Source organism: Rahnella sp. ChDrAdgB13 (genome assembly GCF_017655185.1).
GTDB classification, from domain to species: Bacteria; Pseudomonadota; Gammaproteobacteria; order Enterobacterales; family Enterobacteriaceae; genus Rahnella; species Rahnella contaminans.
On sequence record NZ_JAEMGT010000001.1, the window covers coordinates 57672 to 115342 of the forward strand.

A 57671-nucleotide genomic window follows, 5' to 3' on the forward strand; every position below is an offset into this window, starting at 1 on the left:
CATAAATCTGTCACAAAACTGACGCATAATGGCGCCCGCAATCAAATAAAAGATCGCTAACCTATTGGCAGGACCTACGATGGCTAGACGTATATTGGTGGTTGAAGACGAAGCTCCAATCCGTGAAATGGTGTGTTTTGTACTGGAACAGAATGGATATCAGGCAGTAGAAGCTGAAGATTTTGATTCAGCGATTGGTCAGTTAGTGGAACCTTACCCAGAACTGATCCTGCTCGACTGGATGCTACCCGGCGGTTCCGGTATTCAGTTTATTAAGCACCTTAAACGTGAAGCGCTGACCCGCGAAATTCCGGTGATGATGCTGACCGCTCGCGGTGAAGAAGAAGATCGGGTGCGCGGCCTGGAAGTCGGTGCCGATGATTACATCACTAAACCGTTTTCACCAAAAGAACTGGTTGCCCGTATTAAAGCGGTGATGCGCCGGATTTCGCCAATGGCGGTCGAAGAAGTGATCGACATGCAGGGGCTCAGTCTGGATCCGTCGTCTCACCGGGTGATGGCCAACGAGCAGGCGCTCGATATGGGGCCGACCGAATTTAAGTTGTTACACTTCTTTATGACCCATTCCGAACGCGTTTACAGCAGAGAACAGTTGCTCAATAACGTGTGGGGCACTAACGTTTATGTGGAAGATCGCACGGTAGACGTGCATATTCGTCGTTTGCGTAAAGCGCTGGAAACCAGTGGACATGACAGAATGATCCAGACTGTTCGTGGTACCGGATATCGTTTCTCAACGCGTTATTGAGTCCCCCACAGCGGAGAACCTGTGTGTTAGAACGTTTGTCATGGAAACGTCTGGCCGGCGAATTTTTTCTATTTTGTCTGCCAGCCCTGATCCTCGGAATTTTCGTCGGCCATTTCGGCTGGCTCCTCTTTGCGTCGCTGGTCGCGGCGCTGGGCTGGAATTATTACAATCAGCTTAAACTCTCTCACTGGCTGTGGCTTGACCGCAGCATCACCCCGCCGAACGGGCGCTGGAGCTGGGAACCGCTGTTTTACGGGCTGAACCAGATGCAGATGCGCAACCGGCGACGTCGTCGTGAATTAGGTCAGTTGATCAAACGTTTCCGCAGCGGTGCCGAATCGCTGCCGGATGCGGTGGTTCTGGCGACGGAAGAAGGCAATATCTTCTGGTGTAACGGACTGGCGCAGGATCTGCTTGGTTTCCGCTGGCCGGAAGATAACGGCCAGCATATTTTTAACCTGCTGCGTTATCCGGAATTCCGCACCTGGATCCAGACCCGTGACTTCAGCCGTGCCCTGAATCTGCAACTCAATAATGAACATTACGTCGAGTTTCGCGTGATGCCGTATTCCGAGGGGCAGCTTCTGATGGTGGCGCGTGACGTCACGCAAATGCGTCAGCTCGAAGGCGCGCGACGTAACTTCTTTGCCAACGTCAGCCATGAACTTCGCACGCCGCTCACTGTGTTGCAGGGGTATCTGGAAATGATGGAAGACGCCAAGCTGGAAGAGCCGTTCCGCACCAAAGCGCTGGATACGATGCAGGAGCAGACGAGGCGCATGGACGGGCTGGTGAAGCAACTTCTGACCCTGTCGAAAATCGAAGCATCCGCCAATATCGATATGCACGAGAAGGTCGATATTCCGGTGATGCTCAGCATGCTTGAGCGGGAAGTGCAGACGTTAAGCGGCGGGAAACATGAAGTGGTGTTTCGGGTAAACGAAAAGCTGAAAGTCTTTGGCAATGAAGATCAGCTGCGCAGTGCAGTGTCGAATCTGGTGTATAACGCCGTGAATCACACCCCGCCGGGCACGCGGATTGAAGTCAGCTGGCAGCAAATTCAACATGGCGCGCAGTTTCAGATAAGTGACAACGGGCCGGGCATTGCGCCGCAGCACTTACCGCGTCTGACCGAACGTTTTTACCGTGTGGATAAGGCGCGCTCACGCCAGACCGGCGGCAGCGGACTGGGGCTCGCCATCGTAAAACATGCGCTCAGCCACCATAATTCGAAACTCGAAGTCCTCAGCGAAGTCGGCGTCGGCACGCGGTTTATGTTCACGCTGGCACCAAAATTGATTGTTCCTCAGGGGTCAGACTCCCCGGTCACCGTAAAACCTTAATTTCAGCAATTTACGTGAAGTCTGTTATCAGCCGATAGCAGGCTTTTTCATTTCTATTTATGGCGCGATTCTGCCTGATGATCATGAATTTATTTCACGTCCCATGAAAATTCCTCTGTTGTGAGTGAACAGGCTGCATGACAGTATGGCCTTAAAGCCGTTTAGACATCCAGATGTCTATAAGTAACGCAACGTAATTATTTACTTTGTAAATCATTCGCATTCCGCCAGGGGCGTGATGCCATAAGGAGTTTTCATGCAACGTACTACCCCTCCGTTCCGCGCTGACGTCGTTGGCAGTTTCCTGCGTCCGGCCGCGATCAAAGAAGCCCGCAAACAGTTTCAGGCCGGTGAAATTAATGCAGTACAGCTGCGCTCGGTGGAAGACACTGAAATCCGCCGTGTGGTGGATTTGCAGCGTGAAGCCGGTCTGCAGGTGGTGACGGATGGCGAGTTCCGCCGTGCGTGGTGGCACTTTGACTTCTTCGAAGGCCTGGAAGGGGTGGAAGGTTATGATGCGGTTCAGGGGATCCAGTTCAACGGCGTACAGACGAAAGCGCGCAGTATCAAAGTGGTGAGCAAACTCGGTTTTGGTTCGCACCCGATGCTGGAAGATTTCCGTTTCCTGAAAAGTATCAGCGGAACGGCTGTGCCGAAAATGACTATTCCCAGCCCGAGCGTGATGCATTTTCGCGGTGGCCGAAATGCTATCAGCAAAGACGTTTATCCTGATCTGAAAGACTATTTTGACGATCTGGCACAGGTTTACCGGGACGCGATCAAAGCCTTTTACGATGCCGGCTGTCGTTATCTGCAACTCGACGATACCGTCTGGGCGTATCTGTGTTCTGAAGATCAGAAGAAACAAATCCGCGAACGGGGTGACTCTCCGGAAGAGTTAGCACGTACTTACGCTGACGTGCTCAACAAAGCCATCGCCGGTAAACCTGACGATCTGGTGATTGGCCTGCATGTCTGCCGCGGTAACTTCCGTTCAACCTGGATTTCTGAAGGTGGCTATGAGCCGGTGGCAGAGATTCTGTTTGGCGGTGTGAATATCGACGCCTTCTTCCTGGAATATGACAATGAACGTTCAGGCGGTTTTGAGCCACTGCGTTTCATCAAAAAAGGTCATCAGCAGGCGGTTCTGGGGCTGATCACCACCAAATCCGGTGAACTTGAGCTGGCGAAAACCGTGGAAGCACGGATCGCAGAGGCGGCTGAATATCTGGACATTAACCAGATTTGCCTGAGCCCGCAGTGTGGCTTCGCGTCTACGGAAGAAGGCAATAGCCTGACCGAAGCGCAGCAGTGGGAAAAACTTAAACTGGTGGTGGATATCGCCGCCCGCGTCTGGTAAATCCGGAAAGCGGCTAAATTTTGCCCTCGTAAAAATGCTGGATATTGTGCGTGAAATGACCTGTGGATGGTGATTTCACGCATTTTTAATCTTATCGGAGCATATCTTGTGCTTTGTTCGTTCAAAAATCATACATATCATATTGCGTGTTTTGGAAGGTATTTAGTGATTGTTACTGCTTTGTCGTATTAATCTGGTTGAACACTCTGCTTTTTCGATCACGGCTTGCCTTTCTACGCTATAAACGTTTACCTTAAGCCCCGCTGTCGCTCGATACTCCCTGCATAACAACGTAATCATCTGCATATCATCAGGCGTTTTTAGCTCACTCCGATCCTCACATTGGTGTTCTCTGGCTATGACAACGCCATTCATCCTTCTGACGGAGTAGCACGACGACAGCATCGGACACTTTATTCATTTGAACAGGCAACACGACACCAATCATGAGTACTCGTTTAACAAATAAAGATATTCTGGCGCTGGGTTTCATGACCTTCGCCTTATTCGTCGGGGCAGGAAACATCATTTTCCCGCCGATGGTAGGCTTGCAGGCCGGTCATGAAGTCTGGTGGGCAGCTGCCGGGTTTATGATCACGGCGGTAGGGCTTCCTGTGATGACCGTGATTGCGCTTGCGCGCGTCGGTGGCGGTGTTGACGCCCTGAGTACGCCTATTGGTCGTGGTGCCGGTATTCTTCTGGCGACTGTCTGTTATCTGGCTGTGGGCCCGCTGTTTGCCACACCGCGTACGGCGACGGTTTCCTTTGAAGTCGGTATCGCACCGATGACCGGTGACGGCCCGCTGCCTCTGCTGATTTACAGCGTGATTTATTTCGCTCTGGTGATTGGTATCTCCCTGTATCCGGGCCGTCTGCTCGATACCGTCGGGCATTTCCTTGCACCGCTGAAAATGGTGGCGCTGGGCGCGCTGGGTATCGCTGCACTGCTATGGCCTGCCGGTCAGTCCATGCCTGCGGTTGACGCTTACCAGACGGTGCCGTTCTCCAGCGGTTTTGTTAACGGCTATCTGACGATGGATACGCTGGGCGCGCTGGTCTTCGGGATTGTTATCGTTAACGCCGCACGTTCGCGTGGCGTGACCGATGCCAAACTGCTGACCCGTTATACGGTTCTGGCAGGGCTGATTGCCGGTCTGGGCCTGATGCTGGTCTATCTGAGTCTGTTCAAACTGGGCGAAAACAGTGCCTCGCTGGTGCCAAATGCAACAAACGGCGCGGTGATCCTGCATGCTTACGTGGCACATACTTTTGGCAGCGTGGGTAGTTTCTTCCTCGGTGCGCTGATTTTCATCGCCTGTATGGTCACCGCGGTTGGTCTGACCTGCGCCTGTGCTGAGTTCTTCGCTCAGTATCTGCCGTTGTCATATAAAACGCTGGTCTTCATTCTGGGTCTGTTCTCAATGCTGGTGTCCAACCTGGGCCTGAGCCATCTGATTCAGATTTCCGTACCGGTTCTGACTGCGATTTATCCGCCGTGTATTGCGCTGGTTGTACTGAGCTTTACCCTGCGCTGGTGGAACAGCACTACGCGTATCGTCGCACCTGTGATGGTTGTCAGCCTGGTCTTCGGTATTGTTGACGGCATCAAAGCTTCTGCTTTTGCAGATCTTATGCCAGCCTGGACTGCGAACCTGCCGCTGGCGGCGCAAGGTCTGGCCTGGTTACCACCGTCATTATTAATGCTGGTGCTGGCCGGTATTTATGACAAAATCAGCGGTCCGCGTAGCGTCACTGCGCACCAATGATCATTTGGTGAATGTTCAACGGCATAAAATATAATTAGTCTGCTGAATGTTTCGCCAATCGGGCCACGGAGAATCTTCCGTGGCTTTTTCATTGGCAGGTAAAAAAGTTAATTTCTTAAAATACGCACTTTTGATATTTAAAAAACATACGGGTTAATGCACATGCAGCAAGAAGCTGAACAACCAACAGAGCAAAAAGAAGCGCCAGGCACGAAGCTAAAACGTGGCCTGACAACGCGCCATATTCGCTTTATGGCACTGGGATCAGCCATCGGTACCGGGTTATTTTACGGATCTGCCGATGCCATCAAAATGGCCGGACCAAGCGTGCTGCTTGCCTATCTGGTCGGCGGGATCATCGCATTTATCATCATGCGTGCATTGGGTGAGATGTCCGTTAATAATCCGCAGAGCGGGTCGTTCTCCCGTTACGCGCAGGATTATCTCGGGCCGATGGCCGGCTACATCACCGGCTGGACGTATTGTTTTGAGATTCTGATTGTCGCGATTGCCGATGTTACGGCGTTCGGTATTTACATGGGCGTGTGGTTCCCGGATGTACCACAATGGACCTGGGTGCTGAGTGTGGTGCTGATTATCGGCGCTATCAATCTGGTGAGCGTGAAGGTGTTCGGTGAACTGGAGTTCTGGTTCTCCTTCTTCAAAGTTTTCACCATCATCATCATGATCATTGCCGGTTTCGGTATTATCTTCTGGGGCATTGGCAACGGTGGGCAGGCGACCGGTATCCACAATCTGTGGACGAACGGCGGCTTCTTCAGCCAGGGCATCATGGGCACGATCCTGTCGTTGCAACTGGTGATGTTTGCCTATGGCGGTATCGAGATCATCGGTATTACCGCCGGTGAAGCGGAAGACCCGAAGAAATCTATTCCGAAAGCCATCAACTCCGTTCCACTGCGTATTCTGGTGTTCTACGTGGGTACGCTGTTTGTGATTATGTCGATTTTCCCATGGAATCAGGTGGGGACGCAGGGCAGCCCGTTCGTGCTGACGTTCCAGCACATGGGGATTGCGGCGGCGGCAACCATTCTGAACTTCGTGGTGATCACCGCGTCTCTTTCTGCGATTAACAGTGACGTGTTCGGCGTGGGCCGTATGCTGCACGGTATGGCAGAGCAGGGGCAGGCGCCTAAAATGTTCAGCAAAGTTTCGCGTCTTGGCACGCCGTGGGTCACAGTTCTGGTGATGATGGCGGCGCTGCTGGTGGCGGTTTATCTGAACTACATCATGCCGTCCAGCGTATTCCTGGTGATTGCGTCTCTGGCGACATTCGCGACCGTTTGGGTGTGGATTATGATCCTGTTCTCCCAGATCGGTTTCCGTCGCAAGCTCAGCAAACAGCAGATTAAAGAGCTGGAATTCCCGCTACGCGGCGGCGTTTATACCTCGGTCTTCGGGATCATTTTCCTGGTGTTTATTATCGGGCTGATTGGTTACTTCCCGGATACCCGCGTGTCGCTGTATGTCGGTCTGGTTTGGGTTGTGGCGCTGCTGGTCGGTTACCGCTTCAAATTGCGTAACGACCGTAAGAAAGCAGCACTGGCGCTCAGCAACAAAGCGTAAGCAAGCACTTACCTTCCGGTAAAGAAACGCCCCCGATATCATCGAGATAGCGGGGGCGTTTTTTTTCTACGCAGGAAGATTAATAACCTATTGCTGCACCTGCCGGCCGGCGCACATCATTCGCGCCGTACAGATAGCCTTCGCGCACTTTACCCGATACTGCAGAGTCGTTACCTGAAGTGGCCGGTGTCACGCCAGCAGCACCCGGCAATCCCACCATAATCAGTTCTGCTGCGCCCCACGGTGTTTGTTCAACCATTTTATAGCCCATCTTTTGCAGGATGTTCAGGCTGTCCTGAGAAACGCCACGCTGCTCGTAATAGACTTCATCCGGCAACCACTGATGGTGAATACGCGGCGCATTCACGGCTTCCTGCGGTGGCATTCCGTGATCGATTACATTCAGCGCCGTCTGCAGGGTAATGGTGATGATGCGTGAACCGCCCGGTGAACCCAGAACCATGAAGGTTTTACCGTCCTTAGTCACCAGGCTCGGGCTCATTGACGATAGTGGGCGCTTACCGGGGGCGATTGAATTTTTCGGCCCCTGCACCAGACCGAACAGATTTTTCTCACCAATTTTGGTGGTGAAATCATCCATTTCGTCGTTAAGGAAGAAACCGGTGCCCGGTGCAATGACCACAGAACCAAACAGACCATTGATAGTGTAAGTGGTGGAGACCGCATTACCCATTTTATCGACGATAGAATAATGGGTGGTTTCCGGTTTCTCGTGGGGTTCCATACCGGGCTGAACCTGTGTAGAAGGCGTGGCTTTATCCGCTTCTATTTTCTTACGGATTTCCTCCGCGTAACTTTTGCTGACCAGACGATCGATCGGGTTTTTTACAAATTCCGGATCGCCGAGATAGGTATTGCGGTCCATGTAGGCATGGCGCATGGCTTCGGTGAGGACGTGAATTGAAGCCGCCGAGTTGAAGCCCATACTTTTCAGGTCATAACCTTCGACGATGTTGAGAATTTCACACATCGTCACACCGCCGGAACTCGGAGGAGGGGCGGACACAAATTTATAGCCGCGATAGCTGCAAGTGATCGGTGCGTCTTCAGTGACTTTATAGTTTGCGAAATCCGCCGCTGTCAGGATGCCGCCCCCTTTTTTTGATGCCGCTTCGACAGCTGCCGGGATTTTGCCTTTATAGAAAGCATCCGGCCCGTTTTTTGATATAGATTCCAGCGTATTGGCTAAATCGGTTTGCACCAGTGTATCGCCGGGCTGGAATGCGCTGCCGTCTTTATGCAGGAAGATACGCGCCGCTTCAGGATCTTCTTTGAAGCGGTCGACCTTGGTATCGAGAATATCGGTATCGCCACGGGTGAGCACAAAACCTTCGCGCGCCAGTTTAATCGCCGGCGCCATGACTTGCTGGCGGGTCAGTTTGCCGTATTCCTTCTGCACCGTATCTAATCCTAAAACCGTACCCGGTACACCGGCGGCAAGATAGCCGTAGAGGCTGGCGCCTTTTTTTACGTTACCGTCGGCGTCGAGATACATATTGGCGCTGGCGGCAGCTGGTGCCGTTTCGCGAAAGTTAATAAAGGTGTCTTTACCATTGGCAAGATGCACCGTCATGAAGCCACCGCCGCCGATATTGCCACAACACGGGTTGACGACGGCCTGCGCATAACCGACTGCTACGGCGGCATCAATGGCATTACCGCCCATTTTGAGAATATCGACGCCAACCTGCGACGCCAGATGTTGCGAGGTGACAACCATGCCATTTTTGGCTTCAACCGCAGGACCGGATGCGGCGTACAACGGGAAGCTGGTCAGTAAAGCCAGCGCGATTAGTGATTTCCGTAACATAGGGGCTCCTGTTTATTACCCTGTCTTATGAGTCATAACCTTCAGGTTATTGTGTGATAACGCTTTTTTGTTTTTTAATCCGGCAGTATTTCGACAAATAACTATGCAAACTGCACGCCATAATGACGCGACCGGGACGTTTTCAGCGTAGACGCAAAACAGGAATAACGGGGAGCAAGAAGAGGAAATTGTGATCGTGCCGGACGGCAGCCAAAAAAAAACGGCCAGCTAAGCTGACCGTTGATAACCGTTAAATCCGTGAAGGGATTACAGGTTTGAAGCGTTTTCAGACAGGTATTTAGCCACGCCATCCGGAGATGCGCCCATGCCTTTTTTGCCTTTTTCCCACTGAGCCGGGCACACTTCGCCGTGCTCTTCGTGGAATTGCAGTGCGTCAACCATACGCAGCATTTCGTCGATGTTACGGCCCAGTGGCAGATCGTTCACTACCTGGTGACGAACAACGCCTTCTTTGTCAATCAGGAAAGAGCCGCGCAGTGCAACGCCAGCGTCCGGATGTTCGATACCGTAGGCTTTCTGAATTTCGCGTTTGATATCAGCAACCATTGCGTATTTAACAGGACCGATACCGCCTTTCTCAACCGGCGTGTTACGCCATGCGTTGTGAACGAACTCGGAGTCGAAGGAAACACCAACAACTTCTACGCCACGATTCTGGAATTCTTCGTAACGGTGATCGAAAGCGATCAGCTCAGAAGGACACACAAAAGTGAAGTCCATTGGCCAGAAGAAGATAACAGTTGGTTTGCCTGCTGTGTGTTTTTTGAAGTTGAAGTTTTCAACTACTTCGCCGCTACCAAGTACTGCTGCTGCGGTAAAGTCAGGGGCTGGGCGAGTTACCAGAACCATAAATTACTCCTTTAAGACCCTTGAGGGTGTCGTAGGTGAGTGGAAAGGGTGAACAAAACGACTGCCAGTATAGGGGCAACCCTCAGGTGAATAAACCCCTTCAGACCAATCAATCAGATAGCACTCGGCTATCAGTCTTTGACGTAAGTCTCAATCTTCTTTAACAACAACCCGCTGTTTTGCAGGGGATCGTGCCGTCACTCACAACTTTATGGAGTTATTCAGAGTTCGCGGTCTTTCGCCTGCTGCATCATGACCGGATAAAATTGCCAGAAGAGTTGCTCAAGTGCGTCGTAATTGAGCTCTATATCGTGGAAAGAGCCGCTCAGTGCGCTGAGTTTTGGGCGGCGGTTCGCCATGCCCTGCAAGACTTCGCCGATGAACGGCAGAACGGCATAACGCTCCAGCCAGCGCTGTGGCCAGATAAAGTTATTCAGGTTCTGAAAACGTTCCGGCATGCCCGGAAGCTGCGGCTCGATTTCCTGCTGACAGGCGGCGATAAAATCTTCCAGCGGCTGTTGCGGATGCAGGGAATTCCAGTGGCGCGACAGGAAGTGATCCCACACCACGTCGAGCGTAATCGGCGAGACGCGGCGGAAATCATCCCGAAAATAGCTGCGGGCAATTTTCACTTCGGGCAGGGAATCCGTCATGACATCGACGCGACGATGCATGCGGATCCCACTGACAATTTCCGGGCTGTATTGCCCGTCAGGATTACCCCGAACAAAATCCGCCAGCAGATTGCCCAGCAGGGAACTGTCGGCCAGAGAGGCCAGATGGAGGTGCGCTAAAAAATTCATCGGGCGAGTATAACGCAGGAAAGTTGATCCCTGACAGGGCAGCGGGTGCCTTTCTTCGTTCATAAGCTTGCAGGGGATGCCCCGTCCCACTAGACTAAGCCGCCTGTTTTTGTCGTTAAAGTGAAGTGAAAAGCCATGCGTGTTGCCGATTTTTCTTTTGAACTCCCGGAATCCCTGATTGCCCGCTATCCGCAGACCCAGCGCAGCGGCTGTCGTTTGTTGTCTCTTGACGGGCCGAGCGGTGAGTTAACGCACGGCGTGTTCACCGATATTCTCGATAAAATCCTGCCCGGCGATCTGCTGGTCTTCAATAATACCCGCGTGATCCCGGCCCGCGTTTTTGGCCGTAAAGTCAGCGGTGGTAAAATTGAAGTGCTGGTTGAGCGCGTGCTCGATTCGCACCGCGTTCTGGCGCACGTTCGCGCGTCGAAATCGCCAAAGCCGGGCGCTGAATTGCTGCTGGGTGATAACGAAGATATTAAAGCCACGATGGTGGCGCGTCACGACACCCTGTTTGAGCTGCAATTTAATGAAGACCGCGATGTCTTTACGCTGCTCAATGAAATCGGCCATATGCCGTTGCCGCCTTATATTGATCGTCCGGATGAAGATGCTGACCGCGAGCTGTATCAGACGGTTTACAGCGAACGCCCGGGCGCCGTTGCCGCACCGACCGCCGGTCTGCACTTTGACCAGCCGCTGCTGGATGCGCTGAAAGAAAAAGGCGTTGAGCTGGCGTTTGTCACGCTGCACGTCGGCGCGGGGACTTTCCAGCCGGTGCGCGTTGACACCATTGAAGACCACATCATGCACGCTGAGTACGCCGAAGTGCCTCAGGAAGTAGTCGATGCGGTTCTGGCGTGTAAAGCGCGCGGCAATAAAGTGGTGGCCGTGGGCACTACGTCAGTTCGTTCTCTGGAAAGCGCGGCGAAAGCCAGTGAAAGCGCGCTGATCGCGCCATTCTTCGGCGATACTAAAATCTTCATTTATCCGGGATACCATTATCAGGTGATTGATTGCCTGATTACCAATTTCCATCTGCCTGAATCCACGCTGATCATGCTGGTGTCGGCGTTTGCCGGATACAAAAATACCATGAATGCCTACCACCAGGCGGTGGCAGAGCAGTACCGTTTCTTCAGTTATGGCGATGCGATGTTCATCAACCGTAACCCACTGGCGCCGCAGGAAGTGGTGGGTCAGTAAACCTGAATCAGCAGTTAACGGCCTGGACGCACTCGGTGTATTCAGGCTTTCTTTTCCGGGCGTCATGCCACGGACTTAACCTCATCAGACTGTTTCTCTGATGCTGGAGGCAATGTGAAATACGAATTAAGCACTACCGATGGCCGTGCGCGTCGCGGACGTCTGGTCTTTGAACGTGGCGTGGTTGAAACTCCGGCATTTATGCCTGTGGGCACTTACGGCACCGTAAAAGGCATGACTCCGGAAGAAGTCAAAGAAACCGGCGCACAGATTTTACTGGGCAACACGTTCCACCTGTGGCTGCGTCCGGGGCAGGAGATCATGAAACTGCACGGCGATCTGCATGATTTCATGAACTGGCATGGCCCGATCCTCACCGACTCCGGCGGCTTCCAGGTTTTCAGCCTGGGCGCGATGCGTAAGATTAAAGAAGAAGGTGTGCATTTCCGCAATCCGATCAACGGTGATCCGGTGTTCCTGAGCCCGGAAAAATCCATGGAGATCCAAAACGATCTGGGTTCTGACATTGTGATGATCTTCGATGAATGTACGCCATATCCTGCTGACTGGGATTACGCAAAACGTTCGATGGAAATGTCTTTACGCTGGGCAAAACGTAGCCGCGATCGCTTCAACGAGTTGAATAATAAGAATGCTTTGTTCGGGATTATTCAGGGAAGCGTTTACGAAGATTTACGAGATGTATCATTAAAAGGGCTGGTAGATATCGGCTTTGATGGTTACGCTGTGGGCGGTTTGGCAGTAGGCGAGCCGAAAGAAGACATGCACCGTATCCTTGAGCACGTTTGCCCGCAAATCCCGGAAGACAAACCACGTTATCTGATGGGCGTGGGTAAACCGGAAGATTTGGTTGAAGGCGTACGTCGCGGTATCGATATGTTTGACTGCGTCATGCCAACGCGTAATGCGCGTAACGGCCACCTGTTTGTCACCGACGGTATCGTAAAAATCCGTAACGCCAAGCATAAAGATGACACCTCGACGCTCGACGAACACTGTGATTGTTACACATGTCGCAATTATAGCCGCGCCTACTTGCATCATCTCGACCGTTGCAACGAAATTCTCGGTGCGCGGTTGAATACCATCCATAACCTGCGCTATTACCAGCGTCTGATGGCCGGTTTACGCCAGGCTATCGAAGAAGGTAAATTAGAGCAGTTTGTGACAGACTTCTACGAGCGCAAAGGCAAGCCAGTTCCGCCTTTAAACTTCTGATTTCTTTGCCGTGTCGGCATCTCCACAAGGTGGTGCCGATTTTATCATTTGTTGAACCGGCATTATGGGGTATTGTGCGAGACGTTTCATCGCCAGACTCCGGCTTGGATCACTGTTATTTTCTAAAACAATTTTGCTTCACAACAACAATGAGGGAATTTAAATGAGTCTTTTCATTTCCGATGCTGTCGCAGCGACTGGCGCACCATCACAGGGAAGTCCTTACTCTCTGGTTATTATGCTGGTGGTATTTGGTCTGATTTTCTATTTCATGATCCTGCGCCCGCAGCAAAAGCGTTCTAAAGAACACAAAAAACTGATGGATTCCATCGGTAAAGGTGACGAAGTCATGACCACGGGTGGTTTGATCGGTCGCGTAACGAAAGTAGCCGAAACTGGCTATGTGGTTATCGCACTGAACGACACTAACGAAGTGATGATCAAGCGTGACTTCGTGGCAGCAGTTCTGCCAAAAGGCACGATGAAGTCTATCTAATTTTCGATTTTCCCGAAGGGAACTGCCGTGTTAAACCGTTATCCTGCGTGGAAGTATCTGATGCTGGTCGTTGTGATCATCGTCGGGCTGCTTTATGCACTTCCCAACCTTTATGGTGAGGATCCGGCTGTTCAAATCACTGGTGCTCGGGGTTCCGACGCCAGTGCAGTAACGCTGGACCAAGTCCGTAACGCTTTAGATCAAAATAACATTCAGAGCAAATCTATTGCTCTGGAGAATGGCGCTATTCTTGCCCGTTTTAAAGATACGGATGTTCAGCTTCGCGCTCGTGAAGTGCTGAACGGCGTTCTGGGCGACAAATTTGTGATTGCACTTAACCTGGCTCCGGCAACGCCGCGCTGGTTGAGCATGCTGGGTGCTGAGCCGATGAAGCTGGGCCTCGACTTGCGTGGTGGTGTTCACTTCCTGATGGAAGTGGATATGGATACCGCGTTAAGCAAGCTGCAAGAACAAACGATGGACAACATGCGCAGCGATTTGCGCGACAAGAATATCCCTTATGCCACGGTGCGTAAGCTCGACAACTATGGCGTTGAGGTGCGTTTCCGTGATGCTGCGACCCGCGATGCGGCCGTCAGCTATCTGACCCCACGTCACCGCGATTTAGTCATCACCAACAGCGGCGATACTGCTGTTAATGTGGTGATGACGGATGCCCGTCTGAATGAGGCGCGCGAGTATGCGGTTCAGCAAAACATCACTATCCTGCGTAACCGTGTAAACCAATTGGGTGTGGCCGAGCCGCTGGTACAGCGTCAGGGCGCAGACCGTATTGTGGTTGAGTTGCCAGGTATTCAGGATACTGCCCGCGCTAAAGAAATCTTAGGCGCAACGGCAACGCTGGAATTCCGTCTGGTTAACACCAATGTGGACGCCTCTGCAGCGGCAACAGGCCGTGTTCCGGGTGACAGCGAAGTGAAAAATACCCGTGATGGTCGCCCGGTTGTCCTGTACAAACGTGTGATTCTGACCGGTGACCATATCACTGACTCCACATCCAGCATGGATGAATACAATCAGCCACAGGTTAACATTTCTCTCGACAGCGCTGGCGGTAACGCCATGTCTAACTTCACCAAGGATAACATTGGCAAACCGATGGCAACCTTGTTCGTGGAGTACAAAGACAGCGGTAAGAAAGATGCCAATGGCCGTTCGATTCTGGCGAAACAGGAAGAAGTGATTAACGTCGCGACGATTCAGTCACGTCTGGGTAACAGCTTCCGTATTACCGGTGTGAACGATCCGAATGAAGCCCGCCAGCTTTCTCTGCTGCTGCGCGCCGGTGCGTTGATTGCGCCAATTCAGATCGTTGAAGAACGTACCATCGGCCCGACCCTGGGTATGGAAAATATCAAGCAAGGTCTGGAAGCCTGTCTGGCAGGACTTGTGGTTTCAATTATCTTCATGCTGTTCTTCTATAAGAAGTTTGGCCTGATTGCGACCACTGCGCTGATTGCTAACCTGGTGCTTATTGTGGGGATCATGTCCCTGATACCGGGTGCAACACTGACCATGCCGGGGATTGCGGGTATCGTATTAACCCTTGCCGTAGCGGTTGATGCCAACGTACTGATTAACGAACGTATTAAGGAAGAGCTTAGTAACGGACGTTCAGTACAGCAGGCTATCGAAGAAGGTTACAAAGGCGCGTTCAGCTCCATCTTTGATGCCAACGTCACGACGCTCATCAAGGTTATCATCCTGTATGCCGTCGGCACCGGGGCAATTAAAGGCTTTGCGATTACAACCGGTATTGGTGTAGCGACGTCAATGTTTACCGCAATCATCGGTACCCGTGCCATCGTAAACCTGTTGTACGGCGGCAAGCGCATCAAAAAGCTGTCTATCTGAGGAGTGCGTTGTGGCACAGGAATATACTGTTGAACAATTAAACCATGGTCGTAAAGTCTATGACTTTATGCGATGGGATTACTGGGCTTTCGGTATCTCTGGTTTCCTGTTGATCCTTTCTATCGCCATTATCGGTGTGAAAGGTTTCAACTGGGGTCTGGATTTCACCGGCGGTACGGTCATTGAAATCTCGCTGGAAAAACCTGCGGATTTGGACGTGATGCGCGCAGCGCTTGAGAAATCAGGCTTTGCCGATCCGCTGGTACAGAACTTTGGTAGCAGCCGTGACATCATGGTACGCATGCCACCGACTCAGAGTGAAACCGGCGGCCAGGTTCTGGGTACCAAAGTTCTTAGCGTGATTAACGAAACGACCAGCCAGAATGCTCAGGTGAAACGTATCGAGTTCGTCGGGCCGAGCGTAGGGGCCGATCTGGCGCAGAATGGTGCTATGGCGCTGTTAGTGGCGCTGATCGCTATCCTGATTTACGTCGGTTTCCGCTTCGAGTGGCGTCTTGCCGCAGGTGTTGTTATCGCGCTTGCTCACGACGTTGTGATCACCATGGGTGTACTCTCGTTGTTCCATATCGAAGTTGACTTGACCATCGTCGCTTCACTGATGTCGGTTATTGGTTACTCACTTAACGACAGCATCGTGGTATCGGACCGTATTCGTGAGAACTTCCGCAAGATCCGTCGCGGGACACCTTACGAAATCTTTAACGTGTCGCTGACCCAGACGCTGCACCGTACATTAATCACATCCGGTACCACGTTAGTCGTGATCCTGATGTTGTATCTGTTTGGCGGTGCATTGCTCAGTGGTTTCTCACTGACCATGTTGATTGGTGTTTCAATCGGTACGGCTTCATCAATCTACGTTGCGTCCGCGCTGGCTCTGAAACTGGGCATGAAGCGTGAACATATGTTGCAGCAGAAAGTGGAAAAAGAAGGTGCAGATCAGCCTTCGATTCTGCCGTAATCTGCCGGTAGCGTAGAAAGTAAAAACCCCGCAATGCGGGGTTTTTTTATGTCTGATTTCTAAAACTGAAAGCCCAATTTTTACTTCGCCGGAACCGGTTCTGCGGCCTGAGCGGGTTTCTGCGTGGCGACAATATTATGCAGATGAACAAAGCCCAGCGTTTCAACGGTCATCTGATCGAATTTCACCTCTATCGTTTTCACCGGACCCGGCAATAAATCCGGTTCAACCGTGATGGTCTGCGTTTGCATATCTACAGTCAGCGGCTTGCCTGTCACTGGATCCAACTGGCCCCAGTTCAGTGTGGCGGTAAATGCAGGCAGCGGCTTGCCGGCATTATTTTTAATCTCTAATACGGCCTGAACACCGCTGGCATCCGGGGCAACGCGGGTCAGTGCAAGGCTCAGTTCGCCAATTTCACTCTTCACCAGTGCAGCGCTTTTCGCCGCAGGAAGCAAATAGACCCCGTTAGTGGACTGGCGGTTCAGCGTAGTTTGCTGTTCCAGCGCTGTCGCCAGATCGGTCAGGCGGGAGAGTTTTTGGTTCAGTTGGCCTACTTCGGCTTTCAGTTCCGGTAACTTGGGATCTTGCTGTGCGCAGCCCGCAAGGCTGAACAATGCGGCAAAGGCCAGTAAGAGGCGGGGAGGTTTTGTCATATCAGAGACTTCCTTTCATCTGCCCATTGAAACATTCGTTCCGGGCACCAATATAAGATGAGTAAGTTTAACCTGATGTCTATGAAAGTAGCGACAGCCTTTGTTGTCGGCACACTTCGGGGTAAACTGGTGTCCAATTATGCTCGCTGTCAGGAAGTGCTATGCATTGCCCATTTTGTGCCGCTGTTGATACTAAAGTCATCGATTCCCGCCTGGTAGGTGATGGATCTCAGGTCCGCCGACGCCGCCAGTGTCTGGACTGCCATGAACGCTTCACGACTTTTGAAGTGGCGGAACTGGTGATGCCGCGCGTCATTAAAAGCAATGAAGTTCGCGAACCTTTCAACGAAGACAAGCTTCGCAGCGGCTTTCTGAAGGCGCTGGAAAAAAGACCGGTCAGCTCCGACGACGTCGAAACGGCCATCAGCCACATTAAATCGCAGTTACGGGCTACCGGTGAACGTGAAATTCCTGCCAAAATGATTGGTAATCTGGTGATGGATGCCCTGAAAGGGCTGGATAAAGTCGCCTACATCCGCTTCGCATCGGTTTATCGCAGCTTTGAAGATATCCGTGAATTTGGCGAAGAGATTGCACGTCTTCAGGACTAAGGAACGTTAATGCTCCCCGAACAGCCTGCCGGAACATCGTCTGACGAATTACACCGTGATGAACGCTTTATGGCGCGTGCTTTTGAGCTGGCGCGTCGCGGACGTTTCACCACCACACCCAATCCGAACGTCGGCTGCGTGATCGTCCTTAATGGCGAAATCGTCGGTGAAGGCTATCATTTGCGTGCCGGTGAACCGCATGCGGAAGTTCATGCATTACGCATGGCCGGTGAGAAAGCCCGGGGCGCGACCGCGTATGTCACGCTCGAGCCGTGCAGCCATCACGGGCGTACGCCGCCTTGTGCCGATGCCCTGCTGGCTGCCGGTGTGACCCGCGTAGTCGCCGCGATGCAGGATCCCAATCCGGAAGTTGCCGGGCGCGGTTTGTATCGCCTCAAACAGAACGGCATTGACGTCAGCCACGGGCTGATGCATTCCCAGGCGGAAGCCGTGAATCTCGGTTTCCTCAAACGTATGCGTACCGGTTTTCCTTACGTGCAGCTCAAAATGGGTGCGTCGGTGGATGGCAGAACCGCGATGGCCTCCGGCGAAAGTCAGTGGATAACTTCTCCGGCAGCCCGTGCGGATGTTCAGCGTTTTCGCGCAGAAAGCTCGGCGATTCTGAGCACCAGTGCCACCGTCCTGGCCGATAATCCTTCGCTGAATGTTCGCTGGAGCGAACTGGGCAGCGATGTGCAGGCGGTTTATCCGCAGGAAAATCTGCGTCAGCCGCTGCGCATTATTCTCGACAGTCAGAACCGCGTCACGCCAGAGCATCAGCTGGTGAATTTACCCGGCGACGTGTTGCTGGCGCGTCTGGACACTGATACGCAAATCTGGCCTGAATCCGTCGAACAATGGCGTGTGGCCGGACGCGATAATCGTATAGATCTGGTTCTGCTGATGATGCAACTGGCAAAACGCCAGATAAATTCCATCTGGGTAGAAGCGGGGCCGCAACTGGCGGGCGCCTTATTACAGGCAGGTCTGGTGGATGAATTAATCGTTTATATGGCACCGAAACTATTAGGTAATAATGGCCTGGCGCTGTGTGAACTGCCCGGCTTAACGTACCTGGCCGATGCCCCTGAATTTGCTTTCAGCGATGTCAGGCAAATTGGCCCGGATTTACGTTTGCGCCTGAAGCCAGTGTACTAAACAACACGTACTGAGAATTTTACGCCTCTCTGTCTGAATGGGTTTGAAAAGCGCATGTCCAGACAGGGTAATTTTATGATAGAATCCGCCCCCCTGCGGCGGGGGTTAGAAACTCCTGAACCCACTTTAAGGAAAACTATGAACGTTATCGAAGGTGCTGTAGCCACGCCGAACGCGCGCGTAGCGATCGCGATTGCTCGTTTTAATAATTTCATCAACGACAGCCTGCTGTCAGGTGCTGTTGATGCGTTGAAACGTATCGGTCAGGTCAGCGATGACAACATCACCGTAGTCTGGGTCCCTGGCGCATACGAATTGCCTCTGGCAACCCGTGCACTGGCTGAAAGCGGTAAGTACGACGCCGTTGTTGCGCTCGGAACTGTGATCCGCGGGGGCACTGCCCATTTTGAATTCGTAGCGGGCGAATGCAGCTCTGGCCTGTCCAGCGTTGCAATGAACAGCGAAATCCCGGTTGCCTTTGGTGTGTTGACGACAGAAAGCATCGAACAAGCCATCGAACGCGCAGGGACAAAAGCCGGTAACAAAGGTGCAGAAGCTGCACTGACCGCGCTTGAAATGATTAATGTTATCAAGGCTATTAAGGCCTGAATCTAGTTAAGGGGAAATCCGTGAAACCTGCTGCTCGTCGCCGCGCCCGTGAATGTGCCGTCCAGGCGCTTTACTCCTGGCAGTTGTCGAAAAATGACATCGCCGATGTTGAATTAGAATTCCTGACCGAGCAGGATGTCAAAGACGTAGACATTGCCTATTTCCGCGAACTGCTGTCTGGTGTGGCAAACAGTGCAGAGAAACTCGATGCATTGATGGCGCCATACCTGTCCCGCCAGTTGGACGAATTGGGCCAGGTGGAAAGAGCGATTTTGCGTCTGGCTCTGTTTGAGCTGAGCAAACGCCAGGACGTCCCTTACAAAGTGGCGATCAACGAAGCTATCGAACTGGCTAAAACCTTCGGTGCTGAAGACAGTCATAAGTTTGTCAATGGTGTGCTGGATAAAGCGGGCCCGCACATTCGTAAAAAATGATCGTCAGCCAGGGTCAGTGGCATTCATAAATGGCGACAGTCATTTTCGGTGCAATACTGAGTCTGTTGATAATCTGGTGATGTCACCTCGCTTATCCTCTGTGTGACACCCCTTTTTAAGGCCGGGCTTCCGGCCTTAAGTCATTCTAACGATTTGGAATTGTACTATGGCATGCGGCGAATTTGATGTAATCACTCGCTACTTCAACAGGTTCAGAACCGCCCGACAGGATGTTCAGTTAGGCATTGGTGATGATTGTGCCTTGCTGACAGTGGGCGAGAAGCAACTTTTAGCAGTCAGTACCGATACTCTGGTCGAAGGCATCCATTTTCTCAAAACGATTTCACCGGCTGATCTTGGCTACAAAGCGCTGGCCGTTAACCTCAGCGATCTGGCTGCTATGGGCGCCGATCCTGCCTGGGTTTCTCTGGCGCTGACGCTTCCTGAAGTGAACCCTGACTGGTTGCAGGCATTCAGTGACAGCCTCTTCGACCAGCTCAATTATTACGGTATGCAGCTGATTGGCGGCGATACCACCCGCGGTCCGCTGAGCATGACCCTGACTATTCAGGGGTTAGTGCCCGCTGGTCGCGCATTAACACGCGGTGGCGCTGGTGTCGGAGACTGGATTTTCGTCACCGGCACGCTGGGCGACAGCGCGGCGGGTCTGGCAATCCTTCTCCAGGAGCTGAATGTCAGTGATATTCCAACCCGCGATTTCCTGCTGAAACGCCATCTGCGTCCGTCACCCCGCGTTTTGCAGGGGCAGGGATTGCGCGATTTAGCGACCTCAGCGATCGACCTGTCCGACGGGCTGATTTCTGATCTTAAACATATACTGAATGCCAGCGAATGCGGCGCGCGTCTGGATCTCGATGCGATCCCGTTCTCCGATGCTATGAAGTCGGTTGCTGACCATGAACAGGCGCTGAAATGGGCGCTGACGGGCGGCGAAGATTACGAGCTGTGCTTTACCGTACCGGAAATCAACCGTGGCGCGCTGGATGTTGCGCTCAGCCATCTGGGCGTTGATTTTACCTGTGTCGGGCAAATTGCTCCGCATTCCGAGGGCCTCAAATTTATGCGTTCCGGGGCTGCCGTTGAGCTTGAATGGCAGGGGTTCGATCATTTTGCCGGTAGGGAGTTGTTGTGAATATAAGCCGTAAAAAACGCCCGGCAGGGTACAAAGGAAAAACCGGTGATCCGGTGCAGGACATGGCGGCCGCGAAAAAGCGTCTGAACCTGCGTAATCCGTGGCACTTACTGGCAACCGGTTTTGGCAGCGGATTATTCCCTGTCGGACCGGGCACCGCAGGCTCCATCGCCGCGATCCCATTCTGGATTGTCATGACATATCTGCCGTGGCAGGTGTACTCCATGATCGTCATGTTCAGTATCTGTATCGGCGTATATTTGTGTCGCCAGACTGCGCGTGACATGCGGGTTCATGACCACGGCAGTATCGTGTGGGATGAGTTTGTTGGCATGTGGATCACGCTGATGGCGATCCCGGTAAACGACTGGCGCTGGGTGCTGATCGGATTTATCGTTTTCCGCGTGCTGGATATCTGGAAACCGTGGCCGATCCGCTGGTTTGATCGCAACGTTCAGGGCGGGATGGGGATCATGATCGATGATGTGGTCGCCGGTGTTCTGGCTGCCGCAATTATCTATCTGGTGGGACATCACTGGCCGTTGTTCTGAACTGATTTGCTGTGACGTGATGTCAAAGGCGCTGCCGGTTTCGCGCAGCGCCTTTTTACCTTTCAACCGCGTATCAGCCGCTGTGATTATTTAAAACCAGTGGCCTCGTGCGGTACATACGCCATTTCCAGCTCTGCAATTTCTTCTGCTGACAACGTAATGTCTAGCGCGCCAATAGCATCCGTCAGATGCGCAAGGCGGGATGCACCGATAATCGGTGCGGTCACCACGTGCTTACTCAGGATCCACGCCAGCGCGATCTGCGCACGCGCCACCCCGTGATCTTCAGCGATTTTACCCACGCGTTCAGCAATTTTACCGTCGGCCTCATCGGTGGCGTCATATAGCGTTTTGGCAAAATTATCGGAAACAGAACGCGCCGTGGTTTCTCCCCACGGACGGGTCAGTTTGCCGCGTGCCAGCGGACTCCATGGCAGCACCGCAATATTCCTTTCCAGGCACAGCGGATACATTTCATTTTCTTCTTCACGCTGGATAAGATTGTATTGATCCTGCATCGACACAAAGCTCGCCCAGCCGTTTTGTGCCGAGACATCCAGCGCCTGTTTAAACTGATGGGCGTGCATGGATGATGCGCCGATAAAACGTGCCTTACCGGCTTTGACGACGTCATTCAGCGCTTCCAGCGTTTCTTCAATGGGCGTTTCGTAATCCCAGCGGTGGATTTGCAGCAGATCGACATACTCCATGCCAAGGCGGCGCAGGCTGTCATCAATGGATTGCATAATCGAAGCGCGTGACAGCCCCGGCTTCAGGCCGGTGACGGCGTTGTAAACCTTGGTCGCCACGACAATCTCATCACGCTTTGCAAAGTCCTTCAGCGCGCGGCCGACGATTTCTTCGCTGCTGCCGTCGGAATAGCTGTTGGCGGTATCAAAGAAATTTATTCCCGCCTCAAGCGCCTGTTTAATGATCGGGCGGCTGCTTTCTTCGGGCAGTGTCCATGCGTGGGTTCCGCGATCCGGTTCACCGAACGTCATACAGCCAAGGCACAGGCGTGAGACGTTCAGGCCGGTTTTTCCGAGAATAGTGTATTGCATGACATCTCCTGGTCAGGATGAATTGAAATCAGAAAGTCGTGAAAATGATTAGCACGCTATAACTGTAGCTTACTGAACGCCAGGATTGGGTGACGGGGGAAAAAGTTAGAAAGGAAAATCCCCTCTTTCAGGCTGAAAGAGGGGAAAAGGCTAGGCCAGCCAGTCGGTGATCTGACGGTCGATGCCTTCAGCGTCCAGCCCCAGATCGTGACGGATTTCGTCCTGTGTGCCTTGCGGAACAAAGTTGTCCGCCAGGCCGATATTGAGCACCGGCACCAGAATGCGTTTGGACATCAGCAACTCATTCACGCCGCTGCCCGCACCACCCATAATGGCGTTTTCTTCCAGCGTCACCAGCACTTCATGGCTGGCCGCCAGTTCCTGAATCAGAGCCTCATCCAGCGGTTTCACAAAACGCATATCCACGACGGTGGCATTACGTTTTTCAGCCGCTGCCAGCGCGTCCGGCAGTAAAGTACCGAAGTTCAGGATGGCAACTTTCTCGCCTTCACGACGCACAACGCCTTTGCCAATTGGCAGCGACGCCAGCGGTTCACAGGTTGCGCCCGTGCCGTTGCCGCGCGGATAACGCACGGCAACCGGGCCGCTGTTATGGTGATAACCGGTATGCAGCATCTGGCGACATTCGTTTTCATCGCTTGGCGTCATGATGGTCATGTTCGGAATGCAGCGCAGGAAAGACAGGTCGAAAGCGCCCTGATGCGTCTGACCATCTGCCCCGACGATGCCGCCACGGTCAATGGCAAACAGCACGGGCAGATTTTGGATGGCCACATCGTGGATCACCTGATCGTACGCGCGTTGCAGGAACGTCGAGTAAATCGCGACAATCGGCTTGTAGCCGCCAATAGCCAGACCGGCGGCAAAAGTCACGGCGTGCTGTTCAGCAATTGCAACGTCGAAATACTGCTGCGGATATTCACGCGAGAAGCGCACCATGCCGGAGCCTTCACGCATCGCAGGCGTAACCGCCATCAGTTTGCTGTCTTTGGCTGCGGTCTCGCACAACCAGTCGCCGAAAATTTTCGAGTAAGTTGGCAGACCTTCTTTGCTTTTTGGCAACGTGCCGGAAGCCGGATCGAATTTCGGCACTGCGTGGAAACTGATCGGATCCTTTTCCGCTGGTGCGTAACCTTTGCCTTTTTTAGTCATGATGTGCAGCAATTGCGGGCCTTTCAGCTCGCGCATGTTTTTCAGCGTTTGCGCCAGCGCAACGACATCGTGCCCGTCAACCGGCCCGATATAGTTAAAGCCCAGCTCTTCAAACAAGGTACCCGGCACCATCATGCCTTTCAGATGTTCTTCGGTACGGCGCACCAGTTCTCTAATCGGTGGCAGACCGGACAACACTTTTTTACCGCCTTCACGCAGGTGCGAGTAAAGTTTTCCGGACAAAAGTTGCGCCAGATGATTGTTCAGCGCACCGACGTTTTCGGAAATCGACATCTCGTTATCATTGAGGATGACCAGCATGTCAGGTTTGATATCGCCCGCGTGGTTCATGGCCTCGAAAGCCATCCCGGCGGTGATGGCGCCATCGCCAATCACGCAAACGGTGCGCCGGCCTTTGCCTTCACGCTCGGCGGCAACGGCCATGCCGAGACCCGCACTGATAGATGTCGAGGAGTGGCCCACGGACAACGTGTCATATTCGCTTTCGCCGCGCCAGGGGAACGGATGCAGCCCGCCTTTCTGGCGGATGGTGGAAATGCGTTCGCGACGGCCGGTCAGAATCTTGTGCGGATAGGCCTGATGGCCGACATCCCAGACAACGTGGTCGAATGGCGTGTTGTAGACATAGTGCATCGCAACGGTCAGTTCTACCGTTCCCAGACCGGACGCAAAGTGTCCGCTGGACTGGCTGACGCTGGCCAATAAATATTGACGCAGTTCGTCACAGAGCTTGGGCAGACTCTCTTTAGGGAGTGAGCGGAGATCTTCGGGATTCTCCGCCAGCGCCAGTGTCGGGTATTTGGCTAATTCAAGACTCATCAGTTGCTCATAGTAAGTTTAATTATCGCGTTCAATGATAAAGCTGGCTAACGCGAGAAGTGGCGCTGTGTTGTAAGAAAGTGCAGCCAGCTGATCCAGTGCGGAAACGGCTTCCTGATACAGATCCATCGCTTTGGCTTTTGCGCCGTCCAGCCCCAGCAGGGCAGGGTAGGTACTCTTCCCGAGTTGCTGATCCGCACCCTGACGTTTGCCGAGCGTAGCGGTGTCGCCAATCACATCCAGAATATCGTCCTGAACCTGAAACGCTAAGCCGATAGCTTGTGCGTAGTTATCCAGTATAGGCAAAACGGCACGTCCGGTTTCACCGGCAGCCAGCGCACCCATGCGCACGGCGGCGCGGATCAGCGCACCGGTTTTATGGCGGTGGATTTTTTCTAACGCTTCAAGACCCACCTGCTGGCCTTCTGCGGCTAAATCCAGTGCCTGACCGCCACACATGCCGCTGGCTCCGCTGGCGCTGGCCAGTTCGGAAATCATCGACAGGCGGTCTTTCACGGCCACGTCCGGCATATCACCATCGGCGAGAATCGAAAATGCCAGTGTCTGTAGTGCGTCACCGGCAAGAACAGCATTGGCTTCGCCAAATTTAATGTGGCAGGTCGGCTGGCCACGGCGCAAATCGTCGTCGTCCATCGCAGGTAAATCATCGTGGATCAGTGAATACGCGTGAATACATTCCACGGCGGCGGCTGGCGCATCCAGATTCTTCAAATCAAGGTTGAACAGCTGACCGCTGGCATACACCAGATACGGGCGCAGACGTTTTCCGCCCAGCAGCGAACCGTAACGCATCGCGTCCACCAGCGGTAAATCTGCCAGAGGTTGTGCGCTGACGTAGGCCGTCAGAACGCCATCGACACGCTTTTGCATGGCACGAAGTTCGCCAATAAAGCTGTCAGAAGAAGATAAGGAGATCGCTTCAGACATGACCAGTTACTCTGCTTCCGGGGTGAACGGAGTCAGCGGAGCCTCGTTGTCGCTGTCGAGCAGGATCTGAACACGCTGTTCTGCCTGTTGCAGCTTTTGCTGCCCCTGACGTGCCAGCTGGACGCCTTGTTCAAATTCGTTCAGCGCATCTTCCAGAGGCAGCTCGCCAGACTCAAGGCGGGAAACGATCTGTTCCAGTTCGGCCAGGGCCGTTTCAAAATTGGCAGGTGGTGCAGATTTTTTTGGCATAATTCTCTTTTGATATCGTTGATCAGAATTGATGATCAGAGGTCTGAGCCGCAGAGCCGGTTTTCAGCCTCGAGAGACATTCCTGTTCAGCATGACATCTGCTGTCGGGTTTTGTGCACAGAGTACGCATTTTAAGTGATATACTCTGCGCCGCAGATATTATTGCTAAGCCCAATGTGGCACATAACATACATCTGGCTTAGCAATAATAGGATCCTAGATCCTTATTCAGCGACTTACTACCCCGTTTTTTCACCCGCTAACAAAAGACTGCCATGAAGTTTATCATTAAATTGTTCCCTGAAATCACCATCAAGAGCCAATCTGTGCGTTTGCGCTTCATTAAGATCCTCTCAAGCAGCATCCGCAACGTTGTGCGGCCGCATGATGAGACGCTGGCAGTAGTCCGCCATTGGGATCATATCGAAGTTCGCAGCAAAGACGAAAGCAAACACGATCTGATTCAGGAATTACTCTGCCGTATTCCAGGTATCCGTTATGTTGAAGAAGTGGAAGACCGTCCTTACACGGATCTTCACCATATTTTCGAACAAACGCTGGAAGCCTATCGTGCTGAAGTAGAAGGAAAAACGTTCTGCGTACGCGTTAAGCGTCGCGGTAAACATGATTTTTCTTCAACCGAAGCGGAACGCTACATCGGCGGCGGCCTGAATCAGCACGTCGAATCTGCGAAGGTCAGCCTGAAAGATCCGCAAGTGACGGTGAAACTCGAAATCAACGACGATCAGCTGGTGTTGGTAAAAAGCCGGCTCGAAGGTCAGGGCGGTTACCCGATTGGCACGCAGGAAGATGTGCTTTCGCTGATTTCCGGCGGTTTCGATTCCGGCGTGTCCAGTTATATGCTGATGCGTCGCGGCTGTCGTGTGCATTATTGCTTCTTCAATCTGGGCGGCGCGGCGCATGAAATCGGCGTGAAACAGGTAGCACATTATCTGTGGAACCGTTTTGGCAGCTCACACCGCGTGCGTTTCATCTCTGTCGATTTCGAACCGGTGGTGGGTGAAATCCTCGAAAAAGTCGAAGACGGTCAGATGGGCGTTGTCCTGAAACGTATGATGATTCGTGCCGCCTCTTCCATTGCTGAGCGCTACGGCGTTCAGGCGCTGGTCACTGGTGAAGCGCTCGGTCAGGTGTCCAGCCAGACACTGACCAACTTACGCCTGATCGACAACGTGTCTGACACGCTTATCCTGCGTCCGCTGATTTCCCACGATAAAGAACACATCATCAAGATTGCCCGTGAAATCGGCACGGAAGATTTTGCGAAAACTATGCCGGAATATTGTGGCGTGATTTCCAAAAGCCCGACCGTGAAAGCCGTGAAAGCGAAAATCGAAGCCGAAGAAGCGATGTTCGATTTCAGCGTGCTGGATAAAGTCGTCAGCGAAGCGCGAAATGTCGATATTCGCGAAATTGCAGCGCAAGCCGCAGAAGTCGTGCCGGAAATTGAAACGGTCGCTGAATTTACGTCAACCGATATCGTGCTGGATGTCCGTGCGCCGGATGAAGCCGACGCGCAGCCGCTGACACTGGAAAACGTTGAGGTTAAACCTCTGGCGTTCTACAAACTTGCGACTCAGTTTGGCGATCTCGACCAGACCAAAACCTATCTGTTGTATTGTGACCGTGGCGTAATGAGCCGTTTGCAGGCGCTGTATCTGAAAGAACAGGGCTTTGATAATGTAAAAGTCTATCGCCCATAGTCATTAAGCGTTAGCCAAAATAAAGGGGTTCAGCCATGCTGAGCCCCTTTTGCTTTGCGGCATCCGGATTAGGATTCGCGTGCGCCTTCGTCGGTGTAGTTATAAATACCTGGCGCCAGAACCAGTTGTGCGGCAATTTCTGCGGCTTTGGTTTTGCCCAGAAGCAGGTCGATAATTTTAAGTGCGAACTCCATGGACGTTCCCGGCCCCTGGCTGGTGAGCAGGTTTACGCGCGGATCGAAAATCACCCGGCGATCGGACCATTTGTTCGGATCGATTTTGTCTTTCAGGCCCGGAAAACCGGTCATGTTACCGACAGGGAATAAATCGTGATATTCCAGCACCAGCGCGGGTGCGGCGCAGATCGCCGCCACGATTTTACCGCTGACGTGCATCTGACGGACTTTCTCCACCAACAGCGGGCTTTCACTGAAACAGGTCGCGCCGCCAAGGCCGCCGGGCAGAACAACGACGTCGTGGTCGTCATCGGCGACATCCACCAGCGCGGCGTCTGCCAGAATACGCACACCGCGTGAACAGCGGATTTCAAGATTGCCATCCCCCGCAACGCTGGCGGTGGTGACGTGGATACCGGCGCGAACCAGCAAATCAATCACGGTGACGGCTTCAATTTCCTCGCTACCAGGTGCCAGGCAGACCAGTACCGATGCGCTCATAGTCGTTTTCCTTTCTTTTAATTTGTTCAAATAATCGGGTATTAACCGGCAGGTTGAGTCCGTATTTGCGTCCGCGACGCAGCAGATAGCCAGTAATGTAATCAATCTCAGTGTGACGCTGGTTGCGGATATCCTGCAACATGGAAGAGTGATTGGCGGCGGTGGAATCAATCACCTGATAAATAAAGCTCAGCAGCGATTCACTGTGAATTTCCACGCCTTCAATCGCCATGACCTGCGCGACTTCCTGACAGATTTGTTCAATCTGGTCGGCATACGCCAGCAAATCCCCGTTGGTACATTCGTAGTTGGCGGTCAGAGGATTAATCACGCAGTTCACCGCCAGTTTATTCCACAGCGACGGCTTGATGTTGTCGTGCCACGCGACGTCCGGCAGCGCGTGATGCAGCACATCTGCCAGCGAACTCAGCGCCGCAGCGCGTGGCGAAACTGGCCCGATATGCGTGGCACCAGTGGCAACGTGGAGAATGGCATTGCCTTCGTGACGCGCCGCGTGCGTGGTCGCGCCCTGCAAAATCGCCAACCGGTTTGGCGGCAATTCATCGACGGTTCCCATGCCGTTGTGCAGCAGTAATATCGCGCAATTATCGTTCAGCATCGGCATCAGCGCGCTGACGGCTCCGGAAACCTGCCAGGCTTTGAGGGTTACGAGCAGTAATTCGCTTTGCGCCAGATGCTCAGGATCGTTGGTGGGCAGGTTACGGTTAAAGGCGATGCCTTCGGGGGAAATCACGTTGACGGCACAAAATGGCTGCGGAATACGTATCCAGCCCTGAACGTCGTGGCCTTGCTGATAAAGTGCTGAAAGCCAAAGTTGCCCCAGCGCACCACAACCAAGAACTGTTATTTTCATTGTGCCTCCCGGGAAATGCGGCGAAAACCGCCGTTAAAGCCGGTTGTAGAAAGAATATTCTGCTGTCCGGTTATCTTATTAGTATAGACATTTGTGCTGTACATCACATTTCCACCTGTACTTTTTGACCATTGGAGCATTTCATGTTCGGTGGTTTGCTGTTGTTTGGCATCGACGGTTGAAGGCGGTATTATGCACGCCATATAACGTGCAATACAAAAACTACAGGGAGAAGCGATTATGCCGTCTTTTGACATTGTTTCCGAAATCGACATGCAGGAAGTGCGCAACGCCGTGGAAAATGCCAGCCGTGAACTGCAAACCCGCTGGGATTTCCGCAATATTCCGGCCAGCTTCGATCTCAACGAGAAAAACGAGAGTATCAAAGTGGCCAGTGAATCTGATTTTCAGGTTAATCAGCTGGTTGATATTCTGCGTGAGAAGTTAGCTAAACGCGGCATTGAAGGCGGGGCGCTGGAAATTCCTGAGCAGATGGATCACAGCGGTAAAACGTACAGCGTTGAAGCTAAACTGCATTCTGGGATTGAATCCGCGCTGGCGAAGAAAATCGTCAAGCTGATCAAAGACAGTAAAATCAAAGTGCAGGCGCAGGTACAGGGCGACGAAGTTCGCGTCACCGGCAAAGCGCGTGATGATTTGCAGGCCGTGATGGCGTTAATCCGTAACGGCGATTTAGGCCAGCCCTTCCAGTTTAAAAACTTCCGCGACTAATAGCCTTCGACCTTCGCGCTGCAGATGCGTTGACTGGCGGGAATATTAAAGGGGCGCTGTGCGTCCCTTTTTTATGGTGGTCACTTCGGCTGGCGTAGCCTTTTCACCAGTTCGAAGTCTTTAAAGTAGATCGGTTTATCGTGCTGCATTGAAAGATTTCCGGCGACCCCGGTCAGGATCGACATCGCTCCGGCCCGATGATCGGCCGCGCGTTTTAACGGATCATCTTTGCGCTCGCCGAACAGGTCTTCCAGCATGGCATTATCGCCGCCGCCATGACCGCCTTCTCCCAGCTGGAATTGGGCTTTCCACGGTTGTGCAAATAACGGGTAAACCGTGATTTCTGCTGTTTCGATACTGCCTTCATTCTCACGTTTCCCACCGGCATTCACGTAAGACATTTCGACGATTTTCATTTCAATGCGGCCTTTGGTGCCGTTGAACACCACGTTCAGTCCTTCCCACGGCAGATACGCATTCAGTGAATAAGTCAGCTGCACTTTGTTGTGGTATTTCACCAGCACCGATAGCGTATCTTCAATATTAATGCCGTCGCTGAATACGCTCTGGTCGCGGAAATAGTTATCCTCATGCTCGGCATCCAGGTACAGCGCTTTGAGCTGCGCATTCTCTTCCATGTGCAGAGCAAACGGATCGTTCTGCGCCTGCGGATAGCCATGTGCACGCGGATAAAATTGAGTCACGCCGCGCTTCTCGGCATTCTCTTTTCCATAAAAACGCAAATCACCCTGGGCATACACTTTTTCCGGTGTGCTGTTCAGCCAGAAGTTCATCAGGTCGAAGTGGTGGGTGGATTTATGCACCAGCAGGCCGCCGGAATTGCGTTTTTCACGGTGCCAGCGACGGAAATAATCTGCGCCGTGTTCGGTATTGAGCAGCCATTCAAAGTGCACAGAAAGCACTTCACCGATGGTTTCCTGCTGGAGTAGTTCGCGGATTTTGCTGTGATGCGGGGCGTAGCGGTAATTGAACGCGACGCGAACCTGATAGCCCGTGGCATCGACAGCATCCAGAATGCGCAGCGCGCGCTGTTCATCAATGGTCATTGGCTTTTCAGTGATGACGTCACAACCGGCGTGCAGGGCGCGGACGATATAGTCGTCGTGGGTGCGATCCATGCTGGTGACAATCACGATGTCCGGTTTAGTTTCGTCGAGCATTGCAGAGAAATCGGCAGCTTTCCATGTTGATACACGGGCGATGCCACTCTGCTCAAGCTGGCGGTTTGCATAATCCATTCGCGTCTGGTTTGTATCGCAGAAGGCCACAAATTTTGCGTTGTGGCGGTATTTGCCGGTGATCGCTTCAATGTACAAACCTGAGCGACCACCGGTGCCAACGAGAGCATATGTTTTCATGAGATCCTCAATAGGCCCGAAAGCCGTCATCACTGACAAAATTTTGTTAAGGAATTCTTGAGGATAATGATTACTGGGGTTTTTTAAGTGAGGAGAGTCACGCGGTGGGGATAAAATTGAAACGCTGTGCCAGTTTGCAGGCACAGCATTTATTAACGTCAGAGGGTGTCAGGCAGCGCTGACCAGTTGTTCGAGAGCCTGGCGGTTGGTCTGTTTGGTATCGACCTTCACGTAAGCACTGAATTCTTCCGGTACGACTACCGCTTCTGCCACGCCCGGCTGGGCCAGAATGCGCGCCTGAAGGGCGGAATCTTTTACCGCCAGTTCAGACAACGTAATGCGCAGGCTGCTGACGTACGGCGGTTCGGTCATAGTGGAACTGACCAGCAACCAGACAATGGCAATTGCCGCACAGACCAGGAACACCGCGCCAGCACCTGCGTTTCCGTAAACATAACCGCCTAAGCTTCCGCCAATCGCCACCCCGATAAACTGGCTGGTGGAATACAAGCCCATCGCGGTGCCTTTGTATCCTGCCGGAGATTCTTTGCTGATAAGCGAGGGCAGAATGGCTTCCATAACGTTAAACGCCAGGAAGAACAGCTGGATACCGGCAATCACGGCCCATAAATGCAGACCCGCCGACCACAGCACGATTTCCGCCAGCAACAGTACTGCGACACAGCCCATGAATACCTGTTTCATGTGGCGTTTTTTCTCGGCGTAGATAATGACCGGAATGACGGCAACGAAAGACGTAAGCATGGTGATCAGGTAAACGCGCCAGTGTTCGCTTGGCGGGAAACCTGCGTGTTCCATCACTTGCGGTAACACCACAAAACTCGACATCAGCAGGATATGCAGACACAAAATTCCGAAATTGAGTTTCAGCAATTTGGCGTTGCTCAGCACTTTACCGAAGCTGCCTTTCACCATGCTCGATTCACGATTAAGAATGTGCGTGGCAGGGGAGGGCACCACGGCAACGGTAATAATGATGCCGAGAATAGTCAGTACTGCGATGGCCCAGAACAGGGCGTGTAAGCCCCACGCGTGCGTGATAATCGGGCCGAGCACCATCGCAATTGCAAAGGTAATGCCGAAGCTGATGCCGATAAACGCCATTGCTTTGGTGCGGTTCTGTTCGCGGGTCAGGTCAGACAGCAGGGCCATGACGGCGGCAGCAATCGCGCCGGAGCCTTGCAGGGCACGACCAATGATCACGCCCCAGATAGATTCGGTTGAAGCAGCCACAATGCTGCCGATGCAGAAGATGACCAGACCAAAGACGATCAGGGGTTTGCGGCCCACGCGGTCAGAAAGCAGTCCAAACGGGATTTGGAAAACGGCCTGTGCCAGTCCGTAAATGCCTATGGCGATGCCGATCAGTGCTTCGCTGGCGCCGGAGAGTTTCATGCCATAAGTGGTCAGTACTGGCAGAACCATGAACATGCCAAGCATGCGCAAAGAAAATACTGTCCCTAGTCCCCATGTAGCCCGACTTTCCTGCGGGGTCATCTGGTTATCGTTCACATTACTACCTCAAAATAACAATCCGACATTTTAATGATTAAGCCGGCCTGGGTAAAACGATGGATCTTTAGCAGATATTACGGGATTTGCCTGATGCTCAAAGCAAAAGAAAAGGCCAGTATTGCTACTGGCCTTTCGCTATGATTTCAGAGCGTTACACTGAAATTGTGTGTTACCAAACGTAGGTCAGCAACGATGTTGGCGCAGAATTAAAATCCACGGACATCATGAAGCTCAGCGACATGATAGTGATGATGGAAAAACCAAACAGTTTTCTCGCCCACACCACGTCGTTTTCCGTTTTGTAACCCTTCAGTGCCATGCCCAGCCACCAGATACTGACAGCGGCGGCAACGACCAGGTATTTATACCCTGCGTAACCGCTCAGGGTCAGCATCAGCGTCGCAATCATAAACGCCAGAATGTAGACGATAATATGATGTTTGGCGACAGAGATGCCTTTCACCACTGGCAGTACCGGGATGCCTGCTGCCTGATAATCTTTGAAGCGGAAGATGGCAATCGCGTACGAATGCGGCATCTGCCACAGGCTGAAGATCAGAAGCAGGATCAGGGCACCGGTATCGAACTGGCCTGAAACGGCGCAGTAACCGATAACCGGTGGCGCTGCGCCAGACAAGCTGCCGATCAACGTGCCGTATACCGAGTTGCGTTTCATGTACAGGCTGTAAACGCCGACATAAACCACAAAGCCCATCACTGCCAGCCACATCGCCAGCGGATTTGCTCCGATATACAACAACGCAAAGCCCGCAATACCCAGAATGGTCGCGTAAACCAGGCTTGTTTTCGGCGGAATAAGCCCTTTCACCAGGACCCGGTTCTTCGTTCTTTCCATGATCCGGTCGATGTCGCGGTCGATAAAGTTGTTAAATACACAACCCGATGCGACAACCAGCGAAACACCCACCAAAGTGGCGAGAAAGAGTGGGAAGTCGATGCTGCCTTTGGCAGCAAGGAGGAATCCCCCGATGACAGAAATTAAGTTGCCGAAAATAATTCCTGGTTTCGTTACTTGCAGGTATTGCTTAATCATCACGTGCAGCTCGGCTCTTTAACTGACCATCATATTGAGGTTGAGGTTATACATAATCCACAATGAGCCCACAACGACGATAAAGATAATCACAGCGGTGAACAGAAGTGCCACCAGGTTCCAGCGCTCTTCCGACGACGTATTCATGTGCAGGAAGAACACCAGATGGACAACGATCTGGATGATTGCGGACGCAACCACGGTACCCAGGATCAGTGAATGTGATGCCGTGTCGGTCATGACCATGGCAAACGGGATCACCGTCAGGATAACCGACAAGATGAAGCCAATCGCATATGACTTCAGGCTGCCGTGGCTTGCGCCACCATGGGAAGTAGCAGAATGACTCATTACATCGCTCCCATCAGATAAACAACGGTAAACACGCAGATCCACACTACGTCCAGGAAGTGCCAGAACAGGCTCAGACACATCAGACGGGTTTTGTTAACTTCAGTCAGACCGCGACGTGAAACCTGAACCATCATGGTCAGGATCCAAATCAGGCCACAGGTCACGTGCAGACCGTGGGTGGCGACCAGTGCAAAGAAGCCAGACAAGAAACCACTGCGCTGCGGGCCATAGCCTTCAGCAATCAGGTGATGGAATTCATAGAGTTCCATCCCGATGAAGCCTAAACCGAACAGGAATGTCAGGAACAACCAGCCGTTAACGCCTGCTTTGTTACCCTTGTTCATGGCCAGCATTGCAAAGCCGTAAGTGATACTACTGAACAGCAGGCAGAAGGTTTCTACCAGCACGAACGGCAGTTCAAAAATGTCTTTACCAGTGGGACCGCCAGCGGTCCCGTTTACCAGTACTGCATACGTTGCGAACAGGCTCGCAAACAGGATGCAGTCACTCATCAGGTAGATCCAGAAGCCGAAGACTTTGGTTGCACCTGCGTCGTGGTGCCCATGCTCAGCATGGGCTTCATCGTGGTGAGTCAGAGTATCAGTTGCCATGTTTCACACCTGCTTTACGGATTTGTTCAAAATGCTGGTTTTCAATACGTTCCACTTCTTCAACTGGCACGTAGTAATCAACATCTTCGTCGAAGCTTTTCGCAATCCAGGTCGCAGCCAGGGCAATGAAGCTCACTGCTGCCAGCCACCAGATATCCCAGATTAATGCGAAACCACAAACCAGGCTCAGCATAGCGATGATGAAACCGGCGCCGCTGTTACGTGGCATATGAATCGGTTCATATTTAGCAGGCTGCTTGTAAGCGGTACCTTTCTCTTTCATGTCCCAGAACTCATCACGGTCGTGAATTTGCGGCACGATAGCGAAGTTGTAGAACGGAGGAGGAGAAGAGGTTGACCACTCGAGAGTACGTGCGCCCCACGGGTCACCGGTCAGATCACGGTTCTGGTCACGGTCGCGAACAGAGACGAAGATCATGATCAACTGGCAGAGGATACCGATAGCAATCAGTGCAGCACCACATGCCGCAACAACCAGCAGCGGGTGGAACTCAGGATCGATATTCTGGCTGACGCGACGGGTCATCCCCATGAAGCCCAGTGCATACAGAGGCATGAACGCAACGAAGAAGCCGATGATCCAGAACCAGAATGAACGCACACCCCATTTTTCGTTCAGCGTGAAGCCGAAGGATTTAGGGAACCAGTAAGTCAGACCAGCGAAGCAACCGAAGACCACACCACCGATGATAACGTTATGGAAGTGGGCAATCAGGAACAAACTGTTGTGCAGCACGAAGTCAGCACCCGGAACCGCCAGCAGAACGCCAGTCATACCACCAACAGAGAAGGTGATGATGAAGCCAACGGTCCACAGCATCGCCGCGTTAAGCGTGATACGACCCTGATACATCGTGAACAGCCAGTTGAAGATTTTTACCCCAGTCGGGATAGAAATGATCATCGTCATGATGCCGAAGAAGGCATTGACGTTGGCGCCTGAACCCATGGTAAAGAAGTGGTGCAGCCAAACGATGAACGACAACACGGTGATGGCGATGGTTGCCCATACCAGCGAGGTGTAACCGAACAGACGTTTTTTGGAGAAAGTTGCAGTAACTTCCGAGAACACACCAAATACTGGCAGAACCAAAATGTACACTTCCGGATGGCCCCAGGCCCAAATCAGGTTGATGTACATCATCATGTTGCCGCCCATATCATTCGTGAAGAAATGGGTGCCCAGATAACGGTCTAATGTCAGCAGTGCAACAGTCACGGTCAGAATCGGGAAGGACACGATAATCAACACGTTGGTGCACAGTGCGGCCCAGGTAAATACCGGCATTTTCATCAGCGGCATGCCTGGTGCGCGCATCTTCAGGATGGTCGCAAAGAAGTTAACACCGGTCAGCAAGGTTCCGACACCGGATATCTGGAGACTCCAGATCCAGTAATCTACCCCGACCCCCGGACTGTATTCCTTACCTGACAGTGGCGGATAAGCCAGCCAGCCGGTCTGTGCGAACTCGCCAACACCCAGAGAGATGTTGATAAGCACAACAGCCGCGGCGGTGAACCAGAAGCTCACGTTGTTCAGGAACGGGAACGCAACGTCGCGCGCACCGATTTGCAAAGGAACCACCACGTTCATCAGACCGATTACGAAAGGCATCGCCATGAAGAAGATCATGATAACGCCGTGCGCGGTAAAGATTTGGTCATAGTGATGAGGCGGCAGGAAGCCCGGTTCACCTGCAGAAGCAAGAACCTGCTGGCTACGCATCATGATCGCATCGGCAAAGCCACGCAGCAGCATGACGAAGGCCAGAATGATGTACATGATACCTAATTTTTTGTGGTCGACAGACGTCAGCCACTCGGTCCACAGATACTTCCACTTACCGAAATAGGTGATGCCGGCAAGAACAGCCAGGCCACCAATGATAATCGCGGCAACTGTGACCATGATAATCGGTTCATGATACGGAACCGAATCAAGCGTTAATTTTCCGAACATCGTTTATTCCTCGGCTCCGGCTGCGTGAGACTGTCCACCCATATCCATGCCTTTCATGTCACTGCCGGCGGGCATTGGCATGGTATGACCTTCTGGCGCTGCCTTCATGTCATGCATGGAGTATTTGCCAATGATTTCTTTGAACAAACCAGGTTTTGCTACAGAGAAGTATTCGACCGGGTTGTCGATACTCTGTGCAGCCAGTTTGTTGAAGTCATCAGTGGTTGCCAGCTGGTTCGGTGCGCTTTTCACTTTTGCTACCCAGGTGTCGAAATCGGCACGGGTTGGAGTCGCAATTGTGTTGAACTTCATGCCAGAGAAGCCGCGGCCGCTGAAGCTTGCTGAGATGCCCTTATAGGTACCCGCCTCATTTGCAATCAAGTGCAACTGAGTCTGCATACCGGCCATCGCATAAATCTGCCCGCCTAACTGAGGAATAAAGAACGAGTTCATCACAGAGTCAGAAGTGACTTTGAACTGAACCGGCACATCTTTAGGAATGACGAGCTCGTTAACGGTAGCGATGCCCTGTTCCGGATAAATGAACAACCATTTCCAGTCCAGAGAAACGACTTCAACCGTCATCGGTTTTTCGTCAGTCACGATAGGCTTGAACGGATCAAGCGAGTGGGTGGTTTTCCAGGTAATCGTTGCCAGAATGGCAATGATTATAATTGGAACTGTCCAGACGACGGCTTCAATTTTGTTGGAGTGGGACCAATCAGGACTGTATTTTGCTTTTGTGTTGGAAGCACGATACTTCCACGCAAAGGCAAACGCCATGATAATAACTGGTATAACGACGATCAGCATTAAACCAATCGCTGTTAAAATCAGCGTTCTCTGCTCAAGTCCAATTGCTCCCTTGGGATCCATCAATGCCGTATTGCAACCGCTCAACATTAACGCGGAGGCAAATAAGGACAACATCCCAATACTTTTATTGTATTTCTTAAGTCTCATCTAACGACCTCAATAACTAGGGCTCTATTGTCGCTTCAGGTGTGCGGGCATTTTACGGGAAGGTTGCAGGACTGTAAACACGCTTAAACAAGTGTCAAAGCGCTGTTGACACTTTATGTTAACGCAGTCACACATGTCACGGATCGTGACAATTTACAGTGGGCAACAATATGTTGCGTATAGATTTTTTTCTATAGTGATGAAAAACAAGGGGTGATACATTTTCAAATATTTATGGCCGTCCATAATCCCGGCAATAGGTTTAATTAATGTTAAATTAATGTAGAAACCAAGTGAAATAAAACACACAAAAAGAACCGGAGAAAAATTATCCCAACAAATATAATTTTTCCTGAATTTAATTTATTGGGTGATATTTATAGATCATTTGTTAAATGAAACGCGCCATTCATTTTGATAATGAATGGCGGTAAATCAGGAACGTGCAGTCCTGCGCAGTGAGAGAAAATCGAGCAAACTGCCTAAAATAATACCGATAAGACAAACGAAAACGCCCGCCTCCAGCAAAAATCCGGTAAACCCGTGCCACGACGCCCAGCCTAAACTGTTCACAATCAGCGTCACCAGCCACACCACCAGCAGCAAACTCCCGCCCAGCATACAGCGTAACGCCCAGCTGTAAGGTTTGGCGAAGTGAATGCGCGGCAGGAAAGTGTCCGTTTTCTGGGTGTATTCAAGCGTCTGGCGGCAAACCGCTAACAGCAGCAGCCCCGGAACACCGGCAACAATCGAGAAAAGATAGAACCACGGCCAGCCGTAAGCCTCCACGAACCAGCCGGCAATCGGACCCACATAGACACGGCCCACCGCAGAAAGTGCAGAGAGCAGGGCGAACTGGGTTGCGGAGAACGAACGGTTGCAAAGCGTCATCAGCAGGGCCACAAACGCCGCTGTTCCCATCCCGCCGCACAGGTTTTCGAAGAAAATTGCCGCGCCCATGGTATATAGATCTTTATCGGTAATGGCGAGAAGCCAGTAACCCGCATTTGAAACTGCCTGTAAAATACCAAACAGCATCAGCGCGCGGAACAGGCTCAGACGCTGCATCAGCATCCCGCCAAAAAGCGCGCCAATAATCGTGGCCATCAGACCGAGCGTTTTGTTCACCAGCCCGACTTCCCCTGCGTCAAACCCGACACCACGGATTAAGAATGTCGTGCTCAGGCTGCCCGCAAACGCGTCGCCCATTTTGTACATCACGATGAGAAGTAAAATCAGCCAGGCGTTATTGCGGCCAAAGAAGTCTTTCAGAGGTGCCACAACGGCCATTTCAATCGTGCGCGGTGCAGGCTGCGAATTTTGCGGTTCCGGCGATATCAGTGTGGCGAAAACGCCCATCAGCATCAGCACCGCCATCAGCCAGTACATGTGCTGCCAGCCGAGATATCGGTCTGCAAGCCATAACGCCAGCCCGCCGGAAACCAGCATTGCCAGACGATAGCCCAGCACGGAAACTGCGGCACCGTTTCCGCGTTCTTCAGGTGGCAGTAAATCCGTTTTATACGCATCGAATACGATGTCTTGCGAAGCCGATGCGAAAGCAATCAGCACTGCCAGCGCAGCCAGCCAGAACAAATCTTTACCGGGATCCATAAAGCCCATGGCGAAAATCGCCGCGACCAGCAGCAATTGCGTCAGGATCAGCCAGCCGCGGCGGCGTCCGAGAAATGACGGGGTATAGCGGTCCATCATCGGCGACCACAGGAATTTGAACACGTAAGCCTGGCCGACCAGCGAGAAAATCCCAATAGTTTTCAGATCGACATTTTCGACGGTCATCCACGCCTGCAATGTGCCGGACGTCAGCGCCAGCGGTAAACCGGAAGCAAAGCCCAGAAGCAGTAAAATGACGGTATTGCGTTGCGTGAAAATCTTAAAGTACTGACTGATCATGAAAATGTGTTCCTGCGAACCGGTGAGAGAGTGACGCAGAGGCATAATAAAGGAAGCGGGGAGAATAAAGGAAGGAATGCTTGTTCTGAAAAGCATTCTGCCCGGACTGGCCGGGCAGAATAGGTCACACAGATTTCAGCCGGAGCTTATCGGGCGTTAGCCTTGATGAAGTCGCTGATGCTGGTGTCGGAGGCCATGTCGCTGATGACATCACCCAGCGTGGTGTTAACCGCGTTGGTGATTTTGGCGTTGGTGGCGGAAAGCGCACCCTGAACGTTGTACGTTGAGCGGTAATTTTTCACCTGTTTGCTGCCATTTTTCGCTGTAGCGATGATAGAAATATCTGCTTTGGTGGTGATGTTGTAGCGCAGGTTACCTTCCTGAACATCCGCATACAGATTATTGACGACAATCTGGAGGTCAACTGCGCCGTCAGCACCGACCATGTAACCGCGTGCGGTCATTTGTTTTTCCAGAGATTCCTGCAACAGGAAACGCAGATCGCGTGAAGGCGTGAGGGAAATCAGCTGGCCGTCACGGTTAACTTTGGCCAGAGCCTGATCCTGGCGCTGGTCAGCACCGTTGATGCTGATCGTGATGCCCTGAAGTGTTGGGTCTTGTGAAGGCAGAACAATTTTCGGGGACACATCCAGCGTGTTAGTGCTGGTTGCGCATCCGGCCAGCATGAACAGTGCCAGCACAGGGAAAATGATTTTTTTTAACATGTGTGTTTTCTCAATATTAATAAAGGAGTAATGCTCAAAAATTTGCCGACATCATAACATCGCCATTTGCGGGTGGAAGTCCCGTCAATCTGTAAAAACGGATATTTAGCGTTTTTTTTCAGCAAGTATGCAGTATCACCGACTCCGGCGTAGCGAAGCCGCGATTTCTTTGACAGACTGAGCGCCATTTTTATCAATCAACTGCATAAATTTTTTAATGTGATTAACGTAGAGCTGTAAAGCAGCCTATTATTTAAATGTAGAGAGTTTTAAGTAGATAGGTGTACCAGACAGGCGCGGTTCTCTGCAGATGCGGTGTGAGGAGATTGCTATGATTCGTGAGCAAATAGAAGCAAAATTAGCTGAGGCATTCGACCCTGCGTTCCTGGAAGTGACTGACGAAAGCTATCGTCATAATGTACCGGCAGGCTCAGAAAGCCATTTCAAAGTCGTGATGGTGTCCGATAAATTCGTCGGCGAACGCTTTTTAGCACGTCATCGTGCCATTTACGGGCGTTTAACCGAAGAACTGGCGGGCAGCGTGCACGCACTGGCTCTCCATACTTACACGCAAAAAGAGTGGGAAGGCTTACAGGACACCGTTCCCGCATCACCGCCTTGCCGCGGTGCGGGAACAATGGCCTGATAGTGAGGATCTGATTCACAAAAGGCACAAATATCAGCATTTGATACGGTAAAACTGGAACTTTCCTTATCAGATGCGGTATTAGTAGAGGCGAATTTCAAGAAACGGCCCGCGGGCCGTTTTTGTTTTTCCTCTGACAGGCAGACGACAAGGTGGTTAACGCCTTTGCATCGACCGCATTTTTCGAAGGATCGAGTCCCGTGTGAGTTTCCCTCCCGCGCGTAGAGATACCGTCCTCGACTCAGTGCGCATGCGTCGCTATAATGTCGCGTCTAATTTTTCCGGAATGGTTTCGGACGCTCTCGAATACAGGGCTACGTTCTGATAACAGGACTGTCCCGGTTCTTAGAAGTCGTTTTCAAGGTAAGTTCGCGCAATTGTGCTTCTCATCTTGAGAACGACTTCTGGAGTTGACCGAGCACTGTGATTTTTTTTTGAGGTAACAAGATGCAAGTTTCTGTTGAAACCACTCAAGGCCTTGGGCGCCGCGTAACGATTACTGTTCCTGCTGAAAGCATTGAAAAAGCAGTGAGCAGTGAACTGATCAACGTCTCTAAAAAAGTACGTATTGACGGCTTCCGTAAAGGCAAAGTACCAAGCCACATCATCGAACAGCGTTATGGCGCGTCAGTACGTCAGGACGTACTGGGTGATCTGATGCAACGCAACTTCGTTGATGCGATCATCAAAGAAAAAATCAATCCAGCTGGCGCACCTAACTATATCCCGGGTGAGTACAAGCAGGGTGAAGACTTCAATTTCTCCGTAGAATTTGAAGTGTACCCGGAAGTTGAGCTGAAAGATCTGGAAAACATCGAAGTTGAAAAACCTGTTGTTGAAGTTAACGACGCTGATGTTGATACCATGCTGGAAACTCTGCGCAAGCAACAAGCTGACTGGAAAGAAACTGACGCTGCAGCCACTGCTGAAGACCGCGTTACCGTTGATTTCTCCGGTTCTATCGACGGTGAAGAATTCGAAGGCGGCAAAGCCTCTGATTTCGTACTGGCTATGGGCCAGGGCCGCATGATCCCAGGCTTCGAAGACGGTCTGGTGGGTCACAAAGCCGGTGAAGAATTCACCATCGACGTAAACTTCCCTGAAGATTACCACGCAGAAAACCTGAAAGGTAAAGCGGCTAAATTCGCGATTACCCTGAAGAAAGTTGAAGAACGTGAGCTGCCAGAACTGACGCCAGAATTCATCAAACGTTTCGGCGTGGCTGATGGTTCTGTTGAAGGTCTGCGTGCAGAAGTACGTAAAAACATGGAACGCGAACTGAAAGGTGCTGTACGTAACCGCATCAAAACTCAGGCAATCGACGGTCTGGTCAGCGCTAACGAAATCGACGTGCCATCTGCACTGATCGACGGCGAAGTAGACGTTCTGCGTCGCCAGGCTGCACAACGTTTCGGCGGCAACGAAAAACAAGCGCTGGAACTGCCTCGTGAGTTGTTCGAAGAGCAAGCTAAACGTCGCGTTGTTGTCGGTCTGCTGCTGGGCGAAGTGATCAGCCAGCACGAACTGAAAGCTGACGAAGATCGCGTTAAAGCGTTGATCGAAGAAATGGCTTCTGCGTATGAAGATCCACAGGAAGTGGTTGAGTTCTACAGCAAAAATAAAGAGCTGATGAACAACATGCGTAACGTCGCGCTGGAAGAACAAGCGGTCGAAACTCTGTTGTCTAAAGCGAAAGTGACTGAAAAAGCCACCACCTTTACTGAGCTGATGAACCAGACTCAACCTGCATAATCTGATTGCATGTTGCTGAGCCTGTTTACAGGTTCGACACTGAAGCCCGCAGTTTTTACTGCGGGCTTTTTATTTCCTGAAAATCAGATATTTTTGTTTTTGGCTGTTGTTTTTGCACTATATTTATCAATATAAGGCACAGCTCACGTAGACCTGTTCATTCCATTTCACCAATATGGCCTTTCATCTACCCGGTCGGGGTGAAAGAGAAAAGAAATTTTCCGTCAGGCTTGAAAAAAGGGCGTAAATCCCCCAATTAATAATGACGAACCCAGGTAAATTTGCAGTTAAAATCTGACTGATAACGACCGTCAGACGTGTAAATGGCGACTTGGCCGCTTGAGCATAGTCATGTGTGCCTATCTCAAGTAGAATCGGTTTTAAATAGCGCCAAACAGAATCTATTAGGAGACGGTTATGTCATACAGTGGTGAAAGAGAGCAATTTGCACCAAACATGGCGTTGGTACCCATGGTGGTTGAGCAAACTTCACGGGGCGAGCGTTCATACGACATCTTCTCCCGTCTGCTTAAGGAACGAATCATCTTCCTGACGGGTCAGGTTGAAGACCATATGGCTAACCTGATTGTTGCCCAGATGCTGTTCCTGGAAGCAGAAAGCCCGGAAAAAGACATTTACCTTTATATCAACTCACCGGGTGGCGTGATCACTGCGGGGATGTCGATTTACGACACCATGCAATTTATCAAGCCGGACGTCAGCACCATTTGTATGGGCCAGGCGTGTTCAATGGGTGCGTTCCTGTTAACTGCCGGTGCTGAAGGCAAGCGTTTCTGCCTGCCAAACTCCCGTGTAATGATTCACCAGCCGTTGGGTGGTTTCCAGGGGCAGGCCACAGATATCGAAATCCACGCGAAAGAAATTCTGAAAGTGAAATCCCGCATGAATGAGCTGATGGCGAAACATACGGGCAAAACTCTTGAAGAAATAGAGCGTGACACTGAACGAGATCGTTTCCTGTCTGCGAACGAGGCTGTAGAGTACGGGTTAGTCGATTCCGTATTTACCCATCGCGCCTGACGGCTTAGTTCTGCCGGGCTGATGGTCTATAGTTATACTCATACGGATGTCTCAGGGGCAGCGTTTGCCAATTAAACAAACGTTGCTCACTTTGAGTGATAACGGGAACGAACAGACATCAGCCAATCATGCGGCTGTTGTGTAATAGGGTCGTGCCGTGGTGTTTGTTACGCTGCGGGACTGATATTAAAGAAGAGGTTTACTGATGACAGATAAGCGCAAAGACGGTTCAGGAAAGCTGCTGTACTGCTCTTTTTGCGGCAAAAGCCAGCATGAAGTTCGTAAGCTGATTGCCGGGCCGTCAGTGTATATCTGCGATGAGTGTGTCGACTTATGTAACGACATTATTCGCGAAGAGATCAAAGAAGTCGCGCCACACCGTGAACGCAGCGCATTACCGACACCGCATGAAATTCGTCAGCATCTTGACGATTATGTTATCGGTCAGGAGCCTGCGAAGAAAGTGCTGGCAGTGGCAGTTTACAACCACTACAAGCGCCTGCGTAATGGCGATACCAGCAACGGTATCGAATTAGGCAAGAGCAACATTTTGCTGATCGGGCCGACAGGTAGCGGTAAAACGCTTCTGGCTGAAACCCTGGCGCGTTTCCTGGATGTGCCATTCACGATGGCCGATGCCACCACGTTGACCGAAGCCGGTTATGTGGGTGAAGACGTCGAAAACATCATTCAGAAACTGCTGCAGAAATGTGATTACGACGTTCAGAAAGCGCAACGCGGTATTGTTTATATTGATGAAATCGACAAGATTTCCCGCAAGTCTGACAACCCATCGATCACACGTGACGTGTCCGGTGAAGGTGTTCAGCAGGCGCTTTTGAAACTGATTGAAGGGACTGTCGCTGCCGTACCTCCGCAAGGCGGACGCAAACACCCTCAGCAGGAATTCCTGCAAGTTGATACTTCTAAAATCCTGTTTATCTGTGGTGGCGCGTTTGCCGGCCTGGATAAAGTGATTGGTCAGCGTATCAATACCAACACCGGTATCGGTTTTGGTGCAGAAGTGAAAGGCAAAGAGCAGAAGGCAACAGAAGGTCAGTTGCTGGCGCAGGCTGAACCAGAAGATTTGATCAAATTTGGTCTGATCCCTGAGTTCATTGGTCGTCTGCCTGTCGTTGCAACACTGAGCGAACTGAATGAAGAAGCTCTGATTCAAATTCTGAAAGAGCCGAAAAATGCCCTGACTAAGCAATATCAGGCATTGTTCAATCTGGAAGGCGTTGAACTGGAATTCCGTGATGAAGCGCTGGTCGCGATTGCGAAAAAAGCCATGGTCCGTAAAACCGGTGCCCGTGGTCTGCGTTCAATCGTTGAAGCCGCATTGCTGGATACGATGTATGATCTGCCATCTCTTGAAGATGTCGAGAAAGTGGTTATTGATGAATCCGTGATTGCGGGCCAGTCAGAACCTCTGATGATTTATGGCAAACCAGAAGCACAACAAGCATCTGGCGAATAATTAGCCAATCTATCCAGAGAGTTAGCCACGAAATGGGGGATTTTGTCCCCCATTTTTTTTTCGCACATTCTTATCGTTGAATGTCGGACATTCATCCCCATATACTCAGTTAACGACTTGCTGAAACCCGTCTGACTCGTGTTTCACGAGATTTCCTTAACCTGGCGGAAGCTAAACTAAGAGAGAGCTCTATGAACCCTGAGCGTTCTGAACGCATAGAAATCCCCGTATTGCCTCTGCGCGATGTGGTGGTTTATCCGCACATGGTGATCCCGTTGTTTGTTGGCAGGGAAAAATCGATTCGGTGCCTCGAAGCCGCGATGGATCACGACAAAAAAATCATGCTGGTGGCGCAGAAAGAAGCGTCAACCGATGAGCCGGGCGTTAACGATCTCTTCTCCGTGGGTACGGTAGCCTCAATATTACAAATGCTGAAGCTCCCGGACGGCACTGTAAAAGTGCTGGTGGAAGGGTTACAACGCGCGCGTATTACGACGCTTTCTGACAGTGGCGAGCATTTTGCTGCCCAGGCGGAATACCTTGAATCTCCGGCCGTGGACGAACGCGAGCAGGAAGTTCTGGTTCGCACAGCGATTAATCAGTTTGAAGGTTATATCAAACTGAACAAAAAGATCCCGCCGGAAGTGCTGACTTCGCTTAACAGCATTGAAGATGCCGCACGTCTGGCTGACACCATCGCTGCACATATGCCGCTGAAACTCGCTGACAAACAATCCGTGCTGGAAATGTTTGATATCACCGAGCGTCTGGAATATCTGATGGCGATGATGGAATCGGAAATCGACCTGTTGCAGGTTGAGAAACGCATTCGTAATCGTGTCAAAAAGCAGATGGAGAAAAGCCAGCGCGAGTACTATCTGAATGAGCAAATGAAAGCGATTCAGAAAGAACTTGGCGAAATGGATGACACGCCTGATGAGCATGAGGCGCTGAAACGCAAAATCGAAGCGGCTAAAATGCCGAAAGAAGCGCGTGAAAAAACCGAAGCTGAGCTGCAAAAGCTGAAAATGATGTCACCAATGTCCGCCGAAGCCACAGTTGTTCGTGGTTATATCGACTGGATGCTTCAGGTGCCATGGAACGCCCGCAGCAAAGTGAAAAAAGACCTGCGCAAAGCCCAGGAAGTTCTGGATACCGATCACTTTGGCCTCGAACGTGTCAAAGACCGTATCCTTGAGTATCTTGCGGTGCAGACGCGCGTCAGCAAAATCAAAGGACCAATCCTGTGTCTGGTTGGGCCTCCGGGTGTGGGTAAAACCTCACTGGGCCAGTCCATCGCGCGTGCGACGGGCCGTCAGTATGTGCGTATGGCGCTGGGTGGTGTACGTGATGAAGCGGAAATCCGCGGTCACCGTCGTACCTACATCGGTTCTATGCCGGGCAAACTGATTCAGAAAATGGCGAAAGTTGGGGTGAAAAACCCGCTGTTCCTGCTGGATGAAATCGACAAGATGTCATCTGACATGCGCGGTGACCCGGCTTCAGCGTTGCTGGAAGTGCTGGATCCTGAGCAGAACGTGGCGTTCAACGATCACTATCTGGAAGTCGATTACGACCTGTCAGACGTGATGTTTGTGGCGACCTCGAACTCGATGAACATACCGGCACCTTTGCTGGATCGTATGGAAGTGATCCGTCTTTCCGGTTATACCGAAGACGAAAAACTGAACATCGCCAAACAGCACCTGTTGCCAAAACAGCTTGAACGTAATGCGCTCAAGAAGAATGAACTGACTGTTGATGACAGCGCGATTATCGGCATTATCCGTTTCTATACCCGTGAAGCGGGTGTACGTAGTTTAGAACGTGAGTTGTCTAAACTTTGCCGAAAAGCGGTTAAACAATTGCTGATGGATAAAGACCTCAAGCACATTGAAATCAACGGCGACAACCTGAAAGATTTCCTCGGCGTGCAGAAGGTCGATTACGGCCGTGCTGACACCGAAAACCGCGTGGGACAGGTCACCGGTCTGGCGTGGACCGAAGTGGGCGGCGAATTGCTGACCATCGAAACGGCCTGCGTACCGGGCAAAGGAAAGCTGACTTACACCGGTTCTCTGGGCGAAGTTATGCAGGAATCTATTCAGGCCGCGCTGACTGTTGTACGTTCGCGTGCGGACAAACTGGGTATCAACCCTGACTTCTACGAAAAACGTGATATTCACGTTCACGTACCAGAAGGGGCAACGCCGAAAGATGGCCCGAGTGCCGGTATCGCAATGTGTACCGCGCTGGTGTCTTGCCTGACAGGTAACCCGGTTCGTGCGGATGTGGCGATGACCGGTGAAATCACTCTGCGTGGTTTGGTTCTGCCAATCGGCGGTTTGAAAGAAAAACTGCTGGCAGCGCATCGTGGTGGCATCAAAGTGGTTCTGATCCCAGATGACAACAAACGCGATCTGGAAGAAATTCCGGCGAACGTGCTGGCAGATCTTGAGATCCACCCGGTTAAACGCATTGATGATGTTCTGAACATCGCACTGCAAAATCCGGCTTATGGCGCATTACCGGTTGCAGCAAAATAGTGACCGCGACAGACACAGTTGAATAAAACTCAGGCTGGCAGGTGAAATCTCACTTGCCAGCTTTTTTTTGTGCCGTTAAGTTAGTCAACTGTCAGAAGGTTTCAGGCTGCTTTCAGTCGCTTGCATAGCCCTGACAAGATTGATATAACAGCAGCGCGGTCACGTCCGTAGGGAAAATGCGCCGTGATGATCGAATTTTAAGAGGGGATGAAAAGAGTGAATAAGTCACAATTGATCGACAAAATTGCTGCCGGTGCTGATATTTCTAAAGCCGCAGCGGGACGTGTTTTAGATGCTGTTCTTGCATCTGTCACTGACACCCTGAAAGCTGGGGATGAAGTCGCTCTGGTTGGTTTCGGTACTTTCTCAGTGCGTGAACGTTCAGCACGTACCGGCCGTAACCCACAGACCGGTAAAGAAATCAGTATTGCAGCGGCTAAAGTACCTGGCTTCCGTGCAGGTAAAGCGCTGAAAGATGCCGTTAACGGTTAATTACCTGCTGACTGACGTCGAAACTGTGTGAGGGGCATTACCGATGCTTTTTCATTCAGGTCTGGTTGTTAAACAATAACCTGACGTCATCGGGCTGGTAAGGTAAGATATAAGGCGCATCGAAAACGGTGCGCTTTTTTTATTACAGCGGAGTGTTGCCTCACTATGATGGACAATTTACGCGCGGCTTCCAATAACGTCGTGCTCAAAATCATTCTGGCCCTGATTATTCTGTCCTTTATTTTGACAGGGGTGGGCAACTACCTGGTCGGCGGTTCAGGCGACTATGCAGCGAAAGTGAATGGTCAGGAAATCGGGCGTGCTCAGTTAGAGCAGGCGGTGCAGAATCAGCGGAGCCGTCTGCAGCAGCAGCTCGGTGATCAATTCTCTGCGCTGGCAGGCAGCGAAGGTTATATGCAGCAGTTGCGTCAGGAATCCCTGAGCAATCTGATTGACGTCACTTTGCTGGATCAGTATTCCAAAAAATTAGGCATTGCCGTCAGCGATCAGCAGATCAAAGACGCGATTTTTGCGACCCCACAATTCCAGACTGATGGCCGTTTCGATAACGCTAAATATCTGCAAAGCATCCAGAGCATGGGTTACACCGCGGATAACTTTGCACAGCTGATGAAACGTCAGCTGATCAGCCAGCAGCTCGAACAAGCCTTCGGTCAGTCCGATTTTGTTCTGCCAGCAGAAAGCAAATCGCTGGGTGAACTGATCCTGCAAAGCCGCGATGTACAGACGGCCACGCTGGACACAAACGCTCTGGCGGCCAAGCAGCAGGTCACTGACGCAGAGTTACAGGCTTTCTACGACCAGAACAAAAACAAGTTTATTTCCCCTGAGCAAGTCAAGATCAGCTACATCGAAATGGATGCTGCGGCGATGCAGGGCAAAACTGACGTGACTGACGCGGATATCAGCGCTTACTACGATCAGCACAAAAACGAATTCGGTCAGCCGGAACGTCGTCGTTACAGCGTTATCGTCCTGAAAACTCAGGCTGATGCCGACGCTGTGGCAGCAGAGCTGGCGAAAGGCACTGATTTCGCAGAGCTGGCGAAAACTAAATCGACCGATGCACTGAGTGCAAAACAAGGGGGTGATCTGGGCTGGATGGAACCTGAAACAACTCTGCCAGAATTTAAAAACGCGAATCTGACCACGAAAGGTCAGGTGTCTGGCGTCATTAAATCTGACAGCGGTTTCTTCATCTTGCGCCTTGAAGATGTGACGCCAGAGAAGGTGAAACCTCTCGCTGAAGTCCGTAACACGATTACCGACAAGCTGAAGCAGGAAAAATCACTGGATGCTTACTACGCGCTGCAACAAAAAGTCAGCGAAGCCGCGACCAATGATAACGAGTCTTTAGCTTCTGCTGAGCAGGTTGCAGGAACCAAAGCGGTTCATACTGACTGGTTCACTCAGAATCAAATCCCTGCAGGTATTAATTTTAAACCTGTTGTGCAGGCGATTTTTGAAGGCGGTCTGATTGGTCAGGACGGTTCACCGGGCAGCAACTCAGACATCATCACCGTAGACGGCGATCGCGCCTTCGTGGTACGTGTCGATGCGCATAAAGCTGAAGGGGTGAAACCGTTCGCTGACGTGAAAGATCAGGTGACGGCGATGCTTAAACATCAAAAAGCACAGGATCAGGCGCGTGTTGATGGTGAGAAACTGCTGACCGCTCTGAAAGACGGTAAAGGCGATGACGCGATGAAAGCCGCAGGTCTGAGCTTTGGCGCAGTACAGAAAGTACAGCGCAGCCAGCAGCCTTCTGCGTTCGAAGAAAACGTCTACGCGTTACCGCACCCGCAAAAAGACCAGCCGGTTTATGGCCTGTCTCAGGATGACAAAGGTAACAGCGTTCTGGTCAAGCTGACCGGCGTGACACCTGGCGTTGTGCCTGAAGCCGATGTGGCACGTTTCACGCAGGAGATGCAACAGACCTCCTCGAACGTGACCTTTGATGCGCTGCTGACAAATCTTCGTCAGGAAGCAAAAATCAAATACGGTTCAGCCGCACAAAACCAGTAAACGCCGCAAAGTTATGCAACGCGTTGCAACAAACAAAGGCCGCTTTCGCGGCCTTTTCCATATTTGAAAGTTGCCCATTGTTCGCTGTTTCGCCCTGATGCACTCTCTCCGTGCTGTCAAACACATGGAGGATACAGCATGAAAAAATTAGGCATTACTTCACTTTCGTTGGCCCTGGCTTTGGGGCTTTCTACTTTACCGGTGATGTTGCAGGCGGCACCGAATGCCGCCAGTAGCGTGGCAACCACGACGGCTGCGCCCGTGACAGCAGCGGGCAAAGTCTCAGGCCCGCAGGTGAAAAGGGAACAGGTGGCGGTGACAGATGAAAGTACCGTCAACATCAATACCGCAACAGCGGAAGAGTTTGCCAAAGTGATGAATGGCGTAGGGATGAAAAAGGCGCAGGCCATTATCAGCTACCGTGAAGAACTCGGGCAATTCACCGACATCGAACAGCTGCGAGAAGTACCGGGGATCGGTGCTGCACTGTTCGAACGTAACAAGGACCGTCTGAAACTGTGACGGATGTCGCGGCGGCAATTCCTGAACGGTTGCCGCCGTTTTCTTCTGCTAATCTCTAAAGACATCTGACCAGTTTGGTTGTATGCCTCAGGCGATTATCAGGAGTTTTTTAACCACTATGCATACGTTTATTAAAGTTCGCGGTTTTCACATCGATGTTTACCAGCACGTTAACAACGCGCGTTATCTTGAATTTCTGGAGACGGCGCGCTGGGAATGGCTGGATAATCAATCCGGCTTCCAGTGGATGAGCGAAAACAAAATCGCTTTCATCGTGGTCAATATCAACATCAATTATCGTAAACCGGCCGTACTCGGCGATGTGCTGCGCATTGACAGCAGTATGCAGCAGTTAAACGGTCGAAGCGGTGTGCTGGAACAGGTGGTAACTTGTGAAGGCGAAGTGGTGGCAGATGCCACGCTGACGTTTGTGTGTATCGATCTGCGGACACAAAAAGCGTTACCGCTGGAAGGTGAGCTGCTGGAAAGATTACGTGAGCTGGAACTGGAGAACGACTGATTCGCGGCTGCACAGTGAAAACAAAAACGGGCAGCTTCAGGCTGCCCGTCATAAAACTTTGCCGTCTGACCGTTAACGCAGACCGGTTTTCTTCTTAAGGCTGGCGGTAACGCCATTTTTATCCAACTGATATTGTTGCAGGCCGTTGGCGCGCAGATGACAGGCTGCACATTCGCCGCAGCCATCTCCGGCAATGCCGTTATAGCAGGTCAGCGTTTTGTGGCGGACCAGATCCAGTTGCTGGTAATAATCCGCCAGCGCCCAGGTTTCCGCTTTGTTCAGCCACATCAGCGGCGTCTCGAAACGAATATCACGCGCAAGACCCAGAGAGACAGCCGTATTCAGCGCCTTCACGAACTCGTCACGGCAATCCGGATAGCCGGAGAAGTCAGTTTCACACACGCCGGTAATCACGGCTTCTGCCTGAATTTGATAGGCATAGATTGCTGCCAGTGTCAGGAACAAAATATTACGGCCCGGAACAAAAGTGCTCGGCAGGCCGCCGTCATTTTCATCGCCAAAGTTAGGTACGGGGATGTTATCGCGCGTCAGGCTGCTGACCGCCAGTTCATTGAGCAAATTCACATCCAGCACTTTGTGTGCGCGGGCACCTAATTCTACGGACAGCTTTTGTGCAATCTCAATTTCAGCACGATGGCGCTGGCCGTAATCAAACGTGACGCAGTGAACTTCGTCATATTGCTTCAATGCCTGAATCAGACAAGTTGTTGAATCTTGTCCGCCGCTGAAAACCACCACTGCTCTTTTCATTCTGTTTACCTGTATTACGAAACCGACTGCGTCCGGCGCAGTAAAATTGGGTTAATGGTACTTTCCTTTAACGTCATAGTGTAGCGAAACAGCTCGTTCACGCGTTTTCGGATAACAAAGGCGGCGGAACCCAGGCCTGACAAAAATCAAACCAGCCCCACGCAGTGAGCTGAACCCCGCTAATCCGCGGCGGCGCGCTGACCTGATACTGATAGTTAAATAAAGGCGTTACGATCCCGGTTTGCATCCATTGATAGAAATGTTCGCGCAATTCATCGGCGCGACGGTTTTCGAGCGGAATTTGCTGAATATGGAGGAGGCGCTGTTGCTGATTGTGCAGATCATCTTCGCGTAAAATTTCCAGCCAGAGCGGATCCTGCTGCAACCAGTTTTCCAGCGTGGCTTCAGGTGATTCACCGATCAGACGATCGCCGAGCAGCAGATCGGCGGATTTCAACAGTTCTCCGTCTTCCCACAAACGCCCCTCGTGATAAATGACTTCCAGCGCGCAGCCCTCATCAGCCAGTTTTTGCTGCAAAGCCTGAGCGACCAATTCAAATTCCACCGGCGGATGAAACAGGAGCCTCAGCTTTTCCGGCAGAGGAACGTCTGTATCGTCATGCAAAGGAATGGGCCAGCCGGGCAGCATTTCTTTGCTGGCTTTCACCAGGTCATGATCAATCGGAAGATTATCCAGCATGCCACTGCGCTGGATCAGCCGGACAATTTTCCGTGCCTGAGCTTCATTCAGAACGCCCCGCCGCAGATTGGTGGCGATATAACAAAATCCCAGGCTGGTGCTACGCCTGACCGGTTTGACGCGCGACAATTCTTCCTCTTCTCCCAGAATGATCCTCACCGGATGCTGACAGCTCACATTATTCTTTTGCGCGAATAACTGCGGCGTGATCCAAAATTCTATCGCCGCAAGATAAGGATGTTTCAGGGTATAAAGCGTGTGCTGTTCCAGCCTGACCAGTTCGGGGGAAAAATGCGTCAGCCGGAAAGGACCCGCGCCGATGTGCGGATTTTCAGGATGTGAGAGCAGACAATTAAGATCGGCAAACCGGTGCGCCAGCCAGTAATCAGGAATATCGAGATCAAATTGCAGGCACTGTGCGTGTGGCTGAGATATTTGGATCACAGATGCCAGATTGTGTTGTCCCCGTGCTGAATGGCGCAATTGCTCAAAGCGGGTCAGCAGTTGCGATGTTTTCAGCGGTTCTCCGTTGTGCCAGAAAAGCTGACTGCGCAAAAAGAACTGCCAGGTTTTGCCGTCATTGCTGATTTGCCAGTGATGGGCCAGATCCGGCTGTGGCGTCGGGTTTCCGGGGACAAAGTGCGTCAGACCTGCATGAATGGTATGCGCCAGGTGTTGTTCTGCGCGGCCGGTCAGCGTTAAGGGATCCAGAAACTGGAGAGGGCGGTAATACGGGATCCGCAGCGTGGGCGAATCTTCCTGCCATTGTCCGCCAAGGTGCGGCGCAAGCAGGGTATTCAGATGTGTCGGGTCCAGCTGACTGAGTTGCAAAGCTGCCGAATGCTCGCCGTTTTTGAGCAACTCCTGCAAATAAGCACCGCGCAAATCCTCGGGGGATTTAAGGCAGCACAACGACGCGCGTTTTCCGCGACCGGACTGTGAGTGCCAGTTTATCCACCCCGCATCTTTAAAATGGCTCAGCAACGTCCGCGTGTGGCGTTCGCTGCAGCAGAAAATATCGGCCAGTTCAGTCACAGTCAGTAAAACGGGTTCCTGCCCGGTTTTCACATACAGGCGCTGATACTGGTTAAGCCGGTTTTGCAATCGCATGGAAAATACGGAACCTTATTTTTCTGGTACGGGATTCACTTCAGCATATCGCAGACTTTTGCCGATGGCGCGGGGCCGAAAACCAAAGTGTGAACTAAACCCGGAAGAGTATTCATAAACTGTTCACTATTAGTTCCGCAAATCGCAGTCCATACTTTGAACGTGAAAATCATTCCCGCCCAGAGAGGAAATATGTACCGTTTAGCTGCATTCGATATGGATGGCACACTTCTTTTACCCGACCATACCCTGGGCGAGAAAACGCTGGCAACCCTGCGCCAGTTGGCAGAAAAACCCATGCGACTTACCTTTGCTACCGGACGTCATTATCTTGAAATGAAAGATATTCTGGCCAATATAGGCATGGAAGGTTTTCTGATTACCGGCAATGGCACACGTATTCATGACTTGTCCGGGCATTTACTGCACGCCAGTGATTTACCGGAAGATTGTGCGCATGAATTGCTGCACACGGGCTGGGATACACCGGCGAGTCAGCATGTTTTTCGTGACGACGGCTGGTTTACCGCTCTGGACGACCCCGACTTGCTGATCCCGCATCAGTTCAGCGGTTTCCGTTATCATTTGCAGGATCTGCGCACATTGCCCGATGCAGGCAACAGCAAAGTGTGTTTCTGCGCACCGCATGAAACCCTGCTGAAACTGGTTCCCCAGCTGAAAGCGCATTTCGGCAATCGTTTGGACCTGTGTTTTTCGGCGCATGATTGCCTGGATGTACAGCCTGCGGGCTGTAACAAAGGCAGCGCGCTGGCACTTCTGACGGGGGGGCTTGAGATCAAAATGTCTGAATGCATGGCCTTTGGCGATGCGATGAATGACAGGGAAATGCTGGAAAGCGTCGGAATGGGGCTGATCATGGGCAATGCATTGCCTGTGCTGAAAGAACAATCGCCGCATCTGCAAGTTATCGGGCACTGCCGGAATCAGGCGGTGTCTCACTTTTTGCAACACTGGCTGCACACACCAAACCTCACCTATTCCCCCGAATATTAAGGTTTTGCAGCAAGCCGGGATTATCTGTCCCGGCTTTTTTCCTTCATACTTCAAGCTGCTGGTGCGTTGGCTAACCTAAAACCTCAGTTAAGGCCTTCTAGCTGCTGTGCGTACACCGAAATATCCCCGATGTTCTTCGCGATCCAGTTCTCGTCAAAATAGGTATTCAGATAACGTTCGCCACTGTCGCAAAGTAACGTGACGATTGAACCTGTCTCGCCATTTTCTCGCATTTGTTTAGCCAGTTGCAGCGCGCCCCAGACATTTGTTCCGGTTGACCCGCCCACTTTACGGCCAAGCACTTTTTCCAGCCAGTGAAGCGTCGCGACGCTGGCCGCATCAGGCACCTGCATCATGCTGTCGATGACGCTGGGAATAAAAGAAGGCTCGGCGCGCGGGCGGCCAATCCCTTCGATACGGCTGCTGCATTGCGCAGTTACGCTGGCATCACGTTGCTGATAGTAATCATAAAATACTGAGTTTTCCGGATCGACCACCACCAGTTCGGTATTATGCCCCTGATAACGAATATAACGCCCCAGTGTGGCTGAGGTGCCGCCTGTTCCGGCGCTCATTACCAGATATCGCGGTACCGGATGCGGCTCGCGGGACATCTGGCGGAAAATACTGTCAGCGATGTTATTGTTTCCCCGCCAGTCGGTAGCGCGCTCAGCAAAAGTAAACTGATCCATGTAATGCCCGTTCAGTTCACGGGCAAGCTGTTCGGAAGCGGCATAAATCTGACCGGAGTTTTCAACAAAGTGGCAGCGGCCGCCATAAAATTCAATTTGCTGAATTTTTCGAGGCGCGGTACATGCAGGCATCACGGCAATAAAAGGCAGGCCGAGCAGGCGCGCGAAATAGGCCTCAGAAATAGCCGTACTGCCCGACGACGCCTCGATGATCGGCGTATTTTCACGTATCCAGCCGTTGCACAGACCATACAAAAACAGGGAACGCGCCAGACGATGTTTCAGGCTGCCGGACGGATGCGTGCTTTCATCTTTCAGATACAGCGAAATTCCGGGGAAATCATTCAGGGCGAGACGAATTAAATGTGTATCGGCTGAACGCTGAAAATCCGCGTCGATTTCTTTGATAGCGTGATTAACCCAGGCGTTTTGCATAATGAGAGCTCGCAGAAGAAGTTTTGTAGGATTAAGAATAACGCAAGCGGCAGAGAAATAAGTTACCCTTTACCCCATGAGCTGCGTGTATTGTAGAAAAATATTCTCCCGGAGTGCGTTATGGTAGATAAAATTGACCTCAGGCTGTTGTCGTTATTGCAAAAGGATTGCACGCTTTCTCTGAATGAACTGGCCGAAGCGGTAAATCTCACCACCACGCCTTGCTGGAAACGGATAAAACGTCTTGAAGACGACGGCATTATTTGTGGAAAAGTGGCCCTGCTGGATGGTGAAAAACTCGGGCTGAGCCTGACAGCGTTTGTCTTGATTAAAACTCAGCATCACAACAGTGAGTGGTATCAGCGATTTGTACAGCAGGTGGAAGCCTTTCCCGAAGTGCTCGGTTTTTACCGGATGGCAGGGGAATACGATTATTTACTCCAGGTTCAGGTTTCAGATATGAAAAGCTACGACAACTTTTACAAGCGGCTTGTGAACGGCATTCCAGGACTGAACGATGTGACCTCAAGTTTTGCGATGGAACGCATAAAATCGACGACCGCATTGCCAATTTAATGCAAAAGTTGCAGTAAAAAGTTTCATCAGAAACGCATGTTAACTCTGGTATCCTTGTCGTCCTGAAGAGAAAACAGGGTTTCTGAAACCTGTTTAACTCAATAAAATCATTATTATTTGTATGGAAAACGCTGCGTGAGATTGTTTGCACAATTAGGCTGGTACTTCCGACGCGAATGGCGCCGGTATCTGGGTGCCGTTGGCTTGCTGATCATTATTGCCATCCTGCAATTACTGCCACCCAAGCTGGTTGGCGTAATTATTGATGGCGTAACGTCAAAACAAATGTCTGCAAGTGTGCTTTTCGCGTGGCTTGGCCTGATGCTGGGCACGGCTGTTGTGGTGTATTTGTTGCGATACGTCTGGCGCGTGCTGTTATTCGGAGCGTCCTATCAGCTTGCTGTCGAACTGCGGCAGGATTTCTTCCGGCAGCTCAGCCGTCAGCATCCGGCCTTTTATCTGCGTCATCGCACTGGCGATTTAATTGCCCGTGCAACCAACGACGTTGACCGCGTGGTCTTTGCAGCCGGCGAGGGCGTTCTGACGCTGGTGGATTCGCTGGTCATGGGGCTGGCGGTGCTGATTGTAATGGCAACGCAGATTAGCTGGGAACTGACACTACTTTCTCTGGTTCCAATGCCGGTGATGGCGATCATCATCAAACGTTATGGCGACCAGCTGCATTCCCGTTTCAAAACGGCGCAGGCGGCGTTCTCCTCACTGAATGACCAGGCGCAGGAAAGCCTCACCAGTATCCGGATGATCAAAGCTTTTGGGCTGGAGAATCATCAGTCCTCGCAGTTTGCCGATGTTGCGGCAGATACCGGCGCTAAAAACATGCGCGTTGCGCGCGTTGATGCGCGTTTTGATCCGACCATATATGTGTCTATCGGCATGGCAAACCTGTTGGCGATTGGCGGCGGGAGCTGGATGGTAGTCAACGGTCACCTGACGCTCGGTGAATTAACCAGCTTTGTGATGTATCTCGGGCTGATGATCTGGCCGATGCTGGCGCTGGCCTGGATGTTTAATATTGTTGAACGCGGAAGTGCGGCCTACAGCCGTATCCGCAGTTTGTTGCAGGAAGCCCCTGCTGTGGCAGACGGAACAAAACCGTTACCGGCTGGCCGGGCCATGCTCGAGGCTCAGATAACCCGATTCCAGTATCCTGAAAATAGTCAGTCTGCACTGAATTCTGTTGAATTCACCCTGGAGCCGGGCAAAATGCTCGGGC

Annotated in this window: 53 protein-coding genes (1 of these 53 only partly in view); 30 read left to right on the forward strand and 23 right to left on the reverse strand. The window is 51.8% G+C overall.

Translation table 11 applies throughout. The features are described from left to right. The first annotated feature begins 79 nt into the window (after positions 1–79). From phoB to proY, 5 genes are all read left to right on the forward strand, one after another. Positions 80–769 (forward strand): phosphate response regulator transcription factor PhoB, encoded by a 690-nt coding sequence (gene phoB / locus J8X26_RS00285; RefSeq protein WP_013576682.1) that lies wholly within the window; start codon positions 80–82, stop codon positions 767–769. Positions 770–792: 23 nt separating this feature from the next. Further along, positions 793–2112, forward strand: a complete 1320-nt coding sequence (gene phoR, locus J8X26_RS00290) for a phosphate regulon sensor histidine kinase PhoR (RefSeq protein ID WP_152327848.1) — start codon at positions 793–795, stop codon at positions 2110–2112. A 256-nt stretch (positions 2113–2368) separates the two neighbouring features. After that, positions 2369–3472 (forward strand): cobalamin-independent methionine synthase II family protein, encoded by a 1104-nt coding sequence (locus J8X26_RS00295; protein ID WP_208949882.1) that lies wholly within the window; start codon positions 2369–2371, stop codon positions 3470–3472. Positions 3473–3918: 446 nt separating this feature from the next. Continuing rightward, positions 3919–5238 (forward strand): branched-chain amino acid transport system II carrier protein, encoded by a 1320-nt coding sequence (gene brnQ / locus J8X26_RS00300; protein ID WP_165059281.1) that lies wholly within the window; start codon positions 3919–3921, stop codon positions 5236–5238. 156 nt (positions 5239–5394) lie between these two features. Continuing rightward, the gene (proY, locus tag J8X26_RS00305; RefSeq protein WP_165059282.1) at positions 5395–6825 is read left to right on the forward strand and encodes a proline-specific permease ProY; all 1431 of its coding nucleotides are present in this window, start codon (positions 5395–5397) and stop codon (positions 6823–6825) included. Between the two features lie 79 nt (positions 6826–6904). Here the strand turns inward: proY and ggt are convergent, their stop codons facing one another. The 3 genes from ggt to J8X26_RS00320 all read right to left on the reverse strand — a co-directional run bounded on the left by ggt (position 6905) and on the right by J8X26_RS00320 (position 10329). Beyond that, entirely contained in the window at positions 6905–8656 is a 1752-nt protein-coding gene (gene ggt, locus J8X26_RS00310; protein ID WP_152327852.1) for a gamma-glutamyltransferase, read from the reverse strand. Between the two features lie 267 nt (positions 8657–8923). Continuing rightward, positions 8924–9526 (reverse strand): peroxiredoxin C, encoded by a 603-nt coding sequence (locus tag J8X26_RS00315; RefSeq protein ID WP_013576674.1) that lies wholly within the window; start codon positions 9524–9526, stop codon positions 8924–8926. Between the two features lie 221 nt (positions 9527–9747). Continuing rightward, on the reverse strand, positions 9748–10329 hold the full coding sequence (locus tag J8X26_RS00320; protein ID WP_152327853.1) for an ACP phosphodiesterase: 582 nt from the start codon (positions 10327–10329) through the stop codon (positions 9748–9750). Between the two features lie 135 nt (positions 10330–10464). On the opposite strand from J8X26_RS00320, the gene queA reads away from it, so the two are divergent. The 5 genes from queA to secF all read left to right on the forward strand — a co-directional run bounded on the left by queA (position 10465) and on the right by secF (position 16127). After that, positions 10465–11535, forward strand: a complete 1071-nt coding sequence (gene queA, locus J8X26_RS00325) for a tRNA preQ1(34) S-adenosylmethionine ribosyltransferase-isomerase QueA (RefSeq protein WP_152327854.1) — start codon at positions 10465–10467, stop codon at positions 11533–11535. 114 nt (positions 11536–11649) lie between these two features. Continuing rightward, entirely contained in the window at positions 11650–12774 is a 1125-nt protein-coding gene (tgt, locus tag J8X26_RS00330) for a tRNA guanosine(34) transglycosylase Tgt (protein ID WP_152327855.1), read from the forward strand. Positions 12775–12937: 163 nt separating this feature from the next. Beyond that, positions 12938–13270: a preprotein translocase subunit YajC gene (gene yajC / locus J8X26_RS00335; RefSeq protein ID WP_013576670.1), complete on the forward strand. Its 333-nt coding sequence runs from the start codon at positions 12938–12940 to the stop codon at positions 13268–13270. A gap of 27 nt (positions 13271–13297) precedes the next feature. Continuing rightward, a complete protein-coding gene (gene secD, locus J8X26_RS00340; protein ID WP_152327856.1) occupies positions 13298–15145 on the forward strand; it encodes a protein translocase subunit SecD in 1848 nt (615 codons plus the stop codon). A gap of 10 nt (positions 15146–15155) precedes the next feature. Then, entirely contained in the window at positions 15156–16127 is a 972-nt protein-coding gene (secF, locus tag J8X26_RS00345; protein ID WP_152327857.1) for a protein translocase subunit SecF, read from the forward strand. An 80-nt stretch (positions 16128–16207) separates the two neighbouring features. On the opposite strand, the gene J8X26_RS00350 is transcribed toward secF, so the two are convergent. Continuing rightward, positions 16208–16783, reverse strand: a complete 576-nt coding sequence (locus J8X26_RS00350) for a DUF3251 domain-containing protein (RefSeq protein WP_152327858.1) — start codon at positions 16781–16783, stop codon at positions 16208–16210. Positions 16784–16944: 161 nt separating this feature from the next. Between J8X26_RS00350 and nrdR the strand changes: the two genes are divergently transcribed. From nrdR to pgpA, 6 genes are all read left to right on the forward strand, one after another. Further along, positions 16945–17394: a transcriptional regulator NrdR gene (nrdR, locus tag J8X26_RS00355; protein ID WP_104923087.1), complete on the forward strand. Its 450-nt coding sequence runs from the start codon at positions 16945–16947 to the stop codon at positions 17392–17394. A gap of 9 nt (positions 17395–17403) precedes the next feature. Next, on the forward strand, positions 17404–18552 hold the full coding sequence (gene ribD, locus J8X26_RS00360; protein ID WP_208949883.1) for a bifunctional diaminohydroxyphosphoribosylaminopyrimidine deaminase/5-amino-6-(5-phosphoribosylamino)uracil reductase RibD: 1149 nt from the start codon (positions 17404–17406) through the stop codon (positions 18550–18552). Positions 18553–18690: 138 nt separating this feature from the next. Then, positions 18691–19161, forward strand: coding sequence for a 6,7-dimethyl-8-ribityllumazine synthase (gene ribE, locus J8X26_RS00365; protein WP_101075472.1), 471 nt, complete (start codon positions 18691–18693; stop codon positions 19159–19161). A gap of 20 nt (positions 19162–19181) precedes the next feature. Beyond that, positions 19182–19595: a transcription antitermination factor NusB gene (nusB, locus tag J8X26_RS00370; RefSeq protein ID WP_101075473.1), complete on the forward strand. Its 414-nt coding sequence runs from the start codon at positions 19182–19184 to the stop codon at positions 19593–19595. Positions 19596–19761: 166 nt separating this feature from the next. After that, the gene (thiL, locus tag J8X26_RS00375) at positions 19762–20748 is read left to right on the forward strand and encodes a thiamine-phosphate kinase (protein ID WP_165059290.1); all 987 of its coding nucleotides are present in this window, start codon (positions 19762–19764) and stop codon (positions 20746–20748) included. Positions 20749–20810: 62 nt separating this feature from the next. Further along, entirely contained in the window at positions 20811–21299 is a 489-nt protein-coding gene (gene pgpA / locus J8X26_RS00380) for a phosphatidylglycerophosphatase A (protein ID WP_101075798.1), read from the forward strand. Between the two features lie 86 nt (positions 21300–21385). Here pgpA and J8X26_RS00385 read toward each other — a convergent pair whose 3' ends face one another. The 4 genes from J8X26_RS00385 to xseB all read right to left on the reverse strand — a co-directional run bounded on the left by J8X26_RS00385 (position 21386) and on the right by xseB (position 25570). After that, positions 21386–22360, reverse strand: coding sequence for an aldo/keto reductase (locus J8X26_RS00385; protein WP_208949884.1), 975 nt, complete (start codon positions 22358–22360; stop codon positions 21386–21388). 150 nt (positions 22361–22510) lie between these two features. Beyond that, positions 22511–24373 (reverse strand): 1-deoxy-D-xylulose-5-phosphate synthase, encoded by a 1863-nt coding sequence (dxs, locus tag J8X26_RS00390; protein ID WP_165059293.1) that lies wholly within the window; start codon positions 24371–24373, stop codon positions 22511–22513. A gap of 18 nt (positions 24374–24391) precedes the next feature. Then, the gene (ispA, locus tag J8X26_RS00395; RefSeq protein ID WP_208949885.1) at positions 24392–25321 is read right to left on the reverse strand and encodes a (2E,6E)-farnesyl diphosphate synthase; all 930 of its coding nucleotides are present in this window, start codon (positions 25319–25321) and stop codon (positions 24392–24394) included. A 6-nt stretch (positions 25322–25327) separates the two neighbouring features. Further along, on the reverse strand, positions 25328–25570 hold the full coding sequence (gene xseB, locus J8X26_RS00400) for an exodeoxyribonuclease VII small subunit (RefSeq protein WP_165059295.1): 243 nt from the start codon (positions 25568–25570) through the stop codon (positions 25328–25330). Positions 25571–25845: 275 nt separating this feature from the next. Here xseB and thiI point away from each other — a divergent pair, with 275 nt between their 5' ends. Beyond that, positions 25846–27294: a tRNA uracil 4-sulfurtransferase ThiI gene (gene thiI, locus J8X26_RS00405; protein WP_152327864.1), complete on the forward strand. Its 1449-nt coding sequence runs from the start codon at positions 25846–25848 to the stop codon at positions 27292–27294. A gap of 68 nt (positions 27295–27362) precedes the next feature. On the opposite strand, the gene yajL is transcribed toward thiI, so the two are convergent. The 3 genes from yajL to J8X26_RS00420 are packed head-to-tail and all read right to left on the reverse strand — an operon-like array spanning position 27363 to position 29102. Continuing rightward, positions 27363–27971 (reverse strand): protein deglycase YajL, encoded by a 609-nt coding sequence (gene yajL, locus J8X26_RS00410; RefSeq protein WP_165059296.1) that lies wholly within the window; start codon positions 27969–27971, stop codon positions 27363–27365. Then, a complete protein-coding gene (gene panE, locus J8X26_RS00415) occupies positions 27934–28845 on the reverse strand; it encodes a 2-dehydropantoate 2-reductase (protein WP_208949886.1) in 912 nt (303 codons plus the stop codon). Before panE ends, yajL begins: the two co-directional genes overlap by 38 nt. After that, a complete protein-coding gene (locus J8X26_RS00420) occupies positions 28842–29102 on the reverse strand; it encodes a hypothetical protein (RefSeq protein ID WP_208949887.1) in 261 nt (86 codons plus the stop codon). Before J8X26_RS00420 ends, panE begins: the two co-directional genes overlap by 4 nt. Here J8X26_RS00420 and J8X26_RS00425 point away from each other — a divergent pair. Next, positions 29086–29577 carry a YajQ family cyclic di-GMP-binding protein gene (locus tag J8X26_RS00425; RefSeq protein WP_132965051.1) on the forward strand — a complete coding sequence of 164 codons (492 nt, stop codon included), beginning with the start codon at positions 29086–29088 and terminating at the stop codon, positions 29575–29577. The two genes, J8X26_RS00420 and J8X26_RS00425, sit on opposite strands and share 17 nt — an antisense overlap. Positions 29578–29657: 80 nt before the next feature. Here J8X26_RS00425 and J8X26_RS00430 read toward each other — a convergent pair whose 3' ends face one another. The 9 genes from J8X26_RS00430 to J8X26_RS00470 all read right to left on the reverse strand — a co-directional run bounded on the left by J8X26_RS00430 (position 29658) and on the right by J8X26_RS00470 (position 40094). Beyond that, entirely contained in the window at positions 29658–30956 is a 1299-nt protein-coding gene (locus J8X26_RS00430; protein WP_208949888.1) for a Gfo/Idh/MocA family protein, read from the reverse strand. Positions 30957–31124: 168 nt separating this feature from the next. Continuing rightward, positions 31125–32489, reverse strand: coding sequence for an MFS transporter (locus tag J8X26_RS00435; protein ID WP_152327868.1), 1365 nt, complete (start codon positions 32487–32489; stop codon positions 31125–31127). 172 nt (positions 32490–32661) lie between these two features. Then, a complete protein-coding gene (cyoE, locus tag J8X26_RS00440) occupies positions 32662–33546 on the reverse strand; it encodes a heme o synthase (protein ID WP_112287502.1) in 885 nt (294 codons plus the stop codon). 18 nt (positions 33547–33564) lie between these two features. Beyond that, complete coding sequence (locus tag J8X26_RS00445; protein WP_013576648.1) at positions 33565–33897, reverse strand: cytochrome o ubiquinol oxidase subunit IV; 333 nt, start codon at positions 33895–33897, stop codon at positions 33565–33567. After that, positions 33897–34511, reverse strand: coding sequence for a cytochrome o ubiquinol oxidase subunit III (locus tag J8X26_RS00450; protein WP_152327869.1), 615 nt, complete (start codon positions 34509–34511; stop codon positions 33897–33899). Before J8X26_RS00450 ends, J8X26_RS00445 begins: the two co-directional genes overlap by 1 nt. Further along, entirely contained in the window at positions 34501–36492 is a 1992-nt protein-coding gene (cyoB, locus tag J8X26_RS00455) for a cytochrome o ubiquinol oxidase subunit I (protein ID WP_152327870.1), read from the reverse strand. Before cyoB ends, J8X26_RS00450 begins: the two co-directional genes overlap by 11 nt. A 3-nt stretch (positions 36493–36495) precedes the next feature. Then, on the reverse strand, positions 36496–37455 hold the full coding sequence (gene cyoA / locus J8X26_RS00460) for a cytochrome o ubiquinol oxidase subunit II (protein WP_152327871.1): 960 nt from the start codon (positions 37453–37455) through the stop codon (positions 36496–36498). Between the two features lie 435 nt (positions 37456–37890). After that, positions 37891–39369, reverse strand: a complete 1479-nt coding sequence (gene ampG / locus J8X26_RS00465; RefSeq protein ID WP_152327872.1) for a muropeptide MFS transporter AmpG — start codon at positions 39367–39369, stop codon at positions 37891–37893. Positions 39370–39515: 146 nt separating this feature from the next. Further along, positions 39516–40094: a lipoprotein gene (locus tag J8X26_RS00470; protein WP_013576643.1), complete on the reverse strand. Its 579-nt coding sequence runs from the start codon at positions 40092–40094 to the stop codon at positions 39516–39518. Positions 40095–40425: 331 nt separating this feature from the next. Here J8X26_RS00470 and bolA point away from each other — a divergent pair, with 331 nt between their 5' ends. The 9 genes from bolA to J8X26_RS00515 all read left to right on the forward strand — a co-directional run bounded on the left by bolA (position 40426) and on the right by J8X26_RS00515 (position 51139). Then, positions 40426–40740: a transcriptional regulator BolA gene (gene bolA, locus J8X26_RS00475; RefSeq protein WP_152327873.1), complete on the forward strand. Its 315-nt coding sequence runs from the start codon at positions 40426–40428 to the stop codon at positions 40738–40740. Positions 40741–41187: 447 nt separating this feature from the next. Beyond that, positions 41188–42492 carry a trigger factor gene (tig, locus tag J8X26_RS00480; protein WP_013576641.1) on the forward strand — a complete coding sequence of 435 codons (1305 nt, stop codon included), beginning with the start codon at positions 41188–41190 and terminating at the stop codon, positions 42490–42492. 417 nt (positions 42493–42909) lie between these two features. Next, positions 42910–43533: an ATP-dependent Clp endopeptidase proteolytic subunit ClpP gene (gene clpP / locus J8X26_RS00485; RefSeq protein WP_152327874.1), complete on the forward strand. Its 624-nt coding sequence runs from the start codon at positions 42910–42912 to the stop codon at positions 43531–43533. 205 nt (positions 43534–43738) lie between these two features. Next, a complete protein-coding gene (gene clpX / locus J8X26_RS00490; RefSeq protein ID WP_112287508.1) occupies positions 43739–45013 on the forward strand; it encodes an ATP-dependent protease ATP-binding subunit ClpX in 1275 nt (424 codons plus the stop codon). 191 nt (positions 45014–45204) lie between these two features. Next, positions 45205–47559, forward strand: coding sequence for an endopeptidase La (gene lon, locus J8X26_RS00495; RefSeq protein ID WP_152327875.1), 2355 nt, complete (start codon positions 45205–45207; stop codon positions 47557–47559). Positions 47560–47775: 216 nt separating this feature from the next. Beyond that, positions 47776–48051 (forward strand): nucleoid-associated protein HU-beta, encoded by a 276-nt coding sequence (hupB, locus tag J8X26_RS00500; protein WP_013576637.1) that lies wholly within the window; start codon positions 47776–47778, stop codon positions 48049–48051. Between the two features lie 165 nt (positions 48052–48216). Then, entirely contained in the window at positions 48217–50097 is a 1881-nt protein-coding gene (gene ppiD / locus J8X26_RS00505; RefSeq protein ID WP_208949889.1) for a peptidylprolyl isomerase, read from the forward strand. A gap of 138 nt (positions 50098–50235) precedes the next feature. Continuing rightward, positions 50236–50619 carry a helix-hairpin-helix domain-containing protein gene (locus tag J8X26_RS00510; RefSeq protein ID WP_208949890.1) on the forward strand — a complete coding sequence of 128 codons (384 nt, stop codon included), beginning with the start codon at positions 50236–50238 and terminating at the stop codon, positions 50617–50619. Positions 50620–50737: 118 nt separating this feature from the next. Then, on the forward strand, positions 50738–51139 hold the full coding sequence (locus J8X26_RS00515; protein WP_112287511.1) for a YbgC/FadM family acyl-CoA thioesterase: 402 nt from the start codon (positions 50738–50740) through the stop codon (positions 51137–51139). Between the two features lie 72 nt (positions 51140–51211). Here the strand turns inward: J8X26_RS00515 and queC are convergent, their stop codons facing one another. Together queC and J8X26_RS00525 are read right to left on the reverse strand one after the other, a co-directional pair. Then, positions 51212–51910, reverse strand: coding sequence for a 7-cyano-7-deazaguanine synthase QueC (gene queC / locus J8X26_RS00520; RefSeq protein WP_165059300.1), 699 nt, complete (start codon positions 51908–51910; stop codon positions 51212–51214). Positions 51911–52007: 97 nt separating this feature from the next. Continuing rightward, on the reverse strand, positions 52008–53720 hold the full coding sequence (locus J8X26_RS00525; protein WP_208949891.1) for an SgrR family transcriptional regulator: 1713 nt from the start codon (positions 53718–53720) through the stop codon (positions 52008–52010). Positions 53721–53912: 192 nt separating this feature from the next. On the opposite strand from J8X26_RS00525, the gene cof reads away from it, so the two are divergent. Then, entirely contained in the window at positions 53913–54734 is an 822-nt protein-coding gene (gene cof / locus J8X26_RS00530; RefSeq protein WP_165059303.1) for an HMP-PP phosphatase, read from the forward strand. A gap of 83 nt (positions 54735–54817) precedes the next feature. Here cof and J8X26_RS00535 read toward each other — a convergent pair whose 3' ends face one another. Then, entirely contained in the window at positions 54818–55861 is a 1044-nt protein-coding gene (locus J8X26_RS00535) for a PLP-dependent cysteine synthase family protein (protein ID WP_208949892.1), read from the reverse strand. A gap of 120 nt (positions 55862–55981) precedes the next feature. On the opposite strand from J8X26_RS00535, the gene J8X26_RS00540 reads away from it, so the two are divergent. Further along, positions 55982–56437 (forward strand): Lrp/AsnC family transcriptional regulator, encoded by a 456-nt coding sequence (locus J8X26_RS00540; protein WP_104923057.1) that lies wholly within the window; start codon positions 55982–55984, stop codon positions 56435–56437. Positions 56438–56572: 135 nt separating this feature from the next. Next, positions 56573–57671, forward strand: partial view of a SmdA family multidrug ABC transporter permease/ATP-binding protein gene (locus J8X26_RS00545; protein ID WP_152327882.1) — the 5' portion only. The gene runs 674 nt beyond the window's last position; the window shows 1099 of its 1773 coding nt (coding positions 1–1099); it begins with the start codon at positions 56573–56575; its stop codon lies off the right edge, out of view.

Excerpts from the sequence above, each read along its gene's own strand:
- cyoB (WP_152327870.1), bottom strand. The coding sequence starts at position 36,492 with ATGTTCGGAAAATTAACGCTTGATTCGGTTCCGTATCATGAACCGATT.
- tig (WP_013576641.1), top strand. The coding sequence starts at position 41,188 with ATGCAAGTTTCTGTTGAAACCACTCAAGGCCTTGGGCGCCGCGTAACG.
- lon (WP_152327875.1), top strand. The coding sequence starts at position 45,205 with ATGAACCCTGAGCGTTCTGAACGCATAGAAATCCCCGTATTGCCTCTG.
- bolA (WP_152327873.1), top strand. The coding sequence starts at position 40,426 with ATGATTCGTGAGCAAATAGAAGCAAAATTAGCTGAGGCATTCGACCCT.
- J8X26_RS00350 (WP_152327858.1), bottom strand. The coding sequence starts at position 16,783 with ATGACAAAACCTCCCCGCCTCTTACTGGCCTTTGCCGCATTGTTCAGC.
- J8X26_RS00315 (WP_013576674.1), bottom strand. The coding sequence starts at position 9,526 with ATGGTTCTGGTAACTCGCCCAGCCCCTGACTTTACCGCAGCAGCAGTA.
- dxs (WP_165059293.1), bottom strand. The coding sequence starts at position 24,373 with ATGAGTCTTGAATTAGCCAAATACCCGACACTGGCGCTGGCGGAGAAT.
- J8X26_RS00430 (WP_208949888.1), bottom strand. The coding sequence starts at position 30,956 with ATGAAAACATATGCTCTCGTTGGCACCGGTGGTCGCTCAGGTTTGTAC.
- pgpA (WP_101075798.1), top strand. The coding sequence starts at position 20,811 with ATGGCGGCCGCGAAAAAGCGTCTGAACCTGCGTAATCCGTGGCACTTA.
- J8X26_RS00385 (WP_208949884.1), bottom strand. The coding sequence starts at position 22,360 with ATGCAATACACTATTCTCGGAAAAACCGGCCTGAACGTCTCACGCCTG.
- J8X26_RS00320 (WP_152327853.1), bottom strand. The coding sequence starts at position 10,329 with ATGAATTTTTTAGCGCACCTCCATCTGGCCTCTCTGGCCGACAGTTCC.
- cyoA (WP_152327871.1), bottom strand. The coding sequence starts at position 37,455 with ATGAGACTTAAGAAATACAATAAAAGTATTGGGATGTTGTCCTTATTT.
- ppiD (WP_208949889.1), top strand. The coding sequence starts at position 48,217 with ATGATGGACAATTTACGCGCGGCTTCCAATAACGTCGTGCTCAAAATC.
- J8X26_RS00445 (WP_013576648.1), bottom strand. The coding sequence starts at position 33,897 with ATGAGTCATTCTGCTACTTCCCATGGTGGCGCAAGCCACGGCAGCCTG.
- ribE (WP_101075472.1), top strand. The coding sequence starts at position 18,691 with ATGAACGTTATCGAAGGTGCTGTAGCCACGCCGAACGCGCGCGTAGCG.
- brnQ (WP_165059281.1), top strand. The coding sequence starts at position 3,919 with ATGAGTACTCGTTTAACAAATAAAGATATTCTGGCGCTGGGTTTCATG.
- queA (WP_152327854.1), top strand. The coding sequence starts at position 10,465 with ATGCGTGTTGCCGATTTTTCTTTTGAACTCCCGGAATCCCTGATTGCC.
- J8X26_RS00515 (WP_112287511.1), top strand. The coding sequence starts at position 50,738 with ATGCATACGTTTATTAAAGTTCGCGGTTTTCACATCGATGTTTACCAG.
- clpX (WP_112287508.1), top strand. The coding sequence starts at position 43,739 with ATGACAGATAAGCGCAAAGACGGTTCAGGAAAGCTGCTGTACTGCTCT.
- clpP (WP_152327874.1), top strand. The coding sequence starts at position 42,910 with ATGTCATACAGTGGTGAAAGAGAGCAATTTGCACCAAACATGGCGTTG.
- J8X26_RS00525 (WP_208949891.1), bottom strand. The coding sequence starts at position 53,720 with ATGCGATTGCAAAACCGGCTTAACCAGTATCAGCGCCTGTATGTGAAA.
- J8X26_RS00535 (WP_208949892.1), bottom strand. The coding sequence starts at position 55,861 with ATGCAAAACGCCTGGGTTAATCACGCTATCAAAGAAATCGACGCGGAT.
- xseB (WP_165059295.1), bottom strand. The coding sequence starts at position 25,570 with ATGCCAAAAAAATCTGCACCACCTGCCAATTTTGAAACGGCCCTGGCC.
- J8X26_RS00510 (WP_208949890.1), top strand. The coding sequence starts at position 50,236 with ATGAAAAAATTAGGCATTACTTCACTTTCGTTGGCCCTGGCTTTGGGG.
- ampG (WP_152327872.1), bottom strand. The coding sequence starts at position 39,369 with ATGATCAGTCAGTACTTTAAGATTTTCACGCAACGCAATACCGTCATT.
- J8X26_RS00420 (WP_208949887.1), bottom strand. The coding sequence starts at position 29,102 with ATGTCAAAAGACGGCATAATCGCTTCTCCCTGTAGTTTTTGTATTGCA.
- J8X26_RS00540 (WP_104923057.1), top strand. The coding sequence starts at position 55,982 with ATGGTAGATAAAATTGACCTCAGGCTGTTGTCGTTATTGCAAAAGGAT.
- ribD (WP_208949883.1), top strand. The coding sequence starts at position 17,404 with ATGCTCCCCGAACAGCCTGCCGGAACATCGTCTGACGAATTACACCGT.
- J8X26_RS00470 (WP_013576643.1), bottom strand. The coding sequence starts at position 40,094 with ATGTTAAAAAAAATCATTTTCCCTGTGCTGGCACTGTTCATGCTGGCC.
- ggt (WP_152327852.1), bottom strand. The coding sequence starts at position 8,656 with ATGTTACGGAAATCACTAATCGCGCTGGCTTTACTGACCAGCTTCCCG.
- thiL (WP_165059290.1), top strand. The coding sequence starts at position 19,762 with ATGGCATGCGGCGAATTTGATGTAATCACTCGCTACTTCAACAGGTTC.
- thiI (WP_152327864.1), top strand. The coding sequence starts at position 25,846 with ATGAAGTTTATCATTAAATTGTTCCCTGAAATCACCATCAAGAGCCAA.
- yajC (WP_013576670.1), top strand. The coding sequence starts at position 12,938 with ATGAGTCTTTTCATTTCCGATGCTGTCGCAGCGACTGGCGCACCATCA.
- J8X26_RS00295 (WP_208949882.1), top strand. The coding sequence starts at position 2,369 with ATGCAACGTACTACCCCTCCGTTCCGCGCTGACGTCGTTGGCAGTTTC.
- ispA (WP_208949885.1), bottom strand. The coding sequence starts at position 25,321 with ATGTCTGAAGCGATCTCCTTATCTTCTTCTGACAGCTTTATTGGCGAA.
- J8X26_RS00450 (WP_152327869.1), bottom strand. The coding sequence starts at position 34,511 with ATGGCAACTGATACTCTGACTCACCACGATGAAGCCCATGCTGAGCAT.
- cof (WP_165059303.1), top strand. The coding sequence starts at position 53,913 with ATGTACCGTTTAGCTGCATTCGATATGGATGGCACACTTCTTTTACCC.
- phoB (WP_013576682.1), top strand. The coding sequence starts at position 80 with ATGGCTAGACGTATATTGGTGGTTGAAGACGAAGCTCCAATCCGTGAA.
- J8X26_RS00425 (WP_132965051.1), top strand. The coding sequence starts at position 29,086 with ATGCCGTCTTTTGACATTGTTTCCGAAATCGACATGCAGGAAGTGCGC.
- cyoE (WP_112287502.1), bottom strand. The coding sequence starts at position 33,546 with ATGATTAAGCAATACCTGCAAGTAACGAAACCAGGAATTATTTTCGGC.
- nrdR (WP_104923087.1), top strand. The coding sequence starts at position 16,945 with ATGCATTGCCCATTTTGTGCCGCTGTTGATACTAAAGTCATCGATTCC.
- proY (WP_165059282.1), top strand. The coding sequence starts at position 5,395 with ATGCACATGCAGCAAGAAGCTGAACAACCAACAGAGCAAAAAGAAGCG.
- queC (WP_165059300.1), bottom strand. The coding sequence starts at position 51,910 with ATGAAAAGAGCAGTGGTGGTTTTCAGCGGCGGACAAGATTCAACAACT.
- yajL (WP_165059296.1), bottom strand. The coding sequence starts at position 27,971 with ATGAGCGCATCGGTACTGGTCTGCCTGGCACCTGGTAGCGAGGAAATT.
- panE (WP_208949886.1), bottom strand. The coding sequence starts at position 28,845 with ATGAAAATAACAGTTCTTGGTTGTGGTGCGCTGGGGCAACTTTGGCTT.